This is a genomic window from uncultured Gemmiger sp. (assembly GCF_934561205.1).
Classification (GTDB): domain Bacteria; phylum Bacillota; class Clostridia; order Oscillospirales; family Ruminococcaceae; genus Gemmiger.
Genome location: NZ_CAKTFU010000005.1, coordinates 57,672 through 115,342, shown reverse-complemented (window position 1 = coordinate 115,342; position 57,671 = coordinate 57,672). Strand labels below are relative to the sequence as shown.

46 protein-coding genes and 1 riboswitch (1 of these 47 only partly in view) are annotated in these 57,671 nt (G+C 56.3%); of the genes, 25 read left to right on the top strand and 21 right to left on the bottom strand.

Going from position 1 to position 57,671, the window contains the following annotated elements; all coding sequences use genetic code 11:
• Positions 1-250: 250 nt before the first annotated feature.
• Positions 251-1,084, top strand: a complete 834-nt coding sequence (locus Q0I19_RS04735) for an AraC family transcriptional regulator (RefSeq protein ID WP_294760019.1) — start codon at positions 251-253, stop codon at positions 1,082-1,084.
• Positions 1,085-1,137: 53 nt separating this feature from the next.
• Here the strand turns inward: Q0I19_RS04735 and Q0I19_RS04730 are convergent, their stop codons facing one another.
• The 4 genes from Q0I19_RS04730 to Q0I19_RS04715 form a co-directional block, all read right to left on the bottom strand.
• Positions 1,138-1,932: a carbohydrate-binding protein gene (locus Q0I19_RS04730; protein ID WP_294760017.1), complete on the bottom strand. Its 795-nt coding sequence runs from the start codon at positions 1,930-1,932 to the stop codon at positions 1,138-1,140.
• A 13-nt stretch (positions 1,933-1,945) separates the two neighbouring features.
• On the bottom strand, positions 1,946-3,766 hold the full coding sequence (locus Q0I19_RS04725) for a heparinase II/III family protein (RefSeq protein WP_294760015.1): 1,821 nt from the start codon (positions 3,764-3,766) through the stop codon (positions 1,946-1,948).
• Positions 3,735-5,018, bottom strand: coding sequence for a response regulator (locus tag Q0I19_RS04720; protein ID WP_294760014.1), 1,284 nt, complete (start codon positions 5,016-5,018; stop codon positions 3,735-3,737). Before Q0I19_RS04720 ends, Q0I19_RS04725 begins: the two co-directional genes overlap by 32 nt.
• Positions 5,019-5,108: 90 nt before the next feature.
• Positions 5,109-6,905 carry a histidine kinase gene (locus Q0I19_RS04715; protein ID WP_294760013.1) on the bottom strand — a complete coding sequence of 599 codons (1,797 nt, stop codon included), beginning with the start codon at positions 6,903-6,905 and terminating at the stop codon, positions 5,109-5,111.
• Positions 6,906-7,311: 406 nt separating this feature from the next.
• On the opposite strand from Q0I19_RS04715, the gene Q0I19_RS04710 reads away from it, so the two are divergent.
• From Q0I19_RS04710 to Q0I19_RS04670, 9 genes are all read left to right on the top strand, one after another.
• Positions 7,312-8,637, top strand: coding sequence for an extracellular solute-binding protein (locus Q0I19_RS04710; RefSeq protein ID WP_294760011.1), 1,326 nt, complete (start codon positions 7,312-7,314; stop codon positions 8,635-8,637).
• A 119-nt stretch (positions 8,638-8,756) separates the two neighbouring features.
• Complete coding sequence (locus Q0I19_RS04705) at positions 8,757-9,674, top strand: sugar ABC transporter permease (RefSeq protein ID WP_294760010.1); 918 nt, start codon at positions 8,757-8,759, stop codon at positions 9,672-9,674.
• Between the two features lie 17 nt (positions 9,675-9,691).
• The gene (locus tag Q0I19_RS04700; RefSeq protein WP_366012415.1) at positions 9,692-10,555 is read left to right on the top strand and encodes a carbohydrate ABC transporter permease; all 864 of its coding nucleotides are present in this window, start codon (positions 9,692-9,694) and stop codon (positions 10,553-10,555) included.
• Between the two features lie 211 nt (positions 10,556-10,766).
• On the top strand, positions 10,767-11,933 hold the full coding sequence (locus Q0I19_RS04695) for a glycoside hydrolase family 88 protein (protein ID WP_294760009.1): 1,167 nt from the start codon (positions 10,767-10,769) through the stop codon (positions 11,931-11,933).
• The gene (locus Q0I19_RS04690; protein WP_294760008.1) at positions 11,933-13,645 is read left to right on the top strand and encodes a DUF2264 domain-containing protein; all 1,713 of its coding nucleotides are present in this window, start codon (positions 11,933-11,935) and stop codon (positions 13,643-13,645) included. The genes Q0I19_RS04695 and Q0I19_RS04690 overlap by 1 nt, the downstream gene beginning before the upstream one ends.
• Before the next feature lie 34 nt (positions 13,646-13,679).
• A complete protein-coding gene (gene uidA / locus Q0I19_RS04685; protein ID WP_294760007.1) occupies positions 13,680-15,425 on the top strand; it encodes a beta-glucuronidase in 1,746 nt (581 codons plus the stop codon).
• A gap of 19 nt (positions 15,426-15,444) precedes the next feature.
• Positions 15,445-18,207 (top strand): glycoside hydrolase family 2 TIM barrel-domain containing protein, encoded by a 2,763-nt coding sequence (locus Q0I19_RS04680; RefSeq protein WP_294760005.1) that lies wholly within the window; start codon positions 15,445-15,447, stop codon positions 18,205-18,207.
• A gap of 213 nt (positions 18,208-18,420) precedes the next feature.
• A complete protein-coding gene (locus tag Q0I19_RS04675; protein ID WP_294760004.1) occupies positions 18,421-19,455 on the top strand; it encodes an alcohol dehydrogenase in 1,035 nt (344 codons plus the stop codon).
• 316 nt (positions 19,456-19,771) lie between these two features.
• Entirely contained in the window at positions 19,772-20,392 is a 621-nt protein-coding gene (locus tag Q0I19_RS04670) for a helix-turn-helix transcriptional regulator (protein WP_294760001.1), read from the top strand.
• A 99-nt stretch (positions 20,393-20,491) separates the two neighbouring features.
• Here the strand turns inward: Q0I19_RS04670 and Q0I19_RS04665 are convergent, their stop codons facing one another.
• A complete protein-coding gene (locus Q0I19_RS04665) occupies positions 20,492-20,869 on the bottom strand; it encodes an MmcQ/YjbR family DNA-binding protein (protein WP_294760000.1) in 378 nt (125 codons plus the stop codon).
• A gap of 137 nt (positions 20,870-21,006) precedes the next feature.
• Entirely contained in the window at positions 21,007-21,420 is a 414-nt protein-coding gene (locus tag Q0I19_RS04660; protein WP_294759998.1) for an EamA family transporter, read from the bottom strand.
• 308 nt (positions 21,421-21,728) lie between these two features.
• Here Q0I19_RS04660 and glyA point away from each other — a divergent pair, with 308 nt between their 5' ends.
• A complete protein-coding gene (glyA, locus tag Q0I19_RS04655) occupies positions 21,729-22,985 on the top strand; it encodes a serine hydroxymethyltransferase (protein ID WP_294759997.1) in 1,257 nt (418 codons plus the stop codon).
• Between the two features lie 72 nt (positions 22,986-23,057).
• Here the strand turns inward: glyA and Q0I19_RS04650 are convergent, their stop codons facing one another.
• Together Q0I19_RS04650 and uidA (Q0I19_RS04645) are read right to left on the bottom strand one after the other, a co-directional pair.
• Positions 23,058-25,292, bottom strand: coding sequence for a glycoside hydrolase family 3 N-terminal domain-containing protein (locus tag Q0I19_RS04650; RefSeq protein WP_294759995.1), 2,235 nt, complete (start codon positions 25,290-25,292; stop codon positions 23,058-23,060).
• Between the two features lie 73 nt (positions 25,293-25,365).
• A complete protein-coding gene (uidA, locus tag Q0I19_RS04645) occupies positions 25,366-27,192 on the bottom strand; it encodes a beta-glucuronidase (protein WP_294759993.1) in 1,827 nt (608 codons plus the stop codon).
• 421 nt (positions 27,193-27,613) lie between these two features.
• On the opposite strand from uidA (Q0I19_RS04645), the gene Q0I19_RS04640 reads away from it, so the two are divergent.
• The 8 genes from Q0I19_RS04640 (at position 27,614) to Q0I19_RS04605 (ending at position 35,335) form a co-directional block, all read left to right on the top strand.
• Positions 27,614-29,134 carry an MFS transporter gene (locus tag Q0I19_RS04640; protein WP_294759992.1) on the top strand — a complete coding sequence of 507 codons (1,521 nt, stop codon included), beginning with the start codon at positions 27,614-27,616 and terminating at the stop codon, positions 29,132-29,134.
• Between the two features lie 102 nt (positions 29,135-29,236).
• Complete coding sequence (locus tag Q0I19_RS04635) at positions 29,237-29,617, top strand: TM2 domain-containing protein (RefSeq protein WP_294759991.1); 381 nt, start codon at positions 29,237-29,239, stop codon at positions 29,615-29,617.
• Between the two features lie 28 nt (positions 29,618-29,645).
• A complete protein-coding gene (locus Q0I19_RS04630) occupies positions 29,646-29,780 on the top strand; it encodes a hypothetical protein (protein WP_294759990.1) in 135 nt (44 codons plus the stop codon).
• Positions 29,781-29,907: 127 nt separating this feature from the next.
• A complete protein-coding gene (locus Q0I19_RS04625; protein ID WP_294759988.1) occupies positions 29,908-31,125 on the top strand; it encodes an AraC family transcriptional regulator in 1,218 nt (405 codons plus the stop codon).
• Positions 31,126-31,283: 158 nt separating this feature from the next.
• On the top strand, positions 31,284-33,530 hold the full coding sequence (locus tag Q0I19_RS04620; RefSeq protein ID WP_294759986.1) for a glycoside hydrolase family 2 TIM barrel-domain containing protein: 2,247 nt from the start codon (positions 31,284-31,286) through the stop codon (positions 33,528-33,530).
• Between the two features lie 246 nt (positions 33,531-33,776).
• Positions 33,777-34,334, top strand: coding sequence for a TetR/AcrR family transcriptional regulator (locus Q0I19_RS04615; protein ID WP_294759985.1), 558 nt, complete (start codon positions 33,777-33,779; stop codon positions 34,332-34,334).
• Between the two features lie 77 nt (positions 34,335-34,411).
• A complete protein-coding gene (locus Q0I19_RS04610; protein ID WP_294760119.1) occupies positions 34,412-34,639 on the top strand; it encodes a hypothetical protein in 228 nt (75 codons plus the stop codon).
• 30 nt (positions 34,640-34,669) lie between these two features.
• Entirely contained in the window at positions 34,670-35,335 is a 666-nt protein-coding gene (locus tag Q0I19_RS04605; RefSeq protein ID WP_294759984.1) for a hypothetical protein, read from the top strand.
• A 58-nt stretch (positions 35,336-35,393) separates the two neighbouring features.
• Here Q0I19_RS04605 and Q0I19_RS04600 read toward each other — a convergent pair whose 3' ends face one another.
• The 5 genes from Q0I19_RS04600 to Q0I19_RS04580 form a co-directional block, all read right to left on the bottom strand.
• On the bottom strand, positions 35,394-35,906 hold the full coding sequence (locus Q0I19_RS04600) for a nitroreductase family protein (protein ID WP_294759983.1): 513 nt from the start codon (positions 35,904-35,906) through the stop codon (positions 35,394-35,396).
• 119 nt (positions 35,907-36,025) lie between these two features.
• Positions 36,026-36,766: an energy-coupling factor transporter transmembrane component T gene (locus Q0I19_RS04595; RefSeq protein ID WP_294759981.1), complete on the bottom strand. Its 741-nt coding sequence runs from the start codon at positions 36,764-36,766 to the stop codon at positions 36,026-36,028.
• Positions 36,767-38,269: an ABC transporter ATP-binding protein gene (locus Q0I19_RS04590; protein ID WP_294759979.1), complete on the bottom strand. Its 1,503-nt coding sequence runs from the start codon at positions 38,267-38,269 to the stop codon at positions 36,767-36,769. It abuts the gene before it with no gap.
• Between the two features lie 4 nt (positions 38,270-38,273).
• Positions 38,274-38,873, bottom strand: a complete 600-nt coding sequence (locus Q0I19_RS04585) for an ECF transporter S component (RefSeq protein WP_294759977.1) — start codon at positions 38,871-38,873, stop codon at positions 38,274-38,276.
• A 2-nt stretch (positions 38,874-38,875) separates the two neighbouring features.
• Positions 38,876-39,520, bottom strand: coding sequence for a YkoF family thiamine/hydroxymethylpyrimidine-binding protein (locus Q0I19_RS04580; protein ID WP_294759975.1), 645 nt, complete (start codon positions 39,518-39,520; stop codon positions 38,876-38,878).
• A 93-nt stretch (positions 39,521-39,613) separates the two neighbouring features.
• A riboswitch (TPP riboswitch) is annotated at positions 39,614-39,712 on the bottom strand.
• Positions 39,713-40,020: 308 nt separating this feature from the next.
• Here Q0I19_RS04580 and Q0I19_RS04575 point away from each other — a divergent pair.
• The 4 genes from Q0I19_RS04575 to Q0I19_RS04560 all read left to right on the top strand — a co-directional run bounded on the left by Q0I19_RS04575 (position 40,021) and on the right by Q0I19_RS04560 (position 45,485).
• A complete protein-coding gene (locus Q0I19_RS04575) occupies positions 40,021-40,533 on the top strand; it encodes a MarR family transcriptional regulator (protein WP_294759973.1) in 513 nt (170 codons plus the stop codon).
• Positions 40,517-42,715 carry an ABC transporter ATP-binding protein gene (locus Q0I19_RS04570; RefSeq protein ID WP_294759972.1) on the top strand — a complete coding sequence of 733 codons (2,199 nt, stop codon included), beginning with the start codon at positions 40,517-40,519 and terminating at the stop codon, positions 42,713-42,715. Before Q0I19_RS04575 ends, Q0I19_RS04570 begins: the two co-directional genes overlap by 17 nt.
• A 1-nt stretch (position 42,716) precedes the next feature.
• Positions 42,717-44,528 (top strand): ABC transporter ATP-binding protein, encoded by a 1,812-nt coding sequence (locus Q0I19_RS04565; RefSeq protein WP_294759971.1) that lies wholly within the window; start codon positions 42,717-42,719, stop codon positions 44,526-44,528.
• A 96-nt stretch (positions 44,529-44,624) separates the two neighbouring features.
• Positions 44,625-45,485, top strand: coding sequence for a patatin family protein (locus Q0I19_RS04560; protein WP_294759969.1), 861 nt, complete (start codon positions 44,625-44,627; stop codon positions 45,483-45,485).
• A gap of 49 nt (positions 45,486-45,534) precedes the next feature.
• Here Q0I19_RS04560 and Q0I19_RS04555 read toward each other — a convergent pair whose 3' ends face one another.
• The 8 genes from Q0I19_RS04555 to Q0I19_RS04520 form a co-directional block, all read right to left on the bottom strand.
• The gene (locus tag Q0I19_RS04555; RefSeq protein WP_294759968.1) at positions 45,535-46,926 is read right to left on the bottom strand and encodes a hypothetical protein; all 1,392 of its coding nucleotides are present in this window, start codon (positions 46,924-46,926) and stop codon (positions 45,535-45,537) included.
• 17 nt (positions 46,927-46,943) lie between these two features.
• Complete coding sequence (locus Q0I19_RS04550) at positions 46,944-48,287, bottom strand: hypothetical protein (RefSeq protein WP_294759967.1); 1,344 nt, start codon at positions 48,285-48,287, stop codon at positions 46,944-46,946.
• Entirely contained in the window at positions 48,284-49,096 is an 813-nt protein-coding gene (locus tag Q0I19_RS04545; RefSeq protein WP_294759965.1) for a hypothetical protein, read from the bottom strand. The genes Q0I19_RS04550 and Q0I19_RS04545 overlap by 4 nt, the downstream gene beginning before the upstream one ends.
• A complete protein-coding gene (locus Q0I19_RS04540; protein ID WP_294759963.1) occupies positions 49,080-50,534 on the bottom strand; it encodes a HAMP domain-containing sensor histidine kinase in 1,455 nt (484 codons plus the stop codon). Before Q0I19_RS04540 ends, Q0I19_RS04545 begins: the two co-directional genes overlap by 17 nt.
• A 119-nt stretch (positions 50,535-50,653) precedes the next feature.
• Entirely contained in the window at positions 50,654-52,027 is a 1,374-nt protein-coding gene (locus Q0I19_RS04535; protein WP_294759961.1) for a hypothetical protein, read from the bottom strand.
• Positions 52,028-52,121: 94 nt separating this feature from the next.
• Complete coding sequence (locus Q0I19_RS04530) at positions 52,122-52,781, bottom strand: response regulator transcription factor (RefSeq protein WP_294759960.1); 660 nt, start codon at positions 52,779-52,781, stop codon at positions 52,122-52,124.
• A 15-nt stretch (positions 52,782-52,796) separates the two neighbouring features.
• The gene (locus Q0I19_RS04525) at positions 52,797-54,026 is read right to left on the bottom strand and encodes a hypothetical protein (protein WP_294759958.1); all 1,230 of its coding nucleotides are present in this window, start codon (positions 54,024-54,026) and stop codon (positions 52,797-52,799) included.
• Positions 54,027-54,119: 93 nt separating this feature from the next.
• Positions 54,120-54,959, bottom strand: coding sequence for an AraC family transcriptional regulator (locus Q0I19_RS04520; RefSeq protein WP_294759957.1), 840 nt, complete (start codon positions 54,957-54,959; stop codon positions 54,120-54,122).
• Positions 54,960-55,145: 186 nt separating this feature from the next.
• On the opposite strand from Q0I19_RS04520, the gene Q0I19_RS04515 reads away from it, so the two are divergent.
• Positions 55,146-55,901 carry an alpha/beta fold hydrolase gene (locus Q0I19_RS04515; RefSeq protein ID WP_294759956.1) on the top strand — a complete coding sequence of 252 codons (756 nt, stop codon included), beginning with the start codon at positions 55,146-55,148 and terminating at the stop codon, positions 55,899-55,901.
• Positions 55,902-55,916: 15 nt separating this feature from the next.
• Positions 55,917-57,671, top strand: the 5' portion of a protein-coding gene (bilR, locus tag Q0I19_RS04510) for a bilirubin reductase, long form (protein ID WP_294759954.1). It continues 171 nt past the right edge of the window; only the first 1,755 of its 1,926 coding nucleotides appear in the window; it begins with the start codon at positions 55,917-55,919; its stop codon lies beyond the right edge, outside the window.

Sequence of the window (57,671 nt, the reverse complement as noted above, 5' to 3'; positions counted from 1 at the left end):
AGTGCAGGAAATTCTTGTGCAGCCTGCTGCGTTTGGGAATGACGCTGCATCGTATATGAAAAAACATAGAAGGAACGTTGTATTTTATAAAGGCCGGCATTGCAATGTGCGGCGGAATACGCTATAATAGAAACGGTATCGGATCTTGCATGAACTACTGCTTGCTATATGTTGCTTTTGATTTTACATATCTTGCGTAACAGATTTTAACCATTTTGTCATAATTCTAAAAATGAGGCGGTATATCGTCATGAATACACGGTATGAGTTTGATATGGATGTTCCCCCGCGGGAGGCCATCCGACTGATGTATGTCAGCAAGAGTCGTTTTGGCGGGGACTGGAATTCGGTGCCGCATACACACTCCTGCACGGAGGTGTTTTACTGTGTGAACGGGCGCGGTCAGTTTAATGTGGAGGGTAAAATGCTGGATGTTGCGCCCGATGATATGGTCATTGTAAATCCCCGCACCCAACACACCGAGTTAAGCTATAAGGCAAACCCACTGGAGTATATCGTGCTGGGCATTGAGGGGATAGAGGTACTTTTTAACCAAAGGGATCAGGGCTACACGATGGTAAAATGTGCGGCCATGCGCGAGGACCTGCTGGGCCTTACCAAGATGCTGCTGCGTGAGATCGATGCGCGCGAGGACGGCTGCGAGATGGTATGCCAGGATCTGACCGAGGTGCTGCTGGTTAAAATCGTGCGCAGTGCTGCACTGTCGCTGCGGGTGACGGCACCGCCCTCCGAAAGCAAGGAGTGTGCCGCAGCAAAACGGTACATCGACGAAAATTACGGAAGCGCCATCACGCTGGATAAGTTGGCAGAGGTGGCGCACGTCAACAAATATTATCTTTCCCACTCGTTTAAGAAAGAGTACGGAACCTCACCCATCGACTACCTGATGAAACGCCGCATTACCGAGGCCAAGGCTCTGCTGACCAGTACGGATTTCAGTTTGACCCAAATTGCCGCGCAAATCGGGTTCGGGTCGCTGGCGTATTTTTCCAAGTGTTTTCATAAAATCGAGGCCATCAGCCCCAACGAGTACCGCAAGACCGCCAAGAGGAAAAATGCCTAAGACAAAACCCGCCCGGATGCAGCATCCGGGCGGGTTTGTGATTCGATGGGGCGTTATTCTGCCGGAGTACCCCATGTCTCCAGCTGGGTCAAGGCGGGGAAGGGGGAGGGGTCATCGGCTTTTTTCAGTTCGTACAGCTTCAGGCTTTTTACGGTGCGCGGAGCAATGGCAAAGGTCTGCGGGGCGGCTGTCTTTTGCAGCTGCAAAACCTCGCGGCTGCCATCGTCAAAAGCAACGGTAGCTTGCGTCCACCAGCTGTCGTGCGGGAAATCCGCGCGCAGGGTCAGGCGCACTTCGTCCAGTGTGACGGCGCGGCCGAAATCCAGCGTCAGGGCAGCGTTGGGGTCGCGGTTTATGCCCCAGCTCTGGTACGGCCATGTGCCGTGGGCATCGTTTTCGTAGATGCCGTCCACAGCGTTGCGGGCGGCAAATACAGCCTCGCCGCGGGTTTCCACGTTGGCGGATGCGTGGGGATAAAACCCTGTGTCGCCGTGCTCGTCATAGGGGTTAAAGGCCAGATTGCGGCGTTCGGCAATTTCCTGCGCAGTGGCAAAACGGGCGCGGATAATGTGGCAGCTGCCCGCAAAGCTCTTGGGGCTGTATGTGATAGCCTGCTCGCCGAAGGGAATGTGGAAGTTGATCTCCCGCTTGACGACATACACCAAGGCAGGGGGCATTGTGTCCTCAAATTGAATGACGATATACTGCCCGGGCGTGCCGATTTCCAATGCCACGCGGTCACCGGGCTTGTAGGCGTTCATATACACAAGGCTGACCTGCTCTGCGCCGGGGGCGGTGAGCAAGGTGTTGCCGTCGGTATCCAGAATTTTCAGCTTCAAGAGTTCCATGTGTATCGTCCTTTCAAGAAATGGTAAGGCGGAGCTGCCCGGTAAAATACACCCGTGTGCGGTACAAGGTATCGGGCCAAGCCTGACGCAGGCGGGCGTCCGTGATGGGCGCAGGCTCAACAAGAATTTTCGATGCACCGTCCAGAATGGCTTCTGCCAAGGTACCGAACTGTACGCAGCGGCCATCGCTGACGGGCTTTTCGACACTCATCAGGGTAAGCGCCACGGTACCTGTGTAGTCGGTTTTGTCCTGCAAATGCAAGGCGCTTTCGGTTAAGGTCACTGTGCGGCGGTAGGTGGTCAGGCCGGGCACATTGCCGTAGGCGGGGGCGATATCCATCGTGATGTCGTCCAAAGTATCTGCCACTGTCACGGCGGCAGCGGCAAATTCCGCGCCCGCCTGCTGTTGATACGCTGCGCCGTCGGGGTCAAATTCCGGCAAGTTGTGCCAACTTGACTGCATGGTCCAAATCTCATACCGCTGCGGGCTGAAGGTCTTTTTGCTGTACGTTTCGACGCCTACATCGATCAGCAGAGGTAAGCCGTTTTTGTACAGCGTCACACTGCCGACGTCGTTGTGGTTGTGGCTGTCGGCGTTGCAGCCGGCCTTGGCTCCCAGGGAAAAGGCGCCGCGTCGGCTGACGAGAATGCCCACGCTGGGGTACCAGACATCGGGCGGCGGTACGGGGGCGGCGTTTTGGGCAAAAGCCAGCACCTCCTTTTCCGCCAGAGCGGTCTGGATGTGGTAATACAGGTTGATGCCCTCGCTGTCATCAGGGTGATGCAAGCGGTCGGGATCAGGTGCGGCCACGGCGGCAGCCCAATCGCGGGCGGCCAATGTCATCAGCGGCAGGCTGCCGACTTTTTTGCCGAACAGATACTCCCGCACACCGCGCGCGCCCGCCTGCGGGCTGCAATCGGCAAAGTTGAAGTAATACGGCCCGCCGACGTGCATATTGACGATGTACACGGCCATGTTGCGGATTTTCTGCTCCTGCCATACGTCATCGAACACGCCGGGGGCTATGCCGCACAGCAGCGACAATGCGCTGAACATCGTCAACGCAGCGTGGCGGTAATACTGTGCGCCCTCGCTGCAGCAGCCGTCCTCGCCGTAGTCCTTCAAAAAACAGTCCAGGCTGTATGCCGCCTGCCGCACAAAGTCAGGAAGGCGGGCGGCATCGGCGCACTGTACGGCGGCCAGCAGTACATTTTGGGTACACCACGGCGTCCAGTTGCACATCGGTTCATCACCGTGGCCCATCCACCAGAAATGCGACGTGAGGTAGGGCGTCAGAATGCGGAACTCAACCTCCCCGCGCAGACGTTCGGCAAGGCCGGGCGCGTAGGCGTCCAGCGACTTGCCCAGCAAGCCGTAAACCGTTGCAAGCAGGGCACCGGTCTCGGCAGCAAACAAATCGACGATGGGACGTTCGATATTGGGCGTGGGCAGTTGCGGTGCATCGCGCAGATAGCTGTTGTGGGCGGGCAGCTGCCAGGCGGATTCCTCACAGATGGCCCACGCCACATCGGTAATGGCGGGCAGATAGCTGCCGTCCCCCGTGACGGCTTCGGCCATGGTCAGGGCGCACAGCGTGCGGCGGCGGGCAAAATAGGCGTGTTCCCAATGTGAGCGGTCACCGTTTTGGGTAAATTGCAGCCACAGTGAAAGCGGCAGTGCAGGCAGCGCGGCAGCCTCCCGCAGGGCGTCTTGCCCGGCAGCCTGCCAGCGCGCCGCACACGGCAGACTTTGCCAGGCAGCACGGTCGGTGTAAGGCGGGTACAAAACGGGGCGCACCGTATCAAAGCTCAGCGTCATCTTTTGCGTCAACATACGATCCCTTCATTCTTTGAATATACTCGCGAGGGCTGCTGCCCTCCAGCTTTTTGAAAACCTTACTGAAATAGAACGCGCTGTCAAACCCCACCAGCATACTGATCTCGTAGATTTTCTTGTCGGTAGAGGCCATCAGCTCCTTGGCGGCGGCGATGCGGGTGGCGGTGACAAATTCCACAAAACCACTCTCACTGTTTTGGGCAAAAAGCTGGCTGAGGTAGTTGGGGCTGAAATTGAACATCGCGGCCACATCGTTTAAGGTCAGCTTTTCGGCCAGGTGATCACGGATATAATGCTGCACCTGCCCCACGACCTGGGCACGGTGATCCAGCGGGGTGTTGGGGCGCTCGTGCCAAAAGACGATGGACGCATCGCTGCGCAGCAGCTGCAAGGCGGCAAAGGCGTCCCGCTGACTTTGGGAGATTTGCAGAATATCGTCCACAGGGCGGCCGACGGCCCAGTAAATCTCCGAACTGAAATAGTTATATAAAATCTGGCCTGTGCTGCACAGGGCAGGGGAGAGGGCGGTTTCGGGATCCTCGCCTTGCTGCAGGGGCAGCAGCACCGAAAAATGCCGCAGATCCATGCCGATGACACGGCAGGGACGGTATTTGGGCAGGGTCTCGGCGGCCATACGGGTGACGCCGGTGCTTAAAGTCAACAGCTGCTCGGTGGTAAGGCCGGGGGTTTGGATGCTGCCCAGCGCCAGGACGTACAGCGGGTCATGAAAGTCAAGTCCCAGCTCGGCGCATTGGCGGTCAAACCGTTCGCGGTCGGTCAAAAGGCCGCCGTACAGCTGCATAAACAGGCGGTCGCGGTAGCTGTCCACGCTGACGGCGGGCGCAGCGGGGGCTTGCAGGCGCTTTTCTTTTTCGGCAGCGGCGCGAGCCTTTTCCAGTGCAGCGGTCAGGCTTTCGGCGGTCAGGTCAATTTTGACAAGGTAATCCACCACACCCAGGCGCATACTGCGCTTGACGTAGTCGAATTCCTCATAGCTGGTCAGCATGATGAATACAGGCAGAGAGGAACCGTCCTTATGGCAGTTTTCTGCCAGCGCAAAGCCGTCCATAACCGGCATACGGATGTCGGAAACCACGATGTCGGGCCGCTTTTCCTCAATGGCCTTGAGCGCCTCGGCGCCGTTGCGGGCTGTGCCCACGACCTCATAGCCAAGCTCGGCCCAGTTCAGCATACCTTGCATACCGATGAGGACCAGAGGTTCGTCGTCAACAAGAAAGATGCGTGTCAAGGGATCACCTCGGTTTTATAGATAAGAGATAAAAGATAATAAATAAGGTGGTGTTTTCGCCAACGGCGAAAACGGAGAGGGAAACCGTTATCAGGCTTCCTGCCCCGGCAGGCGGATGGTCACCGTGGTGCCTATGCCGGGTTCGCTTTCTATGCTCAGCCCGTAGGCGTCGCCAAAGCTGTATTGCAGACGACGGTGGACATTCCACATGCCCACATGGCGGTATTTGGCGGCAGCCTCCTCGGGGCCGGGTTCACGCAGGGCCTTGGCGGCCTGCTCAGGCGTCATGCCGATGCCGTCGTCCGTTAGGTGGATCAACACATCGCCGTCGGCAGCACGCTCTACGCGCAGGGTGACCTCGCCCGCGCTGCCCTTCGGCTCAATGCCGTGGAAAATCGCATTTTCCACCAGCGGTTGCAGCGTAAAGCGGGGAATCAGGCAGGTGTGGGTAAGGTTTTCGTCCTCGATATAGCTGACATCCAGTGTGATGGTGCCGCCGTAGCGGTATTGCTGGATGGTAAAATAATCGTTCAGCAGTGCAAATTCCTGGTACAAAGGCACCAGTCTTTCGTTGCCCTTGGACACACTTTTCAGCAGACGGGACAACGCTGTGACCATCTCGGCAATGCCGGGGGCGTGCTGGATAGTCGCCATCCACTTGATGCTGTTCAGCGTGTTGTAGATAAAATGCGGGTTGATCTGGTTTTGCAGCATACGGTATTCCAGGTCCTGCTTTTGCTTTTCGTCCTCAAGGCGGCGGTCCATCAGGGTGGTAATATTGCCCGCCATGCGGTTGATGCCGCGCCCGATGTCGCCCAGCTCGTTGTCCCATTCAATGGCAGGGTCGGCAGAAAAATCACCGCTGCCGATTTTTTCGATCCGGCTTTGCAGTGCTGTGATGGGGTGGGCTATCATGCGATACAGCAGAATTTCCAGCGCCGCGCCCAGCGCCGCAATGGCCGCCAGCGTAAATATCAGGGAAACCGACAGGTAGGGGATTTGCCGCTGCATCGGCCCGGTGGGCAAAATTTCAATCAGGTACAGATCGTGCATCCCGATGGGATACCGCACCACAAACCGGCTGTTGACGCCGCTGCCGTCGGTGTAGACCTCGGTCAGGCTGTCGCGCATATCGGCCGCAAAGGGCTTGGCGTTTTTATAATAGGAACGGTCATTGGCCAACTCGGTCAGCGTACCGCCGTCCAGTGCGTAGACGTGGGCACCCATCTCCCACAAAAGCTGCCCGCCCTCCGGCAGGGTAAAGCTGCGCAGCGGCACGGTGACAAGATTGGGGGAGACAAACACGCAGACATGTGCCGTGCGGTCGGTGCCGGGCAGCGTTAGCGTGCGGGTGATAGGGATGGTTTCGGCTGCCTGCGACGTGAGCGCCAGCGGGTCGCGCACGATGGACTGCCAGCCGTAGCTTGGTTCACAGTAGCCGGGTATGGCTTGCAGCAGATCCGGCGTGAGGGACAGAACGTTGGCAGTGGCCGTGCCGAACATCATGGGCCGCCCGGTGGCGTTGATGAGCATAAACCGCTGGACAAACGGCAGTGTACGCAGGGAGTTATATTTAGCCGAAATGCTGGGATACATCGAGAGCGCCTGGTTGTTGCCGGCAACATCGGTCAAGAGATAGGTGCGCATGGAGGGATTGTAGGTACACCACCCGGCCAGGTCGTCAATTTCCTCAATGTCGCGGGCGATGGCATTGGCGGCAGTTTGCAGGGCGTATTCGGCGTTGAGCAGCGTGGTGCGTTCCCACTCGGCGTTGAGTTGGAGCAGGTTGCTTACGGCGATGACCGCCGACACGCAAAAGGTAAACAGCATGGTAAGCACCAGCAGCCGCACCTGCAAGCTGCCCCTGCGCAGGGTGAATTTTGCCATAGCAGGCTCCTTGTTATATACAATATAAACGGGTAATGATGGATAGGATCGGCGGAGTTTTTGCAAGGGCGAAAACAAATGCAGAGACGCATTTCCCTGCAAACCGAATGACTTCTTTATAAAAAGATACCGTATCTGATTCGCCCTGTCAAGCATAAAACTATACAAATATTACAAAATGATGGCTGATATATCGTTTAGAACTGTCAAAAAGATAAATATTGCAGGTTTCTTGAAATATTACATCTTTTTGCGGTCCCATTTGGGGAACTACCGTAAATTTTGCAAATTCATCTCCAAAAATACCATCGCTTTCGACAGGCAGATAGTGTATCATTAAGGCATCGAAAGGGACAGGCCCTCTACGGAACGCCTTCCCAAAAAGACATTTAGGAGGAGAAACATTATGAGCAAACTGCAAAAAATCGCAGCCCTTGGCCTGGCCGGTACCATGGCAATGAGCCTGGCAGCCTGCGGCGGCGCCGCTTCCACGGAAAGCACTTCTTCCGCTGCTGCGTCTGCCGACAGCACCGCATCGGCCTCCGACAGTGAGACCGTCACCCTGACTTGGGCACTGTGGGATAAGGATTCTACTTCCCAGTGGAGCGCACTGGCTGATACTTACACGGCTAGCCATCCCAATGTCAAGTTCGACATGGTTGACCTCGGCTCTACCGATTACATGACCCAGCTGGCCACCCAGTTGGCCGGTGCCAATGGTGAGTTGGATATTGTTTCTATCAAGGATATCCCCGGTTATGCAAACCTTATCAATTTGGGCGTTCTGGAGCCACTGAACACCACGCTGGATGTTGATACATCTAAGTTCAACGGCGTTATCGAGCAGCTGACTGCGGATGACGGCAATTATTACGCTGTCCCGTTTATCTCTTCTTTCTGGGTCGTCTACTACAACAAGGATATCTTTGATGCCAATAACATCGAGTATCCTACCAATGATATGACCATGGAACAGTGGGACGCCAAGATTCGCGAGGTAAATGAGAAAACAGGTGTTTATGGCAACATCTATCATACATGGCGCTCCACCGTTTCCCTGTTCGGCATTCTGGATGGCAAGAACACCATCATCGATGGTAATTACGACTTCCTGAAGCCCTACTACGAAATGATCCTGAAAGAACAGCAGGATGGAGTTGTTCCCAACTACGGTGAACAGAAGACCTCCGGACTGCACTACTCCGGCGCTTTCCAGAACGGTCAGGCTGCCATGTGCAACATGGGTTCCTGGTTCTTGGCTACTATGCAGAAGTATAACGCTGAGGCTTCTGCCAACGGCGTCCAGCCCGTCAACTTCGGCATCGTCAAGTATCCTCATCCTGATGATGCACCTGCCGGCTCCACTCTGGGCACTGTGACCAGCCTGGCTATCAACGCCAACTCCACAAAGAAAGCAGCTGCTGCCGACTTCCTGAATTGGTGCGCTTCCGAAGAAGCCGCCGAGGCACTGGCAGCTACCGGCAACTTCCCCGCAGTTTCCAGCGATAAGACCAGCGAGATCATCGCTTCTACCGATGGTTTCCCCAATGATGAGAACTCCAAGGAGGCTTTGAAGACTACTGCCGTTTACCTCGAAATGCCCCTGTCCGACAAGGCCAGCGAGATCGAGACCATCCTGAACACCGAGCATGACGCCATCATGACCGAGAGCGAGACCATCGACGAGGGCATCGCCAACATGAACGAGCAGGTTGCTGCGCTGCTGGGCTGATACTTACATCCCTGATTTCTTCTGATTTTCTCCAAGTTTTCCTTCTTTTTCGTAAAGGGGCGGGCGGGCGCGCCTGCCCCTTATCTTATGCAAGTCAACACTCCGAGGAGGTATGATCCATGGCCGAAACCACGCAGGCCATTCAGGCAGCCCCAAAACGCGGAATGAAAAAATCCACGCGGGACAGCCTTGTTGCCTACAGCTTTATTGCCCCCAACTTCATCGGTTTCTGCGTTTTTACGCTGGTACCCATGATTTTTGCCATTGCACTTTCCTTCTGCAACTGGGACGGCGTTCACCCCGTTGAGTTCACCGGCATCAGCAACTTTGTGGCGCTGCTCAGCGATAAGACCTTCAAGGCCGCCTTTGTTAACACGCTGGTCTATGCCGTCGGCACCGTACCCCTTACATTGGTGTGCAGTCTGGGTTTGGCGATGCTGCTGAACCAGAAGGTCAAGTGCCGCAACTTCTTCCGCACGGTATCGTTTTTCCCGTATGTTGCCTCACTGGTTGCCGTGGCAGCCGTCTGGAACATGATCTTCAGCCCCTCGATGGGTCCTGTCAACCAGATCCTGGCGGGGCTGGGTGTCGAAAACCTGCCCAAGTGGGCAGCCGGCAAGGACACCGCTATGCTGACGGTCATTCTGTTCAGCGTCTGGAAGAACATGGGCTACTACATGGTTATCTACCTGGCCGGTCTGCAGGGCACCAACCCCGAACTGGAGGAAGCCGCCGAGCTGGACGGTGCCAACAAGTGGCAGATTTTCTGGAACGTCACGCTGCCGCAGCTGAAACCCACGACCTTCTTTGTCGTTATCATGCTGACGATCGCCTCCTTCAAGGTATATGACCAGATGTATATGATCACCCAGGGCGGCCCCGGCAATGCCACCATGACGCTTGTCTACTACATTTACAACGTTGCCTTTGTCAACACACCCAAGTACGGCTACGCCAGTGCCGTGTCGATGGTGCTGTTTGTGCTGGTGCTGTTTGTCACGGTTATCCAGTTCAAAGGCTCCACCAACAACGATTAAGGAAAGGAGGATACACCATGGCTACTACCGCTGTAAAAGAAAAAACCGGTTCCATGAAGGTCCAGCACATCGTCAGCCGCGTGCTGATCTACGCACTGCTGATCCTTGTGGCGGCGCTGATGCTCATCCCGTTTTTGTGGATGCTTTCGGCGTCCTTTAAGATGAACAAGGACGTTTTCACCTTCCCCATTGAGTGGATCCCCTCCAACCCGCGCCCGCAGAACTATCTGGATATCTGGACAAAGATCCCCTTGCTAACCTTTATCAAGAACACGGCGTTTTTGACCATCGTGGTCACGATCTTGCAGGTGCTGACCTCCTCCTTTGCCGCCTATGCGTTCGCCAAGCTGAACTTCAAGGGCAAGAACGTGCTGTTCCTCGGCTACATTGCAACCATCGCTGTGCCCTGGCAGGCCTACATGGTGCCGCAGTTTATGATGATGCGCTCCTGGCATCTGAACAACACCCATCTGGCCATCATCTGTTTGCAGGCGTTCAGCGCGTTCGGCGTCTTTATGATGAAGCAGTTCTACGAGGGCGTTCCCACCGAGCTGTGTGAGGCTGCGCGTATCGACGGCTTGTCCGAGTACGGCATCTACGCCCGCATCATGCTGCCGTTGTCGCTGCCGGCGGTGTCCACGCTGGTGATCTTCACCTTTGTGAACACCTGGAATGACTTCCTCGGCCCCCTGATCTACCTGACCAAAACGGAACTGAAAACCATCCAGATCGGTCTGCGCATGTTCATCAGCCAGTATTCTGCCGAGTACGGGTTGATCATGGCGGCGTCGGTCATTGCACTGATCCCGGTTCTGATCGTATTTTTGTCCCTGCAGAAATACTTTGTGCAGGGCGTTGCATCCAGCGGCCTGAAGGGCTGATAGCATTACCCATGGAAACGGGGCGCAGGCGGTAAGCCCTGCGCCCCGTTTTTTAAGATAAAAGATAAAAATTATGGTGGCGCGTTCCGCTGCGCTCCACACAAAAAACAAGACCGCAATCCCTCGCCTTTGTTTTCGCCAAAGGCAAAAACTCCCCCTTATTTATTTTCTGTTATCTTTTATCTTTTCTCTGAGAACAACGAGGTTTCTTATGTTAAAACAATTCAAATCCCCCGTTCTGACCAAGGACAAGGCCGCGGCGGCGCTGAATACCGCCGTGGGGCTGGTGCAGCAAAATCTGCCGCTGTTTACCGACAACTGCCAGAATCATTCCAGTGTTCACGATATCTACCCGCCTTGCGAAAACAACCAGTGGACCTGCGGGTTCTGGCCGGGTGAGGTCTGGCTGAGCTATGAGCGCACCGGCGACGAAGCGTTCAAAAATACCGCCCTGACACTGGTGGACAGCTTTTTGCACCGCATTGAAAACAAGATCGAGGTGGACCACCACGACATGGGTTTTCTGTACAGCCCGTCCTGCGTGGCGGCCTACAAGCTGACCGGCAGCGAAAAAGGACGCCGCGCCGCGCTTTTGGCAGCCGACCAGCTCTGCACGCGGTTTCAGGAAAAAGGTGGGTTCTTTCAGGCCTGGGGCCCGCTGGGCGCCAAGGACAACTACCGCTACATTATTGATTGTCTGCTGAACGTGCCGCTGCTGTACTGGGCAACCGAAACCACGGGCGACACCCACTACGCCGAGCTTGCGCACCGCCATGTGGCGACCTGCCTGGCCAACTCCATCCGCCCCGACGGCTCGACCTACCACACTTTTTTTATGGCCCCCGTGACAGGCGCCCCCGTGCGCGGCGCGACCTGCCAGGGCTACAAGGACGACAGCTGCTGGGCGCGCGGGCAGGCGTGGGGCGTGTACGGCACCGCCATCAGCTACCGCTACACCAAGCGCCCCGAATATCTGGATGCCTTCCGCAAGGTGCTGGCCTATTACCTTGACCGCCTGCCCGACGATATGGTGCCCTATTGGGATATGACCTTTACCGACGGCGATGACGAGCCGCGGGATTCCTCCTCGGCGTCCATTGTGGCGTGCGGTCTGTTGGAGGCTGCCAAATATGCCGACGATGACACCGCCGCCGAATACACTATGCTGGCGGCGCAGATGCTGGGCAGTCTGGCAGAGCATTACGCCGTCAGGCAGTGGCAGCCGGGCATCGGTCTTGTGCGCCACGGCACATACAGCAAAAAAAGCCCGTACAATACCTGCACGCCTGAGGGCGTGGACGAGTGCGTGAGTTGGGGCGATTATTTCTATATGGAAGCCTTGACCCGCCTGACCAAAGATTGGGAGCTGTATTGGTGATGAACTTACATACAAAATCTGATTTCACATCGCTGGCACGTCGCTTTTTGAATCCGCTGCTGCCGCTGTATTCTGCGGGCGGGGCACTGGTGCATCCGGGCGATACCGGCGCCACCTACCCTGAGCGCACCATCGGCATGGAGGCGTTCTCCCGCCCGCTGTGGGCGCTGGCACCGCTTTGGGCAGGCGGCGGAAAGGCCGAGGAGTTTTTATCCTTGTACCAAAGGGGACTGGCCAACGGCAGCGACCCCCAAAGCCCCGAATACTGGGGCGACCCCCATGATTATGACCAGCTGTTTGTCGAGATGGCGGCGATTGCCTGTGCCATTCTGGAAACGCCCGAAAATGTCTGGCACCCGCTGACCGAGCCGCAAAAGACAAACCTTGCCCGCTGGCTGGACACCATCAACCACCACGAGTTGCCCGGCTGCAACTGGCTGCTGTTTCGTGTGCTGGTCGATCTGGCACTGGATTCCGTCGGCAGACCCTGCGATATGGTACTGGCGGCCGCCGACATGGCCGAGGTAGACAAGTGGTACGTCGGGGACGGCTGGTACTCTGACGGGCCGGCGGAAATCAAGCCGCAAAAGGACTACTACAACCCATGGGCCATTCAATATTACACGGTTCTGTACAGCGTGTTTGCCGCCAAGCGCGACCCCGCCCGCGCCGCGCTGTACCGTGAGCGCGCGGTGCTGTTCGGCCGTCAGTTTGCCCAATGGTTTGACGAAAACGGCGCTGCGCTGCCCTTTGGACGCAGCCTTGGCTACCGCATCGGCCAAAGCGCGTTTTACGCCGCCTGCATTTGGGCGGGGCTGGAACCGCTGCCCCTGCCTGTGATGAAGGGCATCATCGTGCGCAACCTGCAATGGTGGCTGGCAAGACCCATCTTTGACCGCGACGGCGTGTTGACCATCGGCTACGGCTACCCGCAGATGTACATGGCCGAGCAGTACAACGCCCCCGGCAGCCCCTATTGGGGATTGAAGGTCTTTTTGCTGCTGGCCTTGCCCGACGACCACCCCTTTTGGTCGTGTGAGGCCGCGCCCTTGCCGAGGGAATTGACGCGCCCCGGCGTGACCCCGCAGTCCAGCGCCGATTTGCTGCTGCAGCGTCTGCCCGACGGCCAGCTGAATGCGTACTCGCCCGCCAGCTACGAAAAAGGCGACCACGGCCAGTTTGCCGAAAAATACGGCAAGTTCGTCTACAACACGCGCTTCGGGTTTTCGGCCAGCCGCAGTTATATCCAGTTGGAACAGACCGCGCCTGACAGTATGCTGGCCTTTGTGATTGACGGTTGGACATTTGTTCGTCGCCACAGCGATAAATTTGTGCTGCTGGGCGACCGTTTGCTGAGCGAGTGGCGGCCCTTCCCCGGCATACGGGTCACGACCGAGCTGATTCCCACGCCGTGGGGGCACACCCGCACCCACACAGTGGAAAGCAGCATCGCCTGCACTGCCTACGACTGCGGATTTGCCGTTCCGAAATTCGCCGCCGGCTTTGCCGCCGCAGCGGACGGCAACCAGGCCGAGGCGCACAACGACGCCGCGCGCTGTGTGGTACGGGGCACGGCGGGGCAGGGGGTCATCATCAACGCAGCGCCCAATACGAACCTGTACGACCCCAACACCGTCATACCCGCTGTTCGGTATGAGATACCTGTCGGCATGGCCGTGCTGAACACCCAAGTGGAAAGTTGGTATAAGTAATCCATATTCGCATAATAGAGGAGAGGTAATTCTTATGTATCCGCAAACCAATGCTGCCCGCAGCGTCCGCGATTTGTCCGGCGTGTGGGATTTCCGTTTCAACGCCAATGAGCCGTGGCAGCCCATCGCGGTGCCTGCGTCCTACAACGACCAAAGCCCCGACCCGGAGTTCCGCCGCCACTACGGTATGGCGTACTACCGCACCGAGTTTACCGTGCCGGAGGGTGCGCGCCGTGTGCTGCGCTTTGACGCCGTGACCCACAACGCCGCCGTGCGGCTGAACGGGCAGGAGATCGTGACCCACCGCGGCGGATTTCTGCCCTTTGAGGTTGACATCACGGCGCTGGCCAACCCCGGCGACACTGTGTCGCTGGAGGTCGAGGTGGACAACCGCATCGGACACAGCACACTGCCCGTCGGCAACGAGGGCGGCACCGCCTTCTTCGGCTCCGACAACGCGGGGATTCCCGCCGTGGAGGCCGGCAAGGCGCGCCAGCAGGCGCAGGGCGTCAACCTGCCCAACTTCGACTTTTTCAACTACGCGGGCATCACCCGCCCCGTGCGCCTGTACACCACCCCTGCCGCCTACATCCGCGACATCACGCTGGTGGCCGAGGCCGACGGTACGCTGCGTTACAGCGTGGCCACGGAAGGGGAGGAAAGCGTACATCTGACGGTTCTGGATGCGGATGGCCGCGCTGTGGCCGAGGCTGACGGCGCAGAGGGCACCCTGCATGTAGAAAACACACACCTGTGGCAGCCCCGCCCCGGTACGCCCTACCTGTACACGGCGCTGGTGCGGTTCGGCACGGACGAGTACCGCCAGAAGTTCGGTTTCCGCAGCGTGGAGGTGCGCGGGCACAAGTTCCTTATCAACGGCGTGCCGTTCTATTTCAAAGGCCCCTGCAAGCACGAGGATTCGGCGTTCCGCGGGCGCGGCTACGATGCGTGTGTGACTGTGACCGACCTGAAATTGTACGAGTGGCTCAACGCCAACTGCCTGCGCATGAGCCACTACCCCTACGCCGAGGAGGTCTACGACCTGTGTGACCGATTGGGCATTGTCGTCATTGACGAAACCCCCGCCGTGGGCATCGGCGCGGGCGCGGCGTGCGACCCGTACAAGACCTTCCCGCTGAAAAACTACCACAGCGCCGTGCTGAAAGCCATGATCGACCGCGACAAAAACCACCCCTGCATTGCCCTGTGGAGCCTTGGCAACGAGCCGGACACCGAGCATTTCCCCGAAACTGCCCGCGACTACTGGCGCCCGCTGTACGAGCAGGCCCACGCGCAAGACCCGCAGAACCGCCCCGTCACGATGGTCTGCTGCCAGAACGACTACACCAAGGATATCACCACCCGCACCATGGACGTGGTGTGCATCAACCGCTACTACGGCTGGTACAATTTGAGCGGCGATCTGCAAAACGCCGCCTACGCCTTTGCACAGGAACTGGACTTCTGGAAAACCATCGACAAGCCCCTGATTTTGTCCGAGTACGGCGCCGACACCGTGGCCGGGCTGCACGGCACCGCCCCCGAGATGTTTACCGAGGAATTTCAGGTCGAATACTACAAAACCATCAACGCCTGCCTTGACAACTGCCCCTTTGTTGTGGGAGAATGGCCTTGGAACTATGCCGATTTTTCGACCCAGCAAGGCCCCATGCGCGTGGGCAGCTGCAACCGCAAGGGTCTGTTCACGCGGGAGCGCACCCCCAAGCTGGCCGCGCACTACTTTAAGCAGCGCTGGGCGGAAAAGCAACCCAACGACTGAAAAGTGAGGTATCAGAACTATGACTCCGGATATGAACTGGCTGACCGACCCGACCGTCTTTGCCGTCAACCGACTGGATGCACATTCGGACCACATTTGCTACCGCGATGAGGCAGAGATCCGGCAGGGAGACAGCTCGCTGCGTCAAAGCCTGGACGGTGCATGGCGCTTTGCGTACAGTGCCTGCCCGGCTGCCCGCCCTGCGGATTTTTACCGTGAGGACGCCGATCTTTCGGGCTTTGGCACTATCCGTGTGCCGGGGCATATCGAGCTGCAGGGTTACGGGCAGATCCAGTACACCAACACCCTCTACCCGTGGGACGGCCGCAGTTATCTGCGCCCGCCGCAGATCGACTGGGACAATACCCCCGTCGGCAGCTATGTGCGGGAGTTTGACCTGGACGAGGGGCTGCGCGGGCAGCGCGTCTGCGTGAGCTTTCAGGGTGCCGAGCAGGCTCTGTTTGTCTGGTGCAACGGCCATTTTGTCGGCTATGCCGAGGACAGCTTTACGCCGTCGGAGTTTGATCTGACCCCTTATATAAAGGAAACCGGCAACCGCCTGTGCGCTGAGGTGTACAAGCACAGCAGTGCCTCCTGGCTGGAGGATCAGGACTTTTTCCGTTTTTCGGGGCTGTTCCGTTCGGTTTACCTGTACGCCAAGCCCAAAGTACACATCAACGACATCTGGCTCAAGGCCGAGTTGGCCGAGGGCAATACCACCGGCCTGCTGACCCCCGTCATCAAGCTGGACGGCGAGGTCGGTGGCGCGCGGGTACACCTGCGCCTGACCGACAGCGAGGAGTTCGCTCTGTTTGATGAGGATATTGACGGCAGCACCATCGAGCTGGGCGCCATCCACCCGTGGAGCCATGAAACACCGACGCTTTATCACGCTGTGCTGACCCTGTACGACGCGGACGGCGTTTTGCAGGAGATCGTGCCCTACGATATCGGTTTCCGCCGTTTTGAGATGAAGAACGGTGTCATGTGCCTGAACGGCAGCCGCATCATTTTCAACGGCGTCAACCGCCACGAGTGGAATGCAGAAAATGGCCGTGCCATCGACGAAAACGATATGCATGCCGCCATGGCCGTATTTAAGCGCAACAATATCAATGCCGTGCGCACCTGCCACTACCCCAACCAAAGCCTGTGGTATGACCTGTGCGATAAAAACGGCATCTACATGATAGACGAAACCAACCTCGAAAGTCACGGCAGCTGGCAGAAGCTGGGTGCCGTGGAGCCGAGCTGGAATGTACCCGGCAGCCTGCCCGAATGGCGCGACTGCGTGGTGGACCGCGCGCGCAATATGTTTGAGCGCGACAAAAACCACGCCGCCGTTCTGATCTGGTCCTGCGGCAACGAGAGCTACGCGGGCGAGGATATCCGCGCTATGGCGCAGTTTTTCCGCGACAACGACCCCGGACGCCTTGTGCATTACGAGGGCGTGTTCCACTGCCGCGCGTTTGACGATATCAGCGACATGGAAAGCCGCATGTACGCCAAACCCGCCGACATTGCCGCCTATCTGGACAACGACCCGCAAAAGCCGTTCATCCTGTGCGAGTATATGCACGATATGGGCAACTCCTTGGGTGGGATGCAAAGCTACATCAAGCTGCTGGACAAATACGAAACCTATCAGGGCGGCTTTATCTGGGACTACATGGATCAGGCGCTGTGGCACACCGACGCAAAAGGGCGCCGCGTTCTGGGCTACGGCGGAGATTTCAACGAAAGAACGACAGATTATAACTTCAGCGGCAACGGCATCGTCTACGCCGACGGCACCGAAAAGCCCGCCATGCAGGAGGTGCGCTACTGGTACGACACCCCCGAACGCCGCGCTGTGCACGATGCGCGCAACAAGCTGGCAGCCGAGCGCAGTGCCGCCGCACTGGCCGCCGCATGGCAAAAACGCCCGACTCATCCCCTGACCGTCACCGAGGGCGACGGCAACCTGGGCGTAAAGGGCAGAGATTTTGAGATTTTGTTCTCCATTGCGGAGCAGGGGCCCATTTCGCTGCGCAAAAACGGCACCGAGTGGTTGTGGCGCGCCCCGCGCCCGGCCTTCTGGCGAGCCTCCACCGACAATGACCGCGGCTGCAGCTTCCCGCAGCGCGCCGCTGTCTGGATGGGCGCCGACGTCTTTGTGCAGAGAATGGGCTTTACCGTGCAGGAAAAATCCGCGCAGTGTGTGCGGGTGCAGTACCGTTTCGGTGTGCCCGGCGTACAGGGCGCGTTGGTCGAGATGACCTATACGGTCGAAGCACAGGGCGCACTGCGGCTGGATGCCGTTTACCACGGCGTACCCGGCGCACCCGAGCTGCCCTGCTTCGGCATCAAGTTTGAAACCGCTGCACCCATTGTGCGCACCCGCTGGACGGGGCTTTCGGGCGAGACCTATCCCGACCGCTGCAAGGGCGGCGTGTTCGGCTGCCACGAGGAGACCCCGCACATTGAACCGGCACTGGTGCCGCAGGATTGCGGTTTGCACATGGATACCCAACAGGTAAACCTGCAGTTGGCTGACGGCAAGACCCTGACGCTGGAATCGACAGGGGAGACGTTCGCCTTCAGCGCGCTGCCCAACACGGCGCAGCAAATCGAGGCCGCGCAGCATCCCTGTGAGCTGCCCGAAACGGGGCGCACCTGCGTTACCGTGCTGGGTGCTGCACGCGGCGTCGGCGGTATTGACAGCTGGGGTACCGACGTGGAGGAGCCTTACCGCCTAAGCGGCGAACAGGATCACAGCGTCAGCTTCCGCATTTTGTTATAACCAATAGCGTATTCCCGGACGGTTTTAGACAACCGTCCGGGAATTTTTGCTATACTGTCAAAAATCGAAAAAATGTCTGTGCATCCCAATACTTGATTTTATAATGGCAAAGACGTACAATATTTTATATGTACAGGAATTACCGCATGTTTGCGGCATATTCTGTAAAATTTGACGATACATAGTAAAAAACAAGAAAGTGACGGAGAAGCCATGCAGACCTACACCTATGTCGCCCAAGGCAAATTTGAACTGATGCAAAAGCCCAAACCTGTGATTCAGCACGAGAGGGACGCCATTGTCAAGGTGACACTTGCCAGCATTTGTTCCAGCGATCTGCACATTAAACACGGCAGTGTACCGCGCGCTGTGCCGGGCATCACCGTTGGCCATGAGATGGTCGGCGTGGTGGAATCCGTAGGCAGTGGCGTGACCCATGTCAAGCCCGGCGACCGTGTGACCGTGAACGTTGAAACCTATTGCGGGGAATGCTTTTTCTGCAAAAAAGGCTTTGTGAACAACTGCACCGACAAAAACGGCGGATGGGCGCTCGGCTGCCGCATCGACGGCGGCCAGGCGGAGTATGTACGCGTTCCGTTTGCCGACACCAGCCTGAATAAAATTCCCGACAACGTCACCGACCGCCAGGCCTTGCTGGTAGGGGACGTACTGGCCACCGGGTACTGGGCGGCGCGCATCTCCGAAATTACCGAGGATGACACCGTTCTTATCATCGGCGCGGGGCCGACCGGCATCTGCACGTTGCTTTGCGTCATGCTGCACACCCCAAAACGCATAATTGTTTGTGAAAAAGACGAAGGCCGCCTGCAGTTTGTCCGCGAGCATTATCCTGAGGTGCTCACGGTCAGCCCTGAACAATGTGAAGAATTTGTCAAAGAAAAGAGCGAGCATGGCGGTGCCGATGTTGTGCTGGAGGTTGCCGGTGCGGCGTCAACCTTCCGCTTGGCGTGGCAGTGTGCCCGCCCCAATGCCATTGTTACAGTGGTTGCTTTGTACGATGCACCGCAGATCTTGCCGCTGCCCGATATGTACGGCAAGAATCTGACCTTTAAGACCGGCGGCGTGGACGGCTGCAACTGTGAGGAAACGCTGCGCCTGATTGCCGAAGGCAAGCTCAATACCGAACCGTTGATTACGCATACCTATCCGCTTAGCCGCATTGCAGAGGGCTACGAACTGTTTGAAAACAAGCGTGACGGCGTTATTAAGGTAGCCGTGGAGTGCTGAGGCTTTTGCCGTATGGCGTAAGTGGGTTGTGCATTAGGCATTTAGGCAAGAGGCAGCGATATTTCCATACAGCAAAGAAACGCATTTCGCTAAAGACAAATTTAGCGAAACACGGAGTGATGACAGCATCAATTTTCTCATGTGGTGTTGTCTGTGTGGTTTCCGGCAACTTTTTTCAGGATTGTTGCTGTCGATGCATGGCAGGGCTGCCATGTAAACACTTGTTGCGCTGATGTAAAGCAAACGTGGTGGACGTTTCCGCGCGCACTTTGTACAATAAAAACACAAAATATGCACAAAATGCAGGAGTTCACCCATGAATTTGTCAGAAAAAATCGTAATGCACCGAAAATCCGCAGGACTCTCCCAAGAAGAACTTGCCGAAAAACTGAACCTGTCGCGGCAGGCTGTCTCGCGCTGGGAATCCGGCACGGCCATGCCGGATGCGGGTAATATCCTGCAGCTCAGCAAACTATTCGATGTCACAGCAGATTATTTGCTGAACGATGCGTACCAAAGCGATGCAGACACGCCAAAGGTCAGAGCCTTGCAGGGAAACCGTCTTACGCAGATCGCGCTGTGCCTGATTGCGGTGGAGACCATGGCGCTTCTGCTGCTGTTTGTGACAACCTTCCTGCTGCAGAATATGGTTTTGGCGTGGGTTTGTTTTCTGCCGTTTATTGCAGTCCAGGCCGCATTTGCCTGTGCCTGCCGCAGGAATCCCTCTACCGACGGGGGAAAATCAGCGATTGTGCGCAGAAGATTTTACAAAATCTCCGCATGGCTGGGATTGTATTTCCCGATTCGATTTGCCGTGTCAGCATTGGCACAGCTTTATCCGCGCCCGTATTCTACCCTTATCATGGAGTGCATCGTGCTCATACTGTACGTTGCAACTTCGGTACTTGTCTGCCTTATGCTGGACAAGAAATTGTAAAATCACAACAGGCCGTTTCGGAGCGCAACCGCAGCTCGGCAGCTTTATCCCTATAATGCATTTGACAAGAAAACGGGCACCGAGGTGCCCGTTTTCCTGTCATTGTTTTTTGGCGCGGATTTTGGATGTGGTGGCAAAGAAACTCATATCCAGCAGTGCCTTGAGTTTGTCGTCGGGAACACTGCCGTCCAGCGCAACGGTGATCCAAGTGTCCTTGTTCATGTGGTAAGCAGGGAAAAAGCCGTTTTCTGCCCGCAGCGAACCGACAAGAATGGGATCGCACTTTAGGTTTACAACGTCTATCCGCGTCTCACCCGTTAACCCCAGCTTGCTTTTAGGTAAATCCAAAAGCAAGGCAAACCACTTTTGATTGTTGCTGTGGCGAAAAACCTCATGGTTGGGTGTCCTTGGCCACGGATGGTCGGCATCGGCGTTGTAGGTTTCCAGAATATAGCGTTTTAATTCTGTGCGGTTCATTAGTTCCCCCAAAGCATCACTCAATCTCCGGTCGGATTTTGCATTACAAGGTAAAGTATAGCGCAAAAAATCCGCGATGTAAAGGAACTATTTCAGCGTTGCGTATCGGCCGGGTTTGTACTGCATAAAAAGCTGATTCACAGCACCATAAACAAGGTGCCGGCGGTGATAAGCGCACAGCCGATCAGGCTTTTGGCCGTGAACGGTTCGCGCAGAACAATAAACGCCAGTACCAGCGTGATAACCACGCTCAGCTTGTCAATGGGCACTACCTTGCAGGCCTCACCGATTTGCAAGGCCCGATAGTAACACAGCCAGCTGGCCCCCGTGGCCAGACCCGACAAGAGCAGAAAAAGCCAGCTGCGGCGGGAAATATCGGGCAGGCCGTTCTGCGCCCCGATAAGAAATACCATGCCCCAGCTCATTACCAGAACCACCGCGGTGCGAATCGCCGTCGCCAGCGTGGAGTTTACGCCCTCAATGCCGATTTTAGCCAGGATAGAAGTCAGCGCGGCAAATAGCGCAGACCCCAATGCAAAAACAAACCACATGGAAAAGCCTCCTTTTCCTTTACTGTAACACGCGGTCGTCTGCTTTGCAACAGACGTTTTGGACGAAGTGTCTTGTTTTGCCGCGGTGCCGCCGAAATGCTCGGCGCTGCCTTTAAGCTGACTGCCAACGGCGCCAAAGTGCTGTAACGGCGCCGAAACCGCCTGCCCGAACCTGAACAAAAGCATTGACGCCGCAACAAGAACGTGCTATAGTAAAGACACAGTACACTTTAGCACTGCAAAGCGGTGCTGTGCGTACTGCGGATGTTTTGCAAACACAAACGCATAGACAAAGGGAGGTTTCGGAAATGTATAAGGATTTGATCGATACGATCGGCTTTGTGGAGAAGGCCGATCCCGAACTGGGCGCCGCCATGGGCCGCGAATTGACCCGCCAGCGCCAAAACATTGAGCTGATCGCCAGCGAAAATATTGTTTCCCCCGCCGTTATGGCCGCTATGGGCAGCGTACTGACCAACAAATATGCCGAGGGTTATCCCGGTCACCGCTATTACGGCGGCTGCCAGTTTGTGGATGAGGTCGAGCAGATTGCCATTGACCGTGCCTGCAAGCTGTTTGGTGCCAAGTATGCAAACGTGCAGCCCCACTCCGGCGCACAGGCCAACCTGGCCGTCTATTTTGCGCTGCTGGATTTGGGCGATACCGTCATGGGCATGGATCTTTCCCAGGGCGGGCACCTGACCCACGGTTCCCCTGTCAATATGAGCGGCAAAAACTATAATTTCGTTTCCTATGGCGTCTCGGCCGAAGATGGCCGCATTGACTACGCCGGCCTTGCCAAGCAGGTTGCCAAGGTGCGCCCCAAGATGCTTGTGGCCGGTGCCTCCGCCTATCCCCGTGCTATCGATTTTGAAAAGCTGGCCGAAATTGCTCATGGCTACGGCGCTATGCTGATGGTCGATATGGCGCACATTGCAGGTCTTGTCGCAGGCGGGCAGCACCAAAGCCCTGTTCCGTATGCCGATGTTGTCACCACGACGACCCACAAAACGCTGCGCGGCCCGCGCGGCGGCCTGATTTTGACCAACAACGAGTACATCATCAAGCGCATCAATTCGGCCATCTTCCCGGGCACACAGGGCGGCCCGCTGGAACACGTCATTGCCGGCAAGGCCGTCTGCTTTGGCGAGGCATTGCAGCCGGAATTCCGTGATTATGCGCGTAAAATCGTTGAAAACAGCAAAGCTCTGGAGGCTGAACTGACCGCGCGCGGCGTCAAGCTGGTTTCGGGCGGCACCGATAACCATCTGCTGCTGATCGACCTGACCGACGAGGAATGTACCGGCAAGGAACTGGAGCACAACCTTGACGAGGTACACATTACGGCCAACAAGAACACCGTTCCCGGTGAAAAGCGCAGCCCCTTTGTGACCAGCGGTGTTCGCATCGGCACCCCTGCCGTGACGACGCGCGGCATGGGCCCTGACGAGATGAAAATCATTGCGGACTGCATTGCCGACTGTATCTTTGATTTTGAAAACAAGAAGGCCGACGTTGCCGCCCGCGTGGCGGAACTGACCGCACGTTTCCCCTTGTACGAATAAGCTGCAGTTAAAAAGCTCGCAGCAGTAGGATTTATCCTGCTGCTGCGAGCTTTTCTTGTTCAAGAGGTCAAATTACAGACCAAATCCGTATTCATAATAATGTCCGGCTGCGTCGCGGTACGCGTAAGCCTTGCCGTTTTCGTCCTTGAGGGAATCCGGCATATAGCGGTCCTTGGCAAAACCGGGTACATCGTTGGGGCTGATGCATACGCCCTGCGCATTGACTGCCAGCACTTCGTCGCCCTTCGGCAGCGTCAGGGGCAGCTTGCCCGTGGGAACAAAGCGCCCGAAGATGACGTCCAGCGTGGCATCGCGATAGGTGTCAAAGCCCGCCAGCAGAACATCGCTGATGCGCTCGACATTGCCCACCTGCCAGGCCATCGTGAAGTTGATATTGGAAATGACCTTGCCGCCGTGGGCGTGTACTGCTGCGGCAATTTCCGCCAGTCGGCCTGCACCGGCCAACGTCGTCTCGGTGTGGGTGTCGGCGGTGGGGCGGCCTTCGGTGTCCACGTTGTGCACGGTCTTGTTTTCGCAGATATCCAGCTCCAGATAGCCGGGGGTGGCGTTGAAATACTCACCCGAGGACGGCGACACAAACAGCAGTGCGATATCCGCTTTGGCGGCATCCTCCACCAGGGTACAGCCCTTCAGCTCGCTGCGCAGCGCCTGCGTGGCGGCTTGTGCCTGCTCAGGGTTTTTCAGGAACGCCTCGGCGTAGATTTTCTTGCCCTCAGAAATCGGCAGCGTACCGTCGTTTTTCAGCAGTACCACACTGCGGCGGTGTGCCTCGGCAGCAGCGGCACGGTCGGCGGGGTCGGCAACCACGCGCTCGGCTTCTTCAGGGTCACGGTAGGGGTCGTCAAACATGCCCAGCGCAAACAACTCGGTCAGCGTGCGGGTCACGGCGCGATCCAGCGCTTCGTCGGTCAGCACAAGCTGCTCCTTGGTAAAGCCCTGCGGCACGGGGTGGGTGTCATAGTAGTCGCTGCGGGCGCGGTCATACGCTTCCTGCCCGGCTTCGTTGTCGAACAGGCCGCTGATGATATCCACACCCGCGTGGTTCACGGCAAAACCGATACGTTCGGGGACATCCAGCATTTCGACGCCCCATGCCATATTGTGGGCAATGCCGGTGTCAGAGTTGATGTAGCCGGTAAAGCCCATCTGTCCGCGCAGCATTGTGTCGATAAAGTAGTGGTTGTACGCAAAACCGTAGGGCTGCATGTCAATCACATTGCCCTGCAAATCGCGCTGCGGTGCGCTTTTTTCGGCCGCCGGTTTGGAGTAGTACGGCATGATCGAGGCTGTGCCCGCCTTGACAGCAGCGGCAAACGGCGGCAGATGGTAGGTTTCCAGACTGCCGGGGGTGGCATAGACGTTCCACTGCCCTGCCGCATAGTGCGGGTCAAAGCCGTTTTCCCGCGCGCCGCCGCCAGGGAAATGCTTGGTGGTCACGGCGACGCCGTCGGTGGTAACACCCTTGTCGCTGCCCTGGATGACGGGAATAATATGGGTCATAATCTCGCTGATCAGCGCCGAATCCTCGCCAAAAGTACCGTAGGTACGCTGCCAGCGCGGGTCAGTCATGGTGTCTGCCATGTACATATAGCCCTTGCGCAGGCCGCAGGCGTTCCACTCTCTGCGCACGGTGGCGGCAAATTTGTCGACCAAATCGATGCGATAGCCCTTGACAGCGGCGGCAATGCCCAGGGTGCCCGGCCAGGTGGCCATGACACCGCCGGCGTCGTTCATGCCAAAGACCAGCTCGCCGTTTTCATTGCGGGAGTTGGACGCCGCAGCCACGGGGATAAAATGCTCGCACTGCTCACAGACAGCGTGAGCCTCGTTCATCCAGTCCGCCATATCGGCGGGGGTGGCGTTGGCGCGCAAAATCACATGGCGGTTGAACCAATCTTTTAGCAGGGTCGTGGTGCTGGGCAGATGCTGCTCACCGAAAATGGTTTTGCCGCGGAATTCGCCCTCATCCAGAATACCATACTCGTCGGATTTGTGCTCCATATCCTTGTACATGGCAGCCATGGGACCGGTCATGGGGTATTTGGCCATGCGCCAGTCAGAAATAAACAGCTGGGCGATTTTTTCCTTGACGGTAAGCTGCTGCACATAGGCGGCGGCACGCACGGCGGGAGCGTTGCGCCAGTCATTGACGGCGGACAGGCTGCCGCTGCCGTCGATATCCTTAAAGGTCAGGCCGTCCTGCGTAAATACGCGGCGGTCAACCGTGGACACCTGTTGTCCGTTGGGGTTTTGGTAGGTTTTGATGCGCTGTGATGCCTTGGGCATAGGTAAATTCCCTCCTGTTGCAAATACAAAGTGCGGGTACGCACAAAGGCAGTACCCGCCAGGTGTTTACGGTTTACTTATCGGCCTTAAAGTCCAACGGCAGGGTGGTCCAGCGGGCGCGGAAATGGAATGCGGCATCCTTGGGCTGACGCTGGCGGGTGAAGATGCCCTTCTTGTTTCCGTTGACACGCATAATGCCCTCAGTGGTCTGGAAGTCGGCAAAGTTCCAGACCAGCTCGCCCTTGACAAACTCGTAGCTGTCAAACACGGCGTGGTTCATATCCAGATACTCGTTCTGGTATTCCTGGCTCCACATCACGCTGGGCAGCTTATGCTCACTGGGCATCGTGTCGGCGCCGTACTCGGTAAAGATCATCGGGCGACCGTGCAGTGCCATACGCCAGCCGTCCATCTCCTTGCGGAAGGCTGCCTCGGCGTCCACAATGCTCATGCCGCCCATGACATACCAGCCATAGTAGCGGTTCAGGCTGATAAAGTCGGCAAACTGCTGGCCCTTGCTGTTGTGAGGCAGGCTCATCATAACGATAGCGTAGGTGCGCGGGCGCTTCTGGGGGTCGATCTCGTGCGCAAGGTCAAACAGCGTCTTGAAGTACGCCTCAGTGCCTTCACTGGTGCACTGGGGCTCGTTCAGGATGCTCCATGCAATAACGCTGGCGTGGTTTTTGTCACGGTTGATCATGTCGATCAGCGCAGCCTTGTGGTTTTCCAGCAGCTGGGGCGTGGTTTCCTTCTCGAACCAGCCAACCTTCTTGCCGTTGCCTTGGTTGGCAGCCAGGAAGTTCATGGCACTCTCCATAAAGCCTACGGCGGGGACTTCATCAATGATGAGGAAGCCCTCCTCGTCGGCCATCTGGTACAGCTCCTCGGCATAAGGGTAGTGGCTGGTGCGGAAGCAGTTGGCGCCGATCCACTTCATCAGCTCGTAATCGCGCTTGACGGTGGCAAGGTCCAGGCCGCGTCCGCGCAGGTCGGCGTCCTCGTGCTTGCCGAAGCCGCGCAGGTAGACGGGCTTGCCGTTCAGCAGGAAGTTGCCATCCTTGATCTCAAAGGTGCGGATACCGATTTTCTCGGCATACTCGTCCACCACGGTCTCGCCGTCGGTGATGCGAATGACAAAGTTGTACAGGTACGCGGCATGGACGTTCCACAGCTTGACATTGTCAATGTGCAGGGTGCCGGTCTTGCCGTCGGCGTGGGCGACCTTTTCGCAGCCGTCAAATACATCGATGCAGACATTATGCTCGCCGTTGGTGGTCACGGTATAGGCAACATCAGCGGCGGTGCCGTTCAGGCTATGTACCACACTGAAGTCCAGCACACGCTCCTTGGGCAGAGCGGTCAGCTTGACCGGGCGGTGGATGCCGGCGTAGTTGTAAAAGTCAAAATACGGGGTGGCAAACTTTTTGCCGTTGGACAGCGTAGTGGTGCGTCCGGCGGGCAGCATCGTTTCGTTCAGTTCATTGTTGGCCAGCACGGCCAGGTGGTTGAACTGGTTGTAGCGCACAATATCGGTAACGGCAGCGTCAAACGGCAGGAAACCGCCCTCGTGGGCTGTCACCTCCACACCGTTGACAAAGATGCGGGCACGGTGAGTCACAGAGCCGAAACGCACGGCAATATCCTTGCCCTCCCACTCGCCGGGGACAAAGAAATCTGTCTCGTACCAGAAATCGCCGCAATACTCGCGGGATTCCTTATCGGTAAAGAAATCGCAGAAAGAAGCAGGCACCGGCATGGTGATGCTTTCGGGCAGGTGCAGCGCCCAGCCGCCGTCGACGCCCTTGCTTTCGGGGTCAAAGGCAAAGCGCCACATACCGTCCAGGCTTACCACACGGCGGGAGCCGGAATCGCAGGGATACAGCAAAGATTTGTTTTCCATGATCAGTTTCTCCTTTAGGCATAAGGGTTCTTGGCGCAGTTCTGCCCGGCAGCGCCTTACATTGCGGCTGCCACTGCTTTCGTCAGCTTTATTATGCCACAAGCCGATTATTTTCGTGAGTAGGATTTTTTACCAAAATCGTAAGATTTTACAGATTCTCTCCAAAAAAGAGGATTCTGTACATTATATAATAGGCCGCCCGTTTTTTGTATACTGTGCACAAAAGTTTTTACCAATAAGGAAAAATCGAAGAATTATACGCTAAAATCGAAAGAATTTACTAACACTTTTGTAAAAATCTGTTCATAATAAAGACATAAAGTTGCTCGCCCTGCCTGCGGCAAGCCGCATCGGACTCTGCCCCCGATACCGCATCCGCGCCACAGACTCCGGACGAAACACGAAAAAAGGAGAAAAAACTATGGCTACAATCAGAACCTTGCCCGACAAGTATTACGACAAGGACTACGAAACCAACGGCATTCACCGCGTTCCCCTTTGGCGTATTGCGGGCTTTGCCATGAACAACACCGCCACGAACGTCTACCTGATGTTCATGAACTACTGCACCTTCTACCTGCTGGGCTTTGTCGGCGTCAGCATGGTGGTTGCCTCCAGTTTCCTGATGATGATGCGTCTGTGGGACGGCGTCACCGACCCGTTCATCGGCTTTATGGTTGACAAAACCAACGGCAAATTCGGAAAGAACCGTCCGTTCATCGTGGTCGGTCAGGCCATCCTGTTCGTGACCAGCTTCATTATGTTCCACGTCACCCACAAGCTGCCCGAAGGCCCCATCCGCTTTGTTTTCTTCATCGTGATGTGCTGCCTGTTCTACCTTGGCTACACCTGCCAGTGCGTCGTTACCAAGAGCGCCCAGAGCTGCATGACCAACGACCCCAAGCAGCGCCCCATGTTCGCCTCCTTCGACGGCGTGTTCAACACCGTTCTGTTCACCGCGCTGGCCATCGTCGTTTCCAACATTGCCGACAAGTACGCCGACGTTGGCAACTACACCTCTGTTGAGTTCTTCCATGAGTTCTGGATGCTGTCCGCCTTCATGTCCCTGGCGTTCACCATCGTGGCTATTATCGCCATCACCCCCAAGGATCGCCCCGAATTCTTCGGCACCGGTAAGGCTGTCAAGATCGGTCTGAAGGACTACTGGGATACCCTCAAGAACAACCGCGCCATCCAGATGCTGATCCTGTCTGCCTCTACGGACAAGCTCGGTGCCCAGGCCAAGTCCAGCGCCGTCGGCGTTGCTATGTTCGCCTGCATGGCCGGCTCCATCAAGCTGCAGGGTACTGTTACCGCCCTGACCATGGTTCCCGGCGTTATCCTGACTTTCCTCTCTGTTTCCCTGCTGGCCACCCGTCTGGGTCAGAAGAAAGCCATGGTCATCGGCTCCATCGGCGGCTTGATCATCAACATTCTGCTGGGCTGCCTGTGGTTCTTCGGTGATCCCTCCACCATGACCTCTGACCCTGCCACCGGCGCATTGAACTGGGGCTTCTTCACGATCGCCCACATTGGTCTGTCCGTCCTGCTGGCCGGCTGCCAGGGCATCTCCGGCAACATCGTTATCCCCATGACCGCTGACTGCGCCGACTACGAAGTCTACCGTTCCGGTCGTTATGTTCCCGGTCTGATGGGCACCCTGTTCAGCTTCGTTGACAAGCTGGTTTCCTCTTTTGCCCCCATGATCGCCGGTGTTGTCTTTGCCGCCTGCGGCTTCGTTGACCACAACCCCAGCCTGGGCGACGTTGTCACCCCGCAGCTGCGCGCCGGCATCGTATTCCTCGCCTTCGGTATGATCTCCCTCGGCCTGGTCTGCAACCTGATCGCCATGAAGTTCTACCCCCTGAGCAAGGAAAAGATGGCTGAAATTCAGGACGAGATCATCAAGATCAAGACCGCTGCCATGAGCGAGCAGGCTTAATTGACAAATCTGCCCTGAATACTGTATACTTAAAGCAGCTTACACAGGAAGCCGCCCGCCTCGGCGGTGCGGCTTCCTTCTTTTGTTAGGAGAGATTCAAACTTGAACGATCAGAACCAAACATCCGAAAAGAACGAAAAGCCGACCGCTGTTGATATCGCGATTGCGCAGGATCAGCTCAACTCCCTGCGGGAGGAAAACGGCATTACGGATACCGCCAAGCATGGCCCCATCTGGCACGCGATCGATGCATTTTTCAATGTGCGCGCCAACCGCGTAAAGCAAAAGGTCAGCCGCAAAACCTACCTGCGTTTGTGCATTTTGGGTATTTTCGGCGCCCACCGCTTTTATGCCAGGCAATGGATCACGGGCATTTTCTATCTTGCCACCTGCTGGACGGGAATTTCCATCGCCATGACCATTATTGATGCTATAACGGTCATTCCGATGCTGCCGGATGAAAACGGTATGATCGAACTGTAACCCTTATAACAAAGAAAGGCTGCTTACTATGGATATTATGCAACTGCTGTTCAACCCCAACCACGAAGCCCCCAGCGGCTGGGTGCTGGTCGTATTGATTCTGCTGGCCATTGTACTGCCGGCCATCATGCGCTATGTAGCTGAACACCGCCACCGCAAATAATACTATGTCTGAAATGAACCGACCGCCGTATGCAAAAATACGCTGCGGTCGGTTTTTGTTATATCTTGCAAGTGCTCGCTGCATCGGGTATAATAGAAGCGGAATCTTAAGATGTGAGGTGCCTGTTATGCAGTTGGATCCGTTGCTTGTCTTAAAAAAGCTGGCGTCCAGTTACGATATCAAATGCCTGCGGGTTGCCGCCCCTTTTACCGGGCTGGAGGACTTTGACTACGGTCTGCGCAAAGCACTTGACCCTCAATTTGAATGGCAGGAGTTCGGCAAGCTGCTGATACAAAGCACCGCTGAAAACGTGCTGACCGTCACCGAGGATATGTTTGAGCTGCAATATGCACTGTTCCGTATCCCTGACGAGCCGGAATCCGTATTCCTGATGGGACCGTGGACGAGTGGCACCCGCACAAAGGAAACCAGCGAATGGATCCGCAAGCACATCGGCAAGGAAGCCTGTGAGGTCGTACAGAATTATTACAGCAGCGTGCGCGTAGTACAGGACAACCGCTTTATCTCGACCATCAGCACCATTGTGGGGCTGATGATGCCGCCCGACGAATACCGCGTGGTGGAAAAGCATGAGTTTCTGCCGCTGAATTTTGCGCTGGACACCCGGTTTTTCCAGGAACCGAGTTTTGAGCAGGAGCTGCCGCAAACTATGCTGGAGGAGCGCTACGCCACCGAAAACAAGCTGATCGACGCGGTCAGCCGCGGCGATGTGGACGCCGCCATCAACGTCTGCCACCAGATGGGGCGCTACACCTACAACGGGCGATTCTGCGGCACGCTCTACCAAATCAAAACCAAGATGACCATCATGAACACCCTGATGCGCAAGGCCATCGAGCGCGGCAAGGTACATCCGTATTACATCGACAAGATATCCTCCCGCTATGCCACACAGATTGAGGCAATCACCGATTTGAACGACCCCTCGATGATTTGGGATATGGTGCGCGAGTATTGTGCCTATGTGCAGCGCTACTCCGTCAAGAATTACACCCCGCTGGTGCAAAAGGTAATCAACCATATCAACCTGAATCTGGCCGAGCAAATGTCGCTGAAAAGTCTTGCTGCTATGTGCTTTATCAGCCCGTCGTATCTGTCCAGCCTGTTCAAGCAGGACACCGGCACCACCATTGTGGACTACATCAACTCCCAGCGCGTCGACCGCGCCGCTGTGCTGTTGGCCTCCACGGACCGCAGCATTGCTGCCGTAGCTGCCGAGGTCGGCATTTTGGATGTGAACTATTTCACCAAGATTTTCAAAAAGCAGATCGGCACAACCCCGACACAGTATCGCCGCGAAAAGAAAGCCATGATGAACCGTTGATTTGTGTTTCTGCGCAACTACTGATCAGCAATCATAGCAAGAAAATACGAATGGAACATAAAAATGTTCTACCCTGCCCCGCCGCTTTCATGGTACACTGATTACAGAGTAAAACAAGAATGAAGCCCCTAAGGCACCCACCGAAAGGAGATTTTTTCATGAGAAACCTGTATTCCCTCAACAAAGGCTGGACCCTCACCTTCCCCAAGGGCGAGCGTGAGACTGAGACCGTCAACCTGCCCCATACCTGGAACGCTGTGGACGGCATGGACGGCAACGGCAGTTATCTGCGCACCACCGCCGTCTACACCCGCACCTTTAAGGCTCCCACCCAGCCCCTGGCCGGCGGCCGCCTGTATGTTGAGATCCCCGCCGCTGCCCTGAAGGCTACCGTGCGCATCAACGGCAAGGACGCCGTTACCCACGAGGGCGGTTACTCCTGCTTCCGCGCCGATATTACCGACCTGTGCGTTGCCGGTGACAACGAAATCAGCATCGAGGTCAGCAACGAGGACACCCCCACCATGTACCCCGCCTCTGCCGACTTTACCTTCTACGGCGGCCTGTACCGCGGCGTCAACCTGATCAGCGTACCCGAGACCCACTTTGATCTGGACTACTACGGCGGCCCCGGTATCATGGTCACCCCCACCCCGACCGAGGACGGCGGTGCAGACTTTACTATGCAGGCTTTTGTCACCAACCCCGGCGACGACTTTACCGTCCAGTACATTCTGGAGGATCCCTACGGCTGGGAGATTGCCGGTGCTGTGCGCCCCTCTGACAACACAGCCGTCACCCTGCACATTCCCGATGCCGTCCTGTGGAGCATGGACGACCCCAACCTGTACATGGTTACCGTCCGCCTGAACCGCCGCAACGAGACCTATGATGAGATTACCGTCAACGCCGGTGTGCGCAGCTTTGCTGTCACCCCCGACGGCGGCTTCTCCATCAATGGCGTGCCCACTCCCCTGCGCGGTGTTTCCCGCCACCAGGATCGCCTGTACAAGGGCAACGCCCTCACTGCCGATGATCACTACGAGGATGCACAGATCATCAAGGAGCTGGGTGCCAACACCATCCGTCTGGCACATTATCAGCACAGCCAGGACTTCTACAACGCCTGCGACCAGTTGGGCTTTGCCGTTTGGGCCGAGATTCCCTTTATCAGCGTTTTCAAGCCCGGTGATGATGCCCACGAGCATTGCCGCCAGGAAATGAAGGAACTGGTCATTCAGAACTATAACCACCCCTCCATCATGTTCTGGGGTATCTCCAACGAAATCCTTATCGGCGGCATCAGCCAGGAGCTGGTCGACCGTCACCACGACCTGCAGAAGCTGGTCAAGGAGCTGGACCCGACCCGTCTGACCACCATTGCCCACGTCTCCCACACCCCGACCGATGGTCCCATGCACCACATCACCGATCTGGAAAGCTACAACCACTACTTCGGCTGGTACGGCGGCAAAATCGAGGACAATGGTCCGTGGCTGGATAAGTTCCACGCAGAGCATCCCGACATCTGCCTCGGCGTGTCCGAGTACGGCTGTGAGGGCATCGTGAACTGGCACAGCAGCAACCCGCAGCGCAAGGATTACAGCGAGGAATACCAGACCCTGTACCACGAGCATATGGCACAGGTCTTTGAGGATCGTCCTTGGGTATGGTCCACCCACGTCTGGAATATGTTCGACTTCGGCTGCGCAGCCCGTAACGAGGGCGGCGTCGGCGGACGCAACAACAAGGGCTTGGTCACCATCGACCGCAAGACCCGCAAGGAGAGCTTCTACCTCTATCAGGCTTACTGGTCCAAGGAGCCGATGGTTCACATCGTAGGTCGCCGCTATGCCCAGCGCGCAGGCGAAACCATCGAGGTCAAGGTCTATTCCAATCAGGATGAGGTCACCCTGTTCCTGAACGGCAAGGAAGTCGGCAAGCAGCAGGCGCACCGCATCTTCCGCTTTGAGGTTGCCCTGCAGCCCGGCTTCAACACCCTGATGGCTGTCACCGAGGATGCCCGCGACTGCATCACGCTGGAAAAGGTCGATAAAGAACCCGCCAGCTACGTTCTGCCCGAATTCACCGAGCACGTCGAGGGTGTTGCCAACTGGTTCCAGCAGGTAGGCAGCCTGGATCTGGATGCCCCGATGGAATTCCCTGAGGGCTACTACAATGTCAACGACAGCCTTGACGAGCTTGCCAAGAACGAGGAAGCCTTTGCCATCGTGACAAAAGCCGTCAAGCTGACCACCAACTTCTCCATCGAGCCGGGTGTCGGTATGTGGGATATGCTCAAGAAGATGAGCCCCAAAGTTATGTGCGAGATGATGCCCGATTCCTCCTTGGGCGACAAGTTCCTGAACAGCATCAACGCCCAGTTGATCCAAATCAAGAAATAAACTTCCTTTCCATCATAAAAGCAGAAGCCCCGCACCGGTCAAGGATACCGCAGTATCCCGCCGGTGCGGGCCTTTTTATTTGCCAAAATTACAGATTCCCATTGACGCAAACAGCCTACAGTACAGCGTTTTTAACGCTGTGCCGCTTCTATTTTAATAATATAAACTTTTTATGAAATCCTCTTGACAAAGTGGGAGTAGGGAGTATAATCAATAGTGAACATTGTTCATATTGAAGGTGGCCACATGAATACAATCGTAACCTCCAAGGAAGATATCTTAAAAACCAGCCGCGAACTCATCCGCGAAAAAGGCTGGGCGGCAGTCAGTATCCGTTCCGTCGCCTCGGCATGCGGGGTCTCGGTCGGCTCTATCTACAACTATTATGACTCCAAGGCTGAGCTTATCAGCGCCACGGTCGAAAGCGTTTGGTGCGAAATTTTCCACCGCCCGCAGGACGAGGCCGTATTTCAGGACGTGCAGGCCTGTGTCAAATGGATGTACGAGCGCATGGCCTACGGCTATGAGCAGTACCCCGGTTTCTTCACGCTGCACTCTCTCGGCTTTATGCGGGAGGACAAGGCCGACGGCAAACGGCACATGCAGCAAACCTGGCACCATATCCTAAATGGGCTGTGCACGGTGCTGCAACAGGATGCCAAAATCCGCCCTGACGCCTTTAATGCGCAGTTCACCGTTGAAAAATTTGCCGACGTTCTGTTTTCGCTTATGCTGTCAGCCTTGCTGCGGCAGGACTACGACCCTTCCGCCGTGCTGGAAATCGTGCGCAGAACCTTATATTGACCACATTTTCTTCCCACATCCGTGTGGGAATTTTATAACGTCCAAATTGAACAGTGTTCATTAAAATGAGACCTTCTATGAAAGTTCATCGCAATACCCTGTTGCTGCTCGCCTGCCTTGTGTGGGGCGCCGCCGGTTTCAACATCCTGCGCATCGGCGTCCTTGCCTATGCCGGCTGTCTTTCAGCCGGAAACATTCTCTTGTCTGCACTGGTTTTTACTGTATTTCAGCTTTTTATTTTCGGCAAGCCCTTAACGCCCATAAAAGCTAAGGCAACCCTGCGCAAAAATGCAGTGTTACGATAAATTCAATCTGTCAACAAGGAGTAATCAACTATGCAAGCAATCGTAGAAACCGTTTTTGATGCCGTATATCTGGTATCCGTTATCACCAGCGGTATCCTGATGATCCGTGGTTGCAAGGGAAACCACCAGTTCAAGCTGTTCGGCCTGATGGCTGTTGTTCTGGGTGCCGGCGACTCGTTCCATCTGATTCCCCGTGCCCTGGCTCTGTGCACCACGGGCCTTGAAAACTTCACCGTTCCCCTGGGTCTGGGCAAATGGATCACCTCTGTGACCATGACTGTCTTTTATGTGCTGCTGTACTATGTCTGGCGTGAGCGCTACCAGGTCAAGGGCAACAACGGCCTGACTGCCGCTGTCTACGGCCTGGCTGCCGTGCGTGTTATCCTGTGCATGATGCCGCAGAACCGTTGGCTGAGCGCCGAATCCCCGCTGTCCTGGGGCATTTACCGCAACATTCCCTTTGCACTGATGGGCCTGCTCATCATCGTGCTGTTCTACCGCAGTGCCAAGGAGCATAACGACTCGACTTTCCGCTGGATGTGGCTGACCATTGTGCTGAGCTTCGGTTTCTACATTCCCGTTGTTCTGTGGGCCGATGTCATCCCCATGATCGGTATGCTGATGATCCCCAAGACCTGCGCCTATGTGTGGACCGTTCTCATCGGCTATTCTGCCATGAAGAAAGAATGCAAGTAATCTGTACGCCATATCAATAAAAAGCAGGGCTGTCGCCATGACAGCCCTGCTTTTTGCTTTACAGGTAGGAAACCGTTTCAGCCAGCGCCTTGCGGGAAAAATGATTCGGCAAGGGCTTCGCGTCTGCGGCGGCATAGCCCAGATCGAGAATCATCAGAACCTCCTCATTCTGCGGCAGGTTCATCTCCTTGGCCAGTTTATCCGGGTCAAAACAGTTCAGCCAGCAACTGTCCACCCCCGCGTTGGCCGCCGCCAACAGCATATGCGTTGCCACAATGGCGGCATCTTCCACACCGGAGGTGCGCTTTTCCCCGGGGTAGGTATACATATTTTGGGTGTCAAAGGCTACGACCATGCAGGTTGGTGCGCCGTAGCGGCAGGGTGTGATGCGGTCGATCATTTCCAATCCCGCTTGGCTCTGCACTACATAGATACGCTGTTCCTGCAGGTTTTTGGCAGTGGGCGCGGCACGTCCGGCCTCCAGGATTTCCTCCAGCTTGGCGAGTTCTACCGCACGGTCGCTGAACTTCTTGCAGGAATACCGATTTTTAACAACTTCGGTAAATTCCATCTCCGATTCCTCCGTTTCGTGGTATAGTTTACTTTTTTTATTATAGCAATCTTCCCTGCGTTTGCCAAGGGCTGCACACAAAAATTCCCCTCTGCCGTTATGGCAAAGGGGGTATTAGTTTAATAATGCAAAAACACCATGCCCGCTATCACACCGCCCACAGCCAGTGCGGCGGCCAGCAGGTCTGCCGGTTGCACCTTGGGCACCGTGTAGTAGGTTCGCGGTGCCGTACCGCAAAAGCCCTTGGACTCCATGGCCATTGCCACGGATTCCGACCAGCGGACACTGTTTACCAGCATCGTAAATACCGGCTTCATCGAGAATACGCCGATTTTCAACCCGCGCACCGCGAACGCCGTGCGCACCTGATCGTATTCCCGCACCATACCGGGCATCAGGTGAAACGCCGCCAAAATGCCGTAGGCGAACTTCGGCGGCAGCTTGCACTGGTGCAGAAGGCTTGCGATAAAGAAATCACTGTCGGTTGTCAGGGCAAACAGGATGCCCAGCCCCGCAAATGCCAGCAGCCGCGTTGCCAATTGCAGCGCTGTGTACAGGTTCTGCGACATGGCGGCACGCACAGCATAAGGCATGGCAGAAAGTGCCTGCATATCCACCGTTTGTCCGCTGCCGCTTTTGGCATAATACAGTCCCATAACAAACAGACCGAAAGCAGCCACAAACGCGGGCAGCAGCAAAGCACCCAACTTTTTGATGCTGACGCGGGAGCCAAAAATCACCAGCAGCAGGCAGCAGCCCAGCACCAACAAATTCAGGCTGACAAGATATTCAAACGAAAGCAAGATCACGCAGACGAGCACAGTAGCCGCCTTGACCGTGGGGTTCCAACGTTCCAGCATTTACGGTTCCTCGCTTTCTGTCAGGGCGGCGTTTTCGAGGTGATAGATTTTATCTGCCCACTGTTTGGCCAAGGCCTTGTCGTGGGTGATAAAAATCACTGTCAATCCCTCCTGCTCCACCTTTTGGCGCAGGTGTCCCATAATGGCATCCACCGATTTTGCGTCCTGTCCATAGGTCGGCTCGTCCAAGAGCAGCAGCTTTTGCCCGCCTGCCAGCACCGAAAGCACCGCCAGCCGACGCTGCTGCCCCTGACTGAGCATATATGGCGAATATTTCCGCTGCCGTTTCAAACCGTAGAGTTCCAGCAGCTCCTCCGCTTTGCTGCGGCAGACATTCTCCGGCAGGTCAGGCTGCCAGAGCCGCAGCCCGACGCAGACCTCGTCCTCGACATTTTGGGTCACAAATTGGTTGGCAGGGTTCTGGAACACAATACCGATTTGGCGGTACAGCTCACGCGGCTTGCTTTGGGCGATATCCTGCCCCTGCAGCAGAATTTGTCCGCTATACGGGTGCTGCTTTAACACCGACAAAAAAGTCGTTGTCTTGCCGATGCCGCTGGCACCCAGCACCGCGGTCATGGCGCCGGCGGGAAAATCTGCGTCAGCATTTTGAAAAAGGAACGGTGTATCGTAAATTTCCCGCTTCCACTTGCGCTTTTGGGGCAGTCCCTTGCGGATGCTGACACCGCGAAACTGCAAAATGGGCGCGTTGTCTGCCTTGCCTTTTGTGTGGCAGGGCGCGGAAGCCAATGGGTAAAACAACCCCAGTGCATCAAAATCCGCACGATGCTGCGCTATGTTTTGTTTATTTATTCCGCGCGCTGCCACATGGCAGCCTTCCTGCAGCAGGATAAACTCATCGGCATAGTCCAGCCACAGATCCGCTTTATGGTCAATGGCGATCAGGGTGCGCCCCTGCGACTTCATCTTGACGAGCATCGGCAGCAGCCGTTTTGCTTCGGCTTCATCCAGATTGGCAAAGCACTCATCCAGCAGGATGCAGCGGCTTTCCAAAAGATACAGGCACGCCAGCGCAGCCTTCTGCTTTTCGCCGCCCGACAAGGTTGACAGCGTTCGGTCAAGCAGGCCGGCAATTTGCAGCTCTGCGGCAGCCGTTTCGATCCGTTTGTCCATCTCACAGGCGGGTACGCAGATATTTTCCAGGCAAAAACGCATTTCTGCCCGCAGGGTGTCCATGCAAAATTGCAGGTCGGGGTTTTGGAACAGCACCGTCAGATACGCAGCGCGCTTTTGTGGGTCCAGTTCCTTCAGGTCATGACCAAACAGCCGGATGTCGCCGCCCTGCAAAAAACCGCCGTTTTCGGGGTACAGCCCTGCCGCCACCGCTGCCAAGGTGCTTTTGCCGCAGCCGCTGCCGCCCATAATCACCGTCAGCGTACCGGCGGCGATATCGAGGTCGGTGTGGTCCAGAATGTTGCGCTTGCCGTTTTCAAGGTATCGGAACACTACGTCCCGTAGCTGCAGGGCCGTTTCGGCAGGCATGGGGTCAGTCCTCCAGATCGGCAGTCTGGTTCTGAGCGACTGCGTAGCCCTTCAGCACACCGGCCTTGACCAGACCGTCCGCCAAAAGCGGGGTGACGATGCCGTCAAAAATCACAGCGCTGATGATGCGAACGACCAGCATGAGCGCCAGAACAGGCAGAGCGATCTTGCTGTAACCGCTGATGATCAGGTTGTAGCCCATCGTCAGCACAGAGCAGATAACGGCGCCCTGCATCATGGTCATGCGGTCAAACTTCTTGTAGCGCTTCAGGGCGATGATCAGCTCAAAGCCCAGACCCTGTACCAGACCGGACAGAATGATAATGGGTCCGAAGTAGTTGCCGTACAGACATTCCAACACAGCGGCAAGCAGCTCGGCAATCAGACCGGTGCCGGGCTTGCGCATAACGTAAATGCCGAAAGCACCTGCCATAAAGTAGATGCCGTAGAACGGCTCATACCCCAAAGACGCCATGCCCATGGGGGTCAGTACGCCGTACAGAATGCCGCCCACATAGGTGCAGCCCAGATAAACCACGCCGAACAAAACGGCGCAGATAGCAATCAGCAGAACATCTTTCAGTTTCCAGTTTTTCGTATTCATCGTTAATTTTCCTCCGTCGGGCTATTGCAGTTCATTGTAAAATGCAAGACATAGTGGTGTACGTTGGGGGCATTTTCCATTAGCTCGCACACGCGCACAAGATACGCAAAAACATCCTGCACATCCCCGTCAATGCGGGTGGCGTAGTGGATGGTTTTGGGGTCCAGCCCCTCGTCCTGTGCCATGTACCAGACCTTGGCAATTTCGTCGATGTAATCGGCATCGCCCAAGGGGTACAGCGCCAGCTTGCAGTGTACCGGGAAGTGGATGTCCTTCACCAGCGCCGCGTTGGGGGCATCGCCCTCACGGCTCAGTACGCTGTCGCCGGAAACATCGCCGGGGCAGCCCTTGGAGAACTGACCCTCCAACGCCATATGCACACCGGGGCGGTAGGCGTTTAAGAACAACGCCTGCACCGCGTCCGCAACATACGCCAGCTTGCCGCGATACACGGTGGACAGTGCATCTGTTTCGCTCCATACAGCCGAGGTGTCGGTCTTTTTCAGCGAACCCAAGATGATGTCGATGAAGTTGTCGCACATCGGGTACAGCGTGAAACGGCAGCCGGAAATCGGCAGCTGCGTGCCACGCCCCGCCCAAGGCAGGTCCGGACGATTGCAGCCGGAGCAGCAGGTTTCTTTTTCCATAATCAAACCCTCTTTCAAGTTATTACAAAAACAAAAAGGATGCCTTTCGTCGGAAAAGCATCCCTGTACACCGGGCACAATGTCCCCGGTACTTTCGGTTATACAATGCTTTCCCTACGTCGGTATTACCCGCATCAGGTGCAAGGAGTCGGGTGTGAACCCTCTCAGCGCTAGGCCCCTCCAGCATTTTTTCTTTTTGCTATCGCTTATGATACCGCAGTTTTGCGGAATTGTCAATTTCTTTTTGCACGCGACAGAGATGCGCCGGCAGGCCAATTGACAATCGATGAAAACGGCACCGTTTCTGAGGAACGGCCGGATCGGAGCGTTGTCAAAATTTTGCGGCACAAGGCCGTTTTTTAACAGCCGTCATGACGAAGCCTCTTTGCTTTGTAAATAATTTCTGAATACCCATCGCACCCCTTGTAATTTTCTGCAAGGGGGAGTATTATTATCGCATGATAATATTTAACAGTTGATAACTATTTTTGAGGTGTATTATGGCAACCAACCGCAACAACGAGCTGGCGGGTCTGGTGCAGTTCCTCGCCCATGTCAACCTACTGGGCAAGCGCGGTATGCGCGCTGCACTGGCCGGCCAGCCAAAATGCCGTCTGGGCATGCTGGAACATCTGCACACGATGATTGAACAGCACGGCCACAACGACAGCATCTATGTGTCCGAACTGGCCAAAAACCTGCAGCAATCCATGCCCGCCGTTTCGCGCGGGCTGCGGTATCTTGAGCAGGACGGCCACATTCGGCGCGAGGCTGACCCCAACGACCGCCGCAAAACGCTGGTGTACATCACGCCGGAAGGTGAGGCTGCCCGCCTTGCGGGCGAGCAAGCTCTGAATGACTATATTTCACGTATTATCGAGCGTATTTCCCCCGATGATCTGACCCGCATGTTGGCCATGAAGGATGTTTTTCTCGCTGCCATCGAGGCGGAGAACAACGCACTGGAACAAAACCTGAAAACAGGAGGGACCCCCTATGATACAGATTTTTAAGCAGCTGGGGCGGCACTGGGCAGCGTGTATTGCCGTGGTAGCACTGCTGTTCGCACAGGCCTACTGCGATTTGAGCCTGCCCGATTATACCAGCAAAATCGTGGATACCGGCATCCAGCAGGGCGGCATTGAAAGCCCTGTGCCCGATACCGTTCGCGACACGACCCTGCAGGCACTGAAGCTGCTTATGTCCGAGCAGGACGCCGCACTGGCCGAGCAGTGGTACAGTGCCCCCGATGCCGACGGCGTGCGTACCCTCTCCCCCGATGCCGCCGCTGCCATGTCGGAACTGGAAACCGCTTTTACCACCCCCGATGTCGTGCTGTATATGGCTGCCGCCCAAAACACGGCCGCAAACGGTGAGGCTGCAACCCCCGCCGTCAGCGATTTGGACGCCGCCGCCGCACAGATGGCCGCCATGGCCAACGTACCCGGTGCGCGTGAGATGCTGCAAGCCCGCCTGCAAGAGGAAATGTCCGCACTGGATGATTCGATGGCGGATACTCTTTCCCAGCAGGCCACCCTGCTTGTCGCCTTGGAATACGAGGCCCAGGGCATTGCCCATGATGTACAGCTTGCCTACCTGCTGCGCACCGGCGGGCGAATGCTGGCTCTGACGCTGCTGATGGTCGCCGTCTCCATTGCGGTAGGCTTTCTTGCGTCGCGCGTGTCGGCTGCCATCGGGCGCGACTTGCGGCGCGATGTGTTTGGCACCGTGGTCGGCTATTCCAACGCCGAAATCGAAAAATTCTCCACTGCATCGCTGATCACCCGCACCACCAACGACATTCAGCAGGTGCAGTTTGTCTGCGTTATCCTGCTGCGTATGGTCGCCTACGCCCCCATTTTGGGCATCGGCGGTATCCTGCACGTTGCCGAGGGTGATACCGGCCTGGAATGGATCATCTTTGTGGCCGTGGCGGCGCTGCTGTTGCTGATTATCTTTTTGATGAGCGTTGCAATGCCCAAGTTCAAGCTGATGCAGACCCTTGTGGACCGTCTGAACCTTGTCAGCCGCGAAATTTTGACCGGCATTATGCCCATCCGTGCCTTCAGCCGTGAAACGTTTGAGGAGCAGCGCTTTGACAAGGCCAACACCGACTTGATGAAAACCCAGCTGTTCACCAACCGCACCATGGTTGCCATGATGCCCTTTATGACCCTGATCATGAACGGCACCAGCCTGCTGATCGTCTGGTTCGGCGGTAAGGCGATGGATCTGGGCACTATGCAGGTGGGCGAGATGATTGCCTTTATCACCTACACGATGCAGATCGTTATGTCCTTCCTGATGCTGTCGATGGTTGCCGTCATGCTGCCCCGCGCTGGTGTCGCTGCCGACCGCATCCACGAGGTCATCTCCACGCCCGCTTCCATCCGCGACCCCGATACCCCCAAGGCTCTGCCCGAGGGCGGCGTCCACGGTGTGGTGGAATTCCGCGATGTCAGCTTCCGCTATCCCGGCTCGGACGAGGACGCACTGGAGCATATCAGCTTTACCGCCAACCCCGGTGAGACCACCGCCATCATCGGCTCAACGGGCTGCGGCAAATCCACCCTGCTGAACCTGATTCCCCGTTTTTACGATGCCACGCAGGGCAGCGTGACGATTGACGGCGTAGATGTGCGGGATATGAGCCAGGCACAGCTGCATGCACAGCTTGGCTATGTGCCGCAAAAGGGCATTCTGTTCAGCGGCACCATCGGCTCCAACCTGAAGTTCGGCGGCGACAGCATCACCGATGCCGATGCCCGCGAGGCTGCCGAGATTGCCCAGGCAACCGAGTTTATCGCCGCCAAGCCGGAAGGCTATGCCAGCCCCATTGCACAGGGCGGCAGCAATGTGTCCGGCGGGCAGAAGCAGCGTCTTTCGATTGCCCGCGCCATTGCCCGCAAGCCGCAAATTTATCTGTTTGACGACAGTTTTTCGGCGCTGGACTACAAGACGGACATTGCCCTGCGCCGCGCGCTGAAAGCCAAGACCCGCAGCGCCACCGTCATTATTGTGGCACAGCGCATTTCTACCGTCTTGCATGCCAACCAGATTCTCGTTCTGGACGAGGGACGCATTGTCGGCAAGGGCACCCACGCCCAACTGCTGGAATCCTGCCCCGAATACCGCGAGATTGCCCGCAGCCAGCTGAGCCAGAAAGAGCTGAATTTGCAGAAGGAGGATGCGTGATATGGCAGGACACGGACGTATGACGACGGAGCGCGCCAAGGATTTTAAGGGTACGCTGCGCCAGCTGCTTTCCGCTTTGGGCAAATACAAGTTCTCTTTGGGCATCGCCTGCGTATTTGCCATACTTTCGACCATTTTTAACATTGCAGGCCCCAAGGTGCTGGCCAAGGCCACCACGGCGCTGGCCACCGGCTGGATCGCCAAACTGCGCGGCACAGGCGGCATCGACTTTGCCTACATTGGCAAGGTGCTGCTGTTCTTGCTGGGGATGTACCTGTTCAGCGCCGCGTTCAGTTTTATCCAGGGCTGGCTGATGACCGGGCTTTCGCAAAAAGTCTGCTATGACTTCCGTGACCGCATCAGCAAAAAAATCAACCGTCTGCCGCTTTCCTATTTTGAAAAGCGCACGGTGGGCGAGGTGCTTTCCCGCATTACCAACGACGTGGACACCTTGGGGCAAAGCCTGAACCAGAGCATCACCCAGCTGATCACAAGCATCACCACCATGGTCGGTGTGCTGATCATGATGCTATCCATCAGTCCCAAAATGACGCTGATTGCACTGCTGATTTTGCCGGTTTCGCTGGCGTTGGTGCTGGTTGTAGTCAAGTTCAGCCAGAAATATTTTAAGGCGCAGCAGGCGACCTTGGGTGTTGTCAACGGTCAGGTCGAGGAAGTCTACGCCGGGCACAACGTCATCAAGGCGTTCAACCGCGAGGCTGCCGTATTGGCGGACTTTAACGCCGCCAACGAAAAACTGTACGAATCTGCGTGGAAATCCCAGTTTTTGTCCGGCATGATGATGCCCATCATGAACTTTGTCGGAAACCTTGGGTATGTGGCAGTCGCCATTGTGGGCAGTATCTTTGCTGCCGGCGGCATCATTACTATCGGTGATATTCAGGCGTTTATCCAGTACGTCAAAAACTTTACCCAGCCCATCCAGCAGCTTTCGCAGGTATCCAACATGCTGCAAAGCATGGCAGCCGCCGCCGAGCGCGTCTTCGAGTTCCTGGGCGAGGAGGAGGAAGACCAGACCGCCGACCCTGCGCGCCGCGCAGACCCCGCCTGCATTGACGGACAAGTCACCTTTGACCATGTCCGGTTCGGCTACACGCCCGAAAAGACGGTCATCCGCGATTTCAGCTGCCAGATTCAACCCGGACAAAAGGTGGCCATTGTCGGCCCCACAGGTGCCGGTAAGACCACCATGGTCAAGCTGCTGATGCGGTTCTACGATGTAAATTCCGGCGCTATCACGCTGAACGGTCACAATGTTCGCGACTTCGACCGCAGCGCCCTGCGCGAGGGCTTCGGCATGGTCTTGCAGGACACCTGGCTGTTCAAGGGTACCATTATGGAAAACATCCGCTACGGGCGGTTGGACGCCACCGATGAGGAGGTCATTGCCGCCGCCAAGGCTGCCAACGCCGACCACTTTATCCGCACGCTGCCGGGCGGCTACCAGATGGAACTGAACGAGGAAGCCTCCAACGTCAGCCAGGGTCAAAAGCAGCTTTTGACGATTGCCCGCACGATTTTGGCCGACAACCGCATCCTGATTCTGGACGAAGCCACCTCCAGCGTGGACACCCGCACCGAGCAGCGCATCCAGACGGCGATGGATCGCCTGATGGAAGGCCGCACCAGCTTTGTCATTGCACACCGCCTGTCCACCATCCGCGACGCCGACCTGATTTTGGTCATGCGCGACGGTGATATTGTCGAGCAGGGCACTCACGACGAGCTGATTGACGCAGGTGGGTTCTATGCCGACCTGTACAACAGCCAGTTCGAGGGCGTAACCGCCTGATTCCTGTACAAATCCCGCCAATCGTCCATTGAAAACCACCCCATCTCTGCTACAATAGGTTTGTTCCTGCTATAAAGGGTACAAGGGGAGGTTTGTATGGCAAAAATCGGTCTGATCGTAGAGGGCGGCGGCATGAAATGCGCGTACAGCGCGGGCGTTCTGGACGCCTTTCTGGACGAGCATATCACCTTTGACTACGCCATCGGCGTGTCGGCAGGCTCTGCCAATGCAGCCTCCTATCTGGCCGGGCAGCACGGACGCAACCTGCGCTTTTACACCGATTGGACGCATGACCCCGCGTATTTCGGGCTGAAAAGCTATCTGAAAACAGGGAATCTGTTCGGGCTGCATTATATCTATGCCGATTTGACCAACAGCAACGGCAAAGATCCGCTGGATTATCCCGCCCTGATGGCCAACCCCACCGAATATTGGATGGTCGCCACCGATGCTGCCACCGGCACGCCGGTCTATTTCCCGAAAAGCGCGCTGCATCAGGACGATTACCGCTGCATTATGGCGTCCTGCGCCCTGCCCGCTGCCTGTAAGCCGATAGAGATCGACGGCAGTTTCTACTATGACGGCGGTGTTTCTGACGCCATCCCCGTGCAGCGCGCACTGGCGGACGGCTGTGACAAGGTGGTGGCTATTTTGTCGAAGCCGCGCGGCTTTGTGAAAAAGCCGGAGGGTATGCGGCTGTTTTACAGCACGATGTGCCGCAAATTTCCGAACACCGTCAGGGCCTTGAACGAGCGCCATATCATGTACGCGAAAAGCCAAAAACGCCTGTATGATTTGGAAAAGGACGGCAAAGCATTTATTTTTGCCCCCAGCGCGCCGCCCAAGATGAGCACCTACACGATGGATCGCGCGGTGGAACAGCAGCTGTATGATCTCGGCCTGCGGGATTTCAACACCGCCAGGCAGCAATTCAAGAGCTTTTTACAAAAAGAATAGCGATGCAAATCGAAAGCAGGGCAGCCGCGGCTGCCCTGCTTTCGGTTTTTTATTGGGTGAAGGCAAGCGGGGTGTAATCCACACTGCCGTTCAAAAGTTCCGACAGTGGTATCACGCCATATATTCTCCAGTTCACATGCTGTGTCACCGCTGCGCCCGATTTATCTATTGTCTGCACATTTCTGCTTTTTCCGTCGTAGGCCACCAATACGTTACCATTGCGGATATTTTCTATCGCTATTTTTTCAATATCTTTGCCCGGAATATAACACTCTTGGCTTATTTCTGTCATCTTATCGCCCTTGCAAAAGTATTGATGTCGGGAATATTCCCCCGTGCCATTTCCCTTTGCATCGCGGCCAAATTCGTACACATTCAAAAGCCAGCCGTCCCTATACCCCACCACCGAGTAGCCCGTTTCGCGCCCCTCGCACGAGGTTGGCAGTCCAGTCGCCAACTCTGTTTTTTGCCCGGTTATAGGGTCAATCACAGACACCGTTCCCTCCTGGCTGTTGTACTCGGCAATGGCGCATGCACGGTCGTTATAGTACCATCTGTATTCATGTGCAAAGCTTGCATACCCGCGGTTTTCTTCATTGGGCGGCACAATTACCGTTCCGCCATCACGTTCATAACATTGAAGTTCTGTATAAGCACCTGTTTCCAAATCCAACGCACCGACAACTACCTGAGCCTTTCCATATTGACTCCACATTTCCCTGATAAAGTACAGTTGTCTTTCTGCAGCCCCTGCCATGTAAACGATCTCAGGGCTGCCCCACTCATCGGCCGGAGAAAGTTCGTCCCAACGGTAAATTTCCTTGAAATCAAAAGTGTTCCTATTTACAGCATACAAAAACTCCTGCATACCGTTCTCGTACATATCACGATATGCTATAAAGTACAGATTTTCCTCGTCCTGTGCAAGCGCAGTCGAAACCAGCCCCATGTCATTCGGAAGTTCAAGCACGATCTGTCGCTCTGTGCGGTCTGCATTGATTTTTTCCAGAGTGTAAGAATTTCGGTCATCTGCATAGTGAAAAACAGCGGCGTACAACTCCTTTTCATCGGAAAACGTCTCCACATATGTCGCTACACCGTAAAATGCCGGACAGCTGTCCGTATCGTGGGAGCATCCTGCTTTCCGACAGACAGGGTGCGCCTCACCGGTTTTCATATCTATGCTGTAAATAATCGCGCTGTTGCTTGCGGAGTCCTTGCCGATTTCCCAATCTTGAAAAGCGTGATAGTAGGTATCTCCGTCGCCTTTGTCCAGCATACAGACGGTTCCTTTTCCGATCGCCTGTTGCGGTTGCATTTCGGTTTGCTGTTTAGCCAACGTCGTTTCCGGTTCCGTTTCAGACGTTTTGCTCGGTGCATTGCCGCAGGACGTCAGGGCAAGCGCCAACAGCGCCGTCCATACAATAGCAGATTTTTTCACGGTTCATCCTCCTTTTTTTATTGGGTGAAGGCAAGCGGGGTGTAATCCACACTGCCGTTCAAGAAGTTTTCCATGGAGAGAACGCCAAGTATGCCGCGGCTTACCTGCTCACTGCCGATGGTTCCGTTCTCGTGTGTGTTTTGCACCGTATACATCACGGCATCGCACACAGCCAGGACGCGGCCGTCGCGAATATCTGCCACCGTGATAGGTTCCATTTCTTCGCCCTGCAGGTAGTATTTCTGCTTGATTTCTGTCATCATTCCGTTCTTGCAGTAGAATTGCTTTTCGGTATTTACACCATTGGCCGCCCCAGACGCATCGCGTCCTTCTTCTTGGATTTCCAACATATAGCCATCCGCATACCTGCGTGCGGTGTATTCTGTTTTATTGGCCGTATCTGTAATCGGCAGATCTTCTGCCAAAACGGTACGCTGACCTGTCACAGTATCTATGACTGTTACCGTTCCGTTTTGATTGTCATACTCAACAATATCGGTTTTTCCGCCGCTGTTGGTATATCCATACTCACGCCCTGACGAGTAGCCGAAATTATCCAGGCTAAAGGGAACCACGGTCTGTTTGTCCTCCTCATAGTGCTGTAACTCGGTATATTCACAGGTGTCCAAATTCAGCGCTCCTACGATTATAGTGTCCCCTTCATCGTTCTCCATTTCCTTTGCAAAGTAAAGGCAGTTGTTTTCAGCGTCCATGAAACGATAGGGTTCTTGTTCTGTGTTCTCCGTGCCGTCAGGCCATGTATCCCAGCAGTAGATTTCATCCAGTTTTCCCGTTTGCTTGTTCAATCGGCAGACCGTCTGTGAGACCGAGTTTGCAGAACGATCCTCCTTACACAACGTAAAATACAGGTTTTCGGCATCACCTGCCATGCCGTCCATAAGCCGTGTAGATGGCGAGAATTTTTGCATAACAGTTCGTTCTGTGTGGTCGGCGTTGATTTTTTCCAGACTGTCATACGAACCCGCCCCATCTGCCGAATCTACATAGTTGTAGATTTTGGCGTAGACTGCATCGTCTGCCACATAGCACTGTATGCTATTTTGCAGATAAGCCGGACACGATTTGTCCGTATGTGCGCAGTCAGGCACCGCGCAGACCGGGCGCGCCGTAGCCGTGGTTTCGTCAATCGCATAGAGCAATCTGCGTTCCGAGTAGTCAGACAAGCCGATTTCCCCATCGGAGAAATCCTCATACACAACATCGCCTTGTTCCATACCCAGCATATGCAGGGTTTCGACCGTCGTTTCCGGTTCCGTTTCAGGCGTTTTGCTCGGTGCATTGCCGCAGGACGTCAGGGCAAGCGCCAACAACGCCGCCCATACAATAGCAGATTTTTTCACGTTCCATTCTCCTTTGAAAAGACACGGTTAAATTCGGCAAAACTTTTCGGGGTCATACTCACGGCAGACAACGTAATGCCGTCGTCGTAGTTCACCACCAGGTAGACCTGCGCCGTCTCGCTGTACGCCGCCGCGCCGCAGCTTTGTGCACTGTGCGGCCAGTTCAGCACCTGCCAATCCGCAAAGCTGTCCAGCCCCAGGGCGGCACAGTAACTTTGCAGATTTTGCTGTGCGGCGGCATCTACCCAACTTTCTTCTCGGTTTTGATAGTTCAAAAACAGCGGCATATCGTCATAGGACAGCGTAATATCCAGGTATATCGGACAGCTGCGGTATGTGTCCTCCGCCTCGGTTTCCTCGTGCGCCGCATAGGTATCTGAAAGTGAAAACTGCGTCAGCCCACCGGGGGCCGTCGTTATGCGCCAGCCGTAATGCTCTGTGTCCTGCATGGCAGCCAGCGCATTTTCGTAGCTTTCGCTGCGCATCAGCCCGGCCTTGTGCAGCGTTTGCAAAACATTCTGTACGCGGGCCAGTTGGGTTTCGTCCGCGTCGATCGGTGTCCAGCCGTCGTCCTGCCAGATGTCCATGCCCAAATGCAGGTTCAGTACATGGTCGCAGGTATACAACAGGCAGGCGGTCGGGTTGGCGCGCCCCTCGGCAGAAAAATCCTCGTTTGCCGCCTGGCGGTGCGGCTCCTTAAGCAACACGCTGTCCCCTGCATCAAACACGAAAAACGGCAGCGCCAGGCTGCCCAGCACGACCGCCGCACACAGCAGCAGGGGCAGCAGCCCATCAGCCTTGCGTTTCATCGGCGGCCTCCTTTTCTGCGGGCAGCGTGATCGTTACGATCGTGCCGCAATTCACGGTACTGTCGATCTGCATCTGCGCCCCATGCGCGTGCGCAATTTTGGCACACAGCGCCAACCCTATGCCGCTGCCGCCCTCGGCACGGCTGCGGGATTTATCCACCATGTAAAAGGCCTCTGTCACGCGGGGGAGATCGGCTGCAGGGATACCGCAGCCGGTGTCGGCCACGGTAAACACAGCTTGCTGCCCCACCTGCTTACATTGCAGCGTGATGGATGCCCCCGCGATATCCTTGCAGGCGCGCTGCGCATTGATAACCAGATTGCGCAAAAGGTCGACCCACAAACTGCGATCAACGCACACTGTAATGCCTGCTGCTATCGTGCGCGGCACGGGGGTACTGCCCTGCGGCAGACTGCGCACCACCTGGTAGAACAAGGTACCGTCCTGTATTGGCTCCGGCTGCAGGGCGTTTGCCTTGTCCAGCCCCATCAGGGCCAGCAAACTGCGGCTCAGCGTTTCCAGGCGCTGGGTTTCGTGATAAATATAATTGGCGGATTCGCGCTGCAAATCCACATCATCAGGCTTAGCCCGCATCAGGTCGGCATAGCCCAGCATCGATGTCATGGGGGTCTTGACCTCATGGGTAAAAGCTGCGATAAAATCCTGCTGGCTCTGCATGACGGCGCCCATCTCGTCGATCTTTCCTTCCACAGCAGCCGCCATCCTGTCAAAGCTGCGGCTCAGTGTACCGATCTCATCATTGGTCTGTATCTGTGTGCGCCGGGCGTATTCGCCGTCGGCGATCTTTTCGCTGGCTGTGCGCAGTTCCGTCAAGGGGCGCGTCACCCTGCGGCTGAGCAGTACTGCCGCCGCACCGCCCAAAGCCAACAGCAGCACCGAGGCCGTCAACCAGGCTTGCAGCTGTTCGTCCCGCGTCGTAAACACAGCGGTGACATCATAGCTGCACAAAATATCTGCCTGTACACCGGGAATGTCCAGCGGCTGCGCCAGCAGCAAATACCAACGTCCGTCCGTCTTGGCCAGCTGCCAGCTTTCGGCGCCGCCTGCCACCGCCTGTATCTGCACATTGCGCGGCAGGGTCGCAGGCAGGGCAGAGTACAACGCATACTGTCCGTCCAGCCAAAGGGACAATCCGCTGTTTTCGTTGGCGGTCTGCTCCGCATATTGTTGGGCCGATGAGGCCAGGATATAGTTTTCAAACTGCGGCGTACCGTAGGCATCGGCTTTTCGGTTGCCGTTTGTCATGATACTGCGTTCCAGCGCGTATTTTTCCTTTTTCTGTTGGATGCGCATCGCCTCCCGCGTGGAGGCCATGCTGCCGGAAAAGCTCTTTCCCGTCAGTATCAGCCCCGCCGCGCAAAGCGCACAGGATAAAAGCGTAATGCAGCCCACGGATAATTTGGTTGCAAATTTCATGGCGGATTCTCCCTTTTGCCTTTATTGCCACTCCCCCGTCAGGGGTTTAGCAGGGGTGCGGTTTTGTTTGCCCCGAAAGGCAATACCCGTATGGCAGATCAAAAATCCTGCAGTCGGTTTCATACAATATCCTTCCCCAGCAGGGTTATGGGCGTCCATTCCTGACTGCCTGCCAGATAATCCTCAAACGAGATCAAACCATATTCGCCGCGGCAATGGTTTACGGTATCCACCACGCCGTTGGGCAGGGTATTTTTCTCGGTATAGGGCTGTTCATTGTACATCAGCAGAACGGTGCTATCGTCCGCCGTGATGACCACCGGACTGCGGGGAACCGACTGGTCCTTGAACCAGCTTACCGGCATCGTGCGGTATTCGCCGGTATCAGGATTCAGGCGGCATTCCCCCACACCGTCAATTTCGGCTCTCAGCCAGCCGTGCAGCGCTTCCGGGATAAGGCAGCTTACCTTGCCGGGCAGTTCAAAGTCTGTGGTTTCGGTCACGCCCGTGAGCAGGTTCAGCTTGGTTACTACGCCGTCCTCCCGCAGAAGGTAGGCAGTGTCATTTTGCACCAGCTTAATCGTGCCTTCTTCCGCCTTCCAATGCAGCCCCATATCTGTCAGGTTGCCCGCTGTGTCCACCGCCCAAAGGGAGCAGGTTTGTTCCTTGGCGGCGGCTTCGTCTGCCGCAAGATATGCCTTCAATTCCTCTTGCGGGTCGCCGCCCTCCTCGCGAACAAGAGTCGGCTCCTCATAACCGCCGTATTTCTGCAGCAGGATCTTGTCCTGCCAGCAGCCTGCCGGCCAGCAGGATTCCTGCGCGGCCAGTTCCTCATGCAAAAAGCTGCTGATGCCGTCACGGTTGATTTTATACCCATCCACGACATTGGTCACAGGCACATTGGCAGCTGTGTAAAGCGGTTTGTTGTTGTCTGCATAGTACAGGCTGCTGCCGTCGGTATACCAGCCGCCCAGGGTGTCCTCAAATTCGGGCACAGCATCGCCCTGTGCTATCCTGCATCTGTTTGCACCATTCAAATCGGAAATATCCACATAGGTGTTGTTTCTCTCATCACCGCGCTCATCGGCGATCCAGTACAGTGTATCTCCGGCCGGAATCAAAATCGTTGTCGGAACAAGGTTTTGCTTGATCTCTGTCATATAGGCCGGGCAGGTGTCATCGGCGTGGGCACAACCCGATTTACCGCAAAGCACCTGCTGCTGACCTGTGATCGGGTCTACGGTAGTGGCAAAGTATTTGCCGCTGTCCCCTACATCCATAGGGATATACGCAACGCCGTCCTGCATCGTGCAGCCGTAGGCCATCAAGATGGGGGTAAGCTCGGCTGTTTCCTGCGCGGCAGTCGTTTCATTTTGGGCCGAGCTTACAGGTTTATTGCGTGTGCTCTCCTGGGTTTCGGGTTGTGCCTGCACTCCGCAGGCAGTCAGTGCCAATGCCAACAGGCAGGTCAGAAATTTTGCAGACGTTTTCATAAAATATCCCCTTTCGCCTTGGTGTGGCACCAGTATACGGTGGGTTTGTTTCCCGCGTGTCACAGCTGTGTTACAGGCAGGATACTTTTTCGGTTTATTCTTTTTCCAGCATATACCCGACCTGACGCACACTGTGCAGTCGGTCGCCCAGGTTCAGCTTGCGGCGCAGGCGGGTAATGTGGGTGTCCAGGGTGCGAGTGGTATCGCCCACCTCGTCATCACCCCAGATGGTTTCGTATAAATAATCCCGATACAACGCACTGCCGCGGTTGCGCAAAAACAGCAACAGCAGCTCGTACTCCTTGCGGGTCAGGTGCATTTCTTCGTCCCCGCGCATCACGCGGCAGGCCGCCGTGTCCACCGTGTATTCCCACATGGTATAGGTCACCATGCCGCGCCCCGCACGGCGCAAAACACTTTCCACCCGTGCTACCAGCTCGGTGGGGGCAAAGGGCTTGATTATGTAATCGTCCGCGCCGCTGTTCAGCCCGCGCACACGCTCGGCCACGGCATCCTTGGCCGTAATAAAAATGCAGGGCGTTCCGGTCGGGCGCAGATAGGCCAGCAGGTCGTAGCCGTCTATATGGGGCATCATCACATCCAGCAGCACAAGGTCGTACCGATTTTTCTCCAAAAGGTCGGCAGCCACGCGGCTGTCGGTCACTGCCTCGCAGCGGTAGCCGGTATCGGTCAAAATACGCCGTATCAGCATGGCAATAGCCGGTTCATCGTCCACAATCAAAATCGGTTTCATTTGTTTCACTTCCTGTCAATCGATATGCCACTGCGCCGTCTTAATGGGCCTTGTGGCGACGGTTTCGTTCAGCAAGGCCTCACGGCTTGCCAGTGCGTAATGTTTCTCGATTCCCTCAAAGGTACTTGTTGTTCCCGCAAAATAGGCCGTGCGGGTAACGGGGCTTTCGCCGTCCTGGATAAGATACCCGCCCGGCACCGTCTGGCACAGAACCCACGGGCAGCATTTTTCATTTTTGCGGGCGCAATGCAGCGGGCTGGCAGATAGGGTATCGCCCTCGCGGTTGTAAATATACAGCGTCGTTCCGCCGGCGCCGCACAGCATCACGTCCTCATCATACGCACCGATCAGAGACATCTGCTCCGGCAGTACAACGGCGACTTCGTCCCCGCCGTCAACTGCCTGACGCATAAGTCTGCCCGCCGCATCGATGTGCCACCAAAAACCGTCACGCATGGTGACAGGATGGTAGCTTCCCATCGGTGCGCCGCTTTGCAGCAGACTTTCCTGCCCGGTGAGCGGGTCAAGCGCGCAGAGATCCACCGTCATATAAGGCAGCAGCTCTGCGTAGTTTTCAAAATTGTAGTGGTCGACGACCGGCTGCACCGGACAGCCCTCGTCAAGATGGATGCGGGTAAACAGCAGGGTGTCCTGCCACACACCGGCGAGCCCGCCGCCAAAATCATCCCACTGTGCCAGCGTCTCAACACTGCCGTCAGAAAAGTCTGCTCGAATCAGCAATTTTTCATCGCGGACGGTGGGTGTATCGGAAATTTTCCCCGCCTGCAGGTAGACAGCGTCGCCGTCGCAGGCCATGCCTTCCCATGCATTGAGATACCAATTTTGCGGCAGCGGTACGCTCTCCCCGTTTTGCCCGTTCAGATCGGTGCGCATAAGCACCGGTGTCGTGCCAAAATCGGAGGTTGCGAGCCAATACAGATACGCATCATCTGCCAAAACCTGTGTATGATACGCTGCCCTGTTTACGGCTTCGGGCGCATCCACGCGGTGTTCCTCTGCCTCAGCAAAGGCAAGGCAGCTTGCCCAGGCGCCGTCCTGCCCGTACTCGCTGTACATTATCTCATAGTAGCCCGTTTGGTTGACGTTATCCACCCAGTAAAGTGGGCGCAGCGTCTCCTCTGCCGCAGTCGGCGTCGGCATGGTATTTTGTTCGGCATCCTGCGCGGGCTGTGCCGCGCACCCTGCCAATACGAGCATTGCAAGACAAACCATTTGCTTTTTCATGGGACAAGCCCCCTTTCTTTCTTGTATTTTACATAAGGATTGTTTCCTGTTTGCAAACTTTTGACCCCTTGCGGCAAATTATTTTGTGTGCCGTCAATATTCCTTCGCTCTTGCCCCCTGGCGTGTAGCCTTGTAATACTGCTTGGGTGTCATGCCGTACTGCTTTTTGAATGCGCGGAAAAAGTTGTTGTACCCGCCGAAGCCCGCCTTGCGGTACACCTCCACAATGGGGTAGCCCTGCTCGATCAGTTTGCAGCAGCGATTCAGCTTAGCCTTGCGGATAAACTCCGCTACCGTCTGCCCTGTCTGGCGCTTGAACTCCCGCGAGATATGTTCATACGACACAAAAAAGTGTTCCTCCAGCTGCTTTAAGGTGATTTCCTCGTCCAAATGTGTCTGGATATACAAAAACACCTCGTCCAGCATCAGGTGCCGCCGATTGATGGGTGATTTGTGGTTTTCCGCGCCGATGCAGGCACGCAGCACCAGCACCACGAACATCTGCAGCATTCCTCTTTCATAGACGGACGCCCCAAAATTATCGATGCCCTGCGGAGTTTGCGTCAGCTTGCGCGCCAGATTTTTCAGCAGCATAAAAATTTCAATATCGGGACGCACGGCAATTTGGCGGAAGGGCACCACCTCGAACGCTGCCGCCAGGTCGGTTTCCTCATCCGAAAGCTCGTGCAAAAGCGCGGCGGGCAGCTGTACCCGCAGCCATTCCAGCGGGCCGTGCACCCCCGGAAACACCAGCGTTCCTTCTTCCCCCGGCTTGAAGATGACCAACGTTTCCTGGTCAACCGGCCAGTTTTGTGCCCCGCAGCGGAACACCGCCGTGCCGCGCAAAAAAATATACAGGTCATAGTTTGCCCCCGAGGAAAATTCCCGCTGGGCAGAGCTTTGCCAGATGTCCTGCGTTATTGTGTAGTTCAACAAAACACACCCGCCTTTTTTGTGCATTTAGTCTATAAATAAATTGTATGCAGAAATTTTCTTATCTTACTTGTATATTACATCAATTTTTAATAGTTTTCAATCATAAAATGGCTATGTTTTGACAAAAAAACACCTTATAATGCAATTGTAAGGTACAATCCACCCACCAAAAAGGAGCAGCTTATGCAGATCATTCAGGCGAATTTTCAAAATCGCGCCGGGCATACTCTGCGCGGCATCGTGACCCTGCCGGATGGCGGCGGGGCGTTTCCCATGCTGGTCATGCTGCACGGTTTCGGCGGCAACCTCGGCGGCTACAAGGCCATGTCCACGCAGATGGCCCGCGCCTTGGCCGCGCAGGGCATCGGCAGCGCACGGTTTGACTATTACGGCAACGGCGAAAGTGACGGCAGCTTCGCCGACATGACCTTTGATGGTCTGCACACCGACATTGCCGATATCTTTGCCTGGGTCAAGGCCCAGCCCTTTACGGACAATGACCGCGTCTTTTTGTGCGGCCACAGCATGGGCGGCTATCTGGCAGCTTCCACCGCCCCCAAGCTGAACCCGCGCGGTCTGGTGCTTTTGTGTCCGGGCGCTGCCATGTGGTACGGCTGCGCCGAGCGCGCCGACGCTGTAACCAAAACCGGGCAGGACTACGCCGACATTGAAGGCCTTTGCTACAAGATGGACTTCAACTACCAGATGGCCAAGCATCCCGACCCCTACACGGAGGCCGCCGGCTACAACGGGCCTGTATTTATTGCCCGCGCCGCCGATGACAAGCTGGTGGACGATGCCTGCTGCCAAAACTACAAAAAGGTATATGAGCGCGCCGAGGTCATGACCTTAGAGCGCGGCGGGCATAATTTTGCCGCTATCCCCACGCGGGAGGCACTGAATCACGCTCTTGCGCAATTTATAAAAAATAACATATAAACGGAGGATTTTACCATGGAAAACATTCTTTTGCAGCCCATTGAAGTGGGCGGCCGCACCTTCAAAAACCGTATCATGTTTCCCCCGCTGACCACCGGTTATGAGGACAAGGGCATGATTTCCGACCAGGATATGGGCTTTTACACCCGTCTGGCCAAGGGCGGCGTAGGCTACATCGTGCTGGGCGACGTTGCCCCCATCAACAGCTTTTCCCCCACGCCCAAGCTGTTTGATGACAGCCAGATTCCCGCCTTCAAGGCCCTGGCTGACAGCGTCCACGCCTACGGCACCAAGCTGGGCGTTCAGATTTTCCACCCGGAATATGACGTAGATGCGATCAACGCCCTGTTCATGCAGCGCAAGATGAACGAAATGCGCGAGCGTCTGCACCATGACATGCTGTACTTCACCGACGAAGTCTCCGAGGAGATGCTGCTGCAAATCATCGACAAAATGTGCGCCTGCGCCGTTCGCGCACAAAAGGCCGGTTTGGATGTCATTCAGGTTCACGGCGACCGCCTGGTCGGCTGCCTGTGCAGCACCCGCATGAACCACCGCACCGATAAGTTCGGCGGCAGCCTGGAAAACCGTGCCCGCTTTGCCCGCATGGTCGTGCGCGCCCTGCGCAAGGCCGTTCCCGATATGGTCATCGACTACAAGCTCAGCATCGTGACGCCGGAGCGCGGCAAGGGCGGCATTGATGAGGCCGACGCCGTGCAGTTTGCCCTATGGCTGGAGGAGGACGGCGTGGACATGTTCCATGTTGCCCAGGCCAACCATACCGGCAATATGGCCGACACCATCCCCCCGATGGGTGTGCAGCCCTATGGCTTCTTTGTGGATATTGCCGCCAAAATCAAGGCCAACGTCCATGTACCCGTCAGCACCGTGGGCCGCATCATTGACCCCGCCATGGCCGAGCGCATCGTAGCCTGCGGCAAGGCAGACATTGTCGGCTTGGGCCGCCCCCTGCTGGCTGACCCCGACTGGGGCACCAAAATCGAAGCGGGCCGCGCCTGCGATATCCGCCGCTGCATCAGCTGCAACAAGGGCTGCACCGATGCCATTCAGGAGCGCCGCTTTATCTCCTGCGTTCTCAACGCCGAAAATGGCTGCGAGAATGTGCGCAGCATTACCCCCGCCGACGTCAAGAAAAAGGTTGCCGTCATCGGCGGCGGCCCTGCCGGTCTGGAGGCTGCCCGTGTGGCTGCCCTGCGCGGGCACAGCGTCACCCTGTTTGAGCGCGAGACCGAGTTGGGCGGCCAGTTGAACCTGGCTTGTCTGCCCCCGCGCAAGAGCGAAATGCGCCGTGCAACGCAGGATCTTATCCACGCCTTGCAGCGCGCCGGTGTCCGCCTGTGCCTGGGCTGCATGGTGACCGAGCAGCAACTGCTGGACGAAAAGTTTGACGCCGTCATCGTGGCCGTGGGTGCCCACAACGCTGCCCCTGCCATCCCCGGCAAGGAGAACATCAACGTAGCCGATGCCTGGAGTGTCCTCGCCGGACGTGAGCAGGTCTACGGCAAGGTGGCTGTCATCGGCGGCGGTCTGGTCGGCAGCGAAACCGCCGAGCTGCTGGCTGAGCAAGGCTGCCATGTCAGCGTGATCGAAATGATGGACAAGATCGCCGCTTCCGAAAGCACCACCATTCTGCCCACCCTGATGGAATCCTTTAAGGCGCACGGCGTACAGCAGTTCCCCGGCCACAAGGTCAAGCAGTTCACCACCGACGCCGTCATCTGTGAAAACAAGGACGGTGCCGAGGTGACC

Coding starts and splice junctions, on each gene's coding strand:
- Q0I19_RS04735 (WP_294760019.1), top strand. CDS start 251: ATGAATACACGGTATGAGTTTGATATGGATGTTCCCCCGCGGGAGGCC.
- Q0I19_RS04730 (WP_294760017.1), bottom strand. CDS start 1,932: ATGGAACTCTTGAAGCTGAAAATTCTGGATACCGACGGCAACACCTTG.
- Q0I19_RS04725 (WP_294760015.1), bottom strand. CDS start 3,766: ATGTTGACGCAAAAGATGACGCTGAGCTTTGATACGGTGCGCCCCGTT.
- Q0I19_RS04715 (WP_294760013.1), bottom strand. CDS start 6,905: ATGGCAAAATTCACCCTGCGCAGGGGCAGCTTGCAGGTGCGGCTGCTG.
- Q0I19_RS04710 (WP_294760011.1), top strand. CDS start 7,312: ATGAGCAAACTGCAAAAAATCGCAGCCCTTGGCCTGGCCGGTACCATG.
- Q0I19_RS04705 (WP_294760010.1), top strand. CDS start 8,757: ATGGCCGAAACCACGCAGGCCATTCAGGCAGCCCCAAAACGCGGAATG.
- Q0I19_RS04700 (WP_366012415.1), top strand. CDS start 9,692: ATGGCTACTACCGCTGTAAAAGAAAAAACCGGTTCCATGAAGGTCCAG.
- Q0I19_RS04695 (WP_294760009.1), top strand. CDS start 10,767: ATGTTAAAACAATTCAAATCCCCCGTTCTGACCAAGGACAAGGCCGCG.
- Q0I19_RS04690 (WP_294760008.1), top strand. CDS start 11,933: ATGAACTTACATACAAAATCTGATTTCACATCGCTGGCACGTCGCTTT.
- uidA (WP_294760007.1), top strand. CDS start 13,680: ATGTATCCGCAAACCAATGCTGCCCGCAGCGTCCGCGATTTGTCCGGC.
- Q0I19_RS04680 (WP_294760005.1), top strand. CDS start 15,445: ATGACTCCGGATATGAACTGGCTGACCGACCCGACCGTCTTTGCCGTC.
- Q0I19_RS04675 (WP_294760004.1), top strand. CDS start 18,421: ATGCAGACCTACACCTATGTCGCCCAAGGCAAATTTGAACTGATGCAA.
- Q0I19_RS04670 (WP_294760001.1), top strand. CDS start 19,772: ATGAATTTGTCAGAAAAAATCGTAATGCACCGAAAATCCGCAGGACTC.
- Q0I19_RS04665 (WP_294760000.1), bottom strand. CDS start 20,869: ATGAACCGCACAGAATTAAAACGCTATATTCTGGAAACCTACAACGCC.
- Q0I19_RS04660 (WP_294759998.1), bottom strand. CDS start 21,420: ATGTGGTTTGTTTTTGCATTGGGGTCTGCGCTATTTGCCGCGCTGACT.
- glyA (WP_294759997.1), top strand. CDS start 21,729: ATGTATAAGGATTTGATCGATACGATCGGCTTTGTGGAGAAGGCCGAT.
- Q0I19_RS04650 (WP_294759995.1), bottom strand. CDS start 25,292: ATGCCCAAGGCATCACAGCGCATCAAAACCTACCAAAACCCCAACGGA.
- uidA (WP_294759993.1), bottom strand. CDS start 27,192: ATGGAAAACAAATCTTTGCTGTATCCCTGCGATTCCGGCTCCCGCCGT.
- Q0I19_RS04640 (WP_294759992.1), top strand. CDS start 27,614: ATGGCTACAATCAGAACCTTGCCCGACAAGTATTACGACAAGGACTAC.
- Q0I19_RS04630 (WP_294759990.1), top strand. CDS start 29,646: ATGGATATTATGCAACTGCTGTTCAACCCCAACCACGAAGCCCCCAGC.
- Q0I19_RS04625 (WP_294759988.1), top strand. CDS start 29,908: ATGCAGTTGGATCCGTTGCTTGTCTTAAAAAAGCTGGCGTCCAGTTAC.
- Q0I19_RS04620 (WP_294759986.1), top strand. CDS start 31,284: ATGAGAAACCTGTATTCCCTCAACAAAGGCTGGACCCTCACCTTCCCC.
- Q0I19_RS04615 (WP_294759985.1), top strand. CDS start 33,777: ATGAATACAATCGTAACCTCCAAGGAAGATATCTTAAAAACCAGCCGC.
- Q0I19_RS04610 (WP_294760119.1), top strand. CDS start 34,412: ATGAAAGTTCATCGCAATACCCTGTTGCTGCTCGCCTGCCTTGTGTGG.
- Q0I19_RS04605 (WP_294759984.1), top strand. CDS start 34,670: ATGCAAGCAATCGTAGAAACCGTTTTTGATGCCGTATATCTGGTATCC.
- Q0I19_RS04600 (WP_294759983.1), bottom strand. CDS start 35,906: ATGGAATTTACCGAAGTTGTTAAAAATCGGTATTCCTGCAAGAAGTTC.
- Q0I19_RS04595 (WP_294759981.1), bottom strand. CDS start 36,766: ATGCTGGAACGTTGGAACCCCACGGTCAAGGCGGCTACTGTGCTCGTC.
- Q0I19_RS04590 (WP_294759979.1), bottom strand. CDS start 38,269: ATGCCTGCCGAAACGGCCCTGCAGCTACGGGACGTAGTGTTCCGATAC.
- Q0I19_RS04585 (WP_294759977.1), bottom strand. CDS start 38,873: ATGAATACGAAAAACTGGAAACTGAAAGATGTTCTGCTGATTGCTATC.
- Q0I19_RS04580 (WP_294759975.1), bottom strand. CDS start 39,520: ATGGAAAAAGAAACCTGCTGCTCCGGCTGCAATCGTCCGGACCTGCCT.
- Q0I19_RS04575 (WP_294759973.1), top strand. CDS start 40,021: ATGGCAACCAACCGCAACAACGAGCTGGCGGGTCTGGTGCAGTTCCTC.
- Q0I19_RS04570 (WP_294759972.1), top strand. CDS start 40,517: ATGATACAGATTTTTAAGCAGCTGGGGCGGCACTGGGCAGCGTGTATT.
- Q0I19_RS04565 (WP_294759971.1), top strand. CDS start 42,717: ATGGCAGGACACGGACGTATGACGACGGAGCGCGCCAAGGATTTTAAG.
- Q0I19_RS04560 (WP_294759969.1), top strand. CDS start 44,625: ATGGCAAAAATCGGTCTGATCGTAGAGGGCGGCGGCATGAAATGCGCG.
- Q0I19_RS04545 (WP_294759965.1), bottom strand. CDS start 49,096: ATGAAACGCAAGGCTGATGGGCTGCTGCCCCTGCTGCTGTGTGCGGCG.
- Q0I19_RS04540 (WP_294759963.1), bottom strand. CDS start 50,534: ATGAAATTTGCAACCAAATTATCCGTGGGCTGCATTACGCTTTTATCC.
- Q0I19_RS04535 (WP_294759961.1), bottom strand. CDS start 52,027: ATGAAAACGTCTGCAAAATTTCTGACCTGCCTGTTGGCATTGGCACTG.
- Q0I19_RS04530 (WP_294759960.1), bottom strand. CDS start 52,781: ATGAAACCGATTTTGATTGTGGACGATGAACCGGCTATTGCCATGCTG.
- Q0I19_RS04525 (WP_294759958.1), bottom strand. CDS start 54,026: ATGAAAAAGCAAATGGTTTGTCTTGCAATGCTCGTATTGGCAGGGTGC.
- Q0I19_RS04515 (WP_294759956.1), top strand. CDS start 55,146: ATGCAGATCATTCAGGCGAATTTTCAAAATCGCGCCGGGCATACTCTG.